The 57671-nt window shown below is 40.0% G+C and carries 56 protein-coding genes and 1 pseudogene (1 of these 57 running past the window's edge); 34 read left to right on the top strand and 23 right to left on the bottom strand.

The genetic code is table 11. From position 1 onward, the window contains the following. Nucleotides 1-112 carry the 3' end of an ammonium transporter gene (locus IO68_RS27860; protein WP_023013693.1) on the top strand. 1208 nt of this gene lie to the left of the window's left edge, so 112 of the gene's 1320 nt are visible here — the last part of the coding sequence; the start codon falls outside the window, past its left edge; it ends in the stop codon at nucleotides 110-112. 12 nt (nucleotides 113-124) lie between these two features. After that, nucleotides 125-742 (top strand): hypothetical protein, encoded by a 618-nt coding sequence (locus IO68_RS27855; protein ID WP_023013692.1) that lies wholly within the window; start codon nucleotides 125-127, stop codon nucleotides 740-742. A gap of 44 nt (nucleotides 743-786) precedes the next feature. On the opposite strand, the gene rsfS is transcribed toward IO68_RS27855, so the two are convergent. The 5 genes from rsfS to IO68_RS27830 form a co-directional block, all read right to left on the bottom strand. Further along, nucleotides 787-1185: a ribosome silencing factor gene (rsfS, locus tag IO68_RS27850; RefSeq protein WP_004881741.1), complete on the bottom strand. Its 399-nt coding sequence runs from the start codon at nucleotides 1183-1185 to the stop codon at nucleotides 787-789. 81 nt (nucleotides 1186-1266) lie between these two features. Further along, entirely contained in the window at nucleotides 1267-2061 is a 795-nt protein-coding gene (locus tag IO68_RS27845) for a hydroxypyruvate isomerase family protein (RefSeq protein WP_004881744.1), read from the bottom strand. A 24-nt stretch (nucleotides 2062-2085) separates the two neighbouring features. After that, nucleotides 2086-2952, bottom strand: coding sequence for an NAD(P)-dependent oxidoreductase (locus IO68_RS27840; RefSeq protein ID WP_023013691.1), 867 nt, complete (start codon nucleotides 2950-2952; stop codon nucleotides 2086-2088). A 155-nt stretch (nucleotides 2953-3107) separates the two neighbouring features. Then, the gene (locus IO68_RS27835; RefSeq protein ID WP_023013690.1) at nucleotides 3108-3896 is read right to left on the bottom strand and encodes a crotonase/enoyl-CoA hydratase family protein; all 789 of its coding nucleotides are present in this window, start codon (nucleotides 3894-3896) and stop codon (nucleotides 3108-3110) included. A gap of 75 nt (nucleotides 3897-3971) precedes the next feature. Further along, on the bottom strand, nucleotides 3972-6782 hold the full coding sequence (locus IO68_RS27830; protein WP_023013689.1) for an ATP-binding protein: 2811 nt from the start codon (nucleotides 6780-6782) through the stop codon (nucleotides 3972-3974). A gap of 147 nt (nucleotides 6783-6929) precedes the next feature. Here IO68_RS27830 and cysM point away from each other — a divergent pair, with 147 nt between their 5' ends. The 4 genes from cysM (at nucleotide 6930) to IO68_RS27810 (ending at nucleotide 12557) form a co-directional block, all read left to right on the top strand. Further along, nucleotides 6930-7853 carry a cysteine synthase CysM gene (gene cysM, locus IO68_RS27825; RefSeq protein ID WP_023013688.1) on the top strand — a complete coding sequence of 308 codons (924 nt, stop codon included), beginning with the start codon at nucleotides 6930-6932 and terminating at the stop codon, nucleotides 7851-7853. A 125-nt stretch (nucleotides 7854-7978) separates the two neighbouring features. Then, on the top strand, nucleotides 7979-8800 hold the full coding sequence (locus IO68_RS27820) for a 3'-5' exonuclease (protein ID WP_004881755.1): 822 nt from the start codon (nucleotides 7979-7981) through the stop codon (nucleotides 8798-8800). A gap of 9 nt (nucleotides 8801-8809) precedes the next feature. After that, nucleotides 8810-10219 carry a 23S rRNA (uracil(1939)-C(5))-methyltransferase RlmD gene (gene rlmD / locus IO68_RS27815; RefSeq protein ID WP_023013687.1) on the top strand — a complete coding sequence of 470 codons (1410 nt, stop codon included), beginning with the start codon at nucleotides 8810-8812 and terminating at the stop codon, nucleotides 10217-10219. A 31-nt stretch (nucleotides 10220-10250) separates the two neighbouring features. Next, nucleotides 10251-12557: a RelA/SpoT family protein gene (locus IO68_RS27810; protein ID WP_023013686.1), complete on the top strand. Its 2307-nt coding sequence runs from the start codon at nucleotides 10251-10253 to the stop codon at nucleotides 12555-12557. A gap of 34 nt (nucleotides 12558-12591) precedes the next feature. Here IO68_RS27810 and IO68_RS27805 read toward each other — a convergent pair whose 3' ends face one another. Continuing rightward, nucleotides 12592-13368: an SDR family oxidoreductase gene (locus IO68_RS27805; protein WP_023013685.1), complete on the bottom strand. Its 777-nt coding sequence runs from the start codon at nucleotides 13366-13368 to the stop codon at nucleotides 12592-12594. A 97-nt stretch (nucleotides 13369-13465) separates the two neighbouring features. Here IO68_RS27805 and mazG point away from each other — a divergent pair, with 97 nt between their 5' ends. The 9 genes from mazG (at nucleotide 13466) to yjgA (ending at nucleotide 20124) form a co-directional block, all read left to right on the top strand. After that, nucleotides 13466-14272, top strand: a complete 807-nt coding sequence (gene mazG / locus IO68_RS27800; protein ID WP_023013684.1) for a nucleoside triphosphate pyrophosphohydrolase — start codon at nucleotides 13466-13468, stop codon at nucleotides 14270-14272. Then, nucleotides 14241-14669 carry a ComEA family DNA-binding protein gene (locus IO68_RS27795; RefSeq protein WP_023013683.1) on the top strand — a complete coding sequence of 143 codons (429 nt, stop codon included), beginning with the start codon at nucleotides 14241-14243 and terminating at the stop codon, nucleotides 14667-14669. Before mazG ends, IO68_RS27795 begins: the two co-directional genes overlap by 32 nt. Nucleotides 14670-14808: 139 nt before the next feature. Beyond that, nucleotides 14809-16263 carry a polynucleotide adenylyltransferase PcnB gene (pcnB, locus tag IO68_RS27790; RefSeq protein ID WP_023013682.1) on the top strand — a complete coding sequence of 485 codons (1455 nt, stop codon included), beginning with the start codon at nucleotides 14809-14811 and terminating at the stop codon, nucleotides 16261-16263. Beyond that, nucleotides 16260-16748, top strand: a complete 489-nt coding sequence (folK, locus tag IO68_RS27785; RefSeq protein ID WP_023013681.1) for a 2-amino-4-hydroxy-6-hydroxymethyldihydropteridine diphosphokinase — start codon at nucleotides 16260-16262, stop codon at nucleotides 16746-16748. Before pcnB ends, folK begins: the two co-directional genes overlap by 4 nt. A 39-nt stretch (nucleotides 16749-16787) precedes the next feature. Further along, nucleotides 16788-17597, top strand: a complete 810-nt coding sequence (gene panB, locus IO68_RS27780; RefSeq protein ID WP_031234833.1) for a 3-methyl-2-oxobutanoate hydroxymethyltransferase — start codon at nucleotides 16788-16790, stop codon at nucleotides 17595-17597. A 3-nt stretch (nucleotides 17598-17600) separates the two neighbouring features. Then, the gene (gene panC / locus IO68_RS27775; RefSeq protein ID WP_023013679.1) at nucleotides 17601-18446 is read left to right on the top strand and encodes a pantoate--beta-alanine ligase; all 846 of its coding nucleotides are present in this window, start codon (nucleotides 17601-17603) and stop codon (nucleotides 18444-18446) included. Between the two features lie 20 nt (nucleotides 18447-18466). After that, nucleotides 18467-19318, top strand: a complete 852-nt coding sequence (rapZ, locus tag IO68_RS27770; protein ID WP_007479521.1) for an RNase adapter RapZ — start codon at nucleotides 18467-18469, stop codon at nucleotides 19316-19318. Then, nucleotides 19315-19584 carry an HPr family phosphocarrier protein gene (locus IO68_RS27765; RefSeq protein ID WP_004881777.1) on the top strand — a complete coding sequence of 90 codons (270 nt, stop codon included), beginning with the start codon at nucleotides 19315-19317 and terminating at the stop codon, nucleotides 19582-19584. Before rapZ ends, IO68_RS27765 begins: the two co-directional genes overlap by 4 nt. Nucleotides 19585-19587: 3 nt before the next feature. Then, on the top strand, nucleotides 19588-20124 hold the full coding sequence (yjgA, locus tag IO68_RS27760; RefSeq protein WP_004881780.1) for a ribosome biogenesis factor YjgA: 537 nt from the start codon (nucleotides 19588-19590) through the stop codon (nucleotides 20122-20124). Between the two features lie 39 nt (nucleotides 20125-20163). On the opposite strand, the gene IO68_RS27755 is transcribed toward yjgA, so the two are convergent. After that, nucleotides 20164-21807: an acyl-CoA synthetase gene (locus IO68_RS27755; protein WP_023013678.1), complete on the bottom strand. Its 1644-nt coding sequence runs from the start codon at nucleotides 21805-21807 to the stop codon at nucleotides 20164-20166. 250 nt (nucleotides 21808-22057) lie between these two features. On the opposite strand from IO68_RS27755, the gene thrS reads away from it, so the two are divergent. From thrS to IO68_RS27735, 4 genes are all read left to right on the top strand, one after another. Then, entirely contained in the window at nucleotides 22058-23980 is a 1923-nt protein-coding gene (gene thrS, locus IO68_RS27750; RefSeq protein WP_019385175.1) for a threonine--tRNA ligase, read from the top strand. Nucleotides 23981-23985: 5 nt separating this feature from the next. Further along, nucleotides 23986-24537, top strand: a complete 552-nt coding sequence (gene infC, locus IO68_RS33650) for a translation initiation factor IF-3 (protein WP_079281829.1) — start codon at nucleotides 23986-23988, stop codon at nucleotides 24535-24537. A gap of 134 nt (nucleotides 24538-24671) precedes the next feature. After that, entirely contained in the window at nucleotides 24672-24992 is a 321-nt protein-coding gene (locus IO68_RS27740; protein WP_023013677.1) for a hypothetical protein, read from the top strand. A 124-nt stretch (nucleotides 24993-25116) separates the two neighbouring features. Next, the gene (locus IO68_RS27735; RefSeq protein ID WP_023013676.1) at nucleotides 25117-25734 is read left to right on the top strand and encodes a glutathione S-transferase N-terminal domain-containing protein; all 618 of its coding nucleotides are present in this window, start codon (nucleotides 25117-25119) and stop codon (nucleotides 25732-25734) included. 8 nt (nucleotides 25735-25742) lie between these two features. On the opposite strand, the gene IO68_RS33465 is transcribed toward IO68_RS27735, so the two are convergent. Then, complete coding sequence (locus IO68_RS33465; protein WP_023013675.1) at nucleotides 25743-26312, bottom strand: MltR family transcriptional regulator; 570 nt, start codon at nucleotides 26310-26312, stop codon at nucleotides 25743-25745. Between the two features lie 96 nt (nucleotides 26313-26408). On the opposite strand from IO68_RS33465, the gene IO68_RS27725 reads away from it, so the two are divergent. Beyond that, nucleotides 26409-26834: a YqaA family protein gene (locus IO68_RS27725; protein ID WP_031234831.1), complete on the top strand. Its 426-nt coding sequence runs from the start codon at nucleotides 26409-26411 to the stop codon at nucleotides 26832-26834. A gap of 39 nt (nucleotides 26835-26873) precedes the next feature. Here the strand turns inward: IO68_RS27725 and IO68_RS27720 are convergent, their stop codons facing one another. After that, nucleotides 26874-28127: an MFS transporter gene (locus tag IO68_RS27720; protein WP_023013673.1), complete on the bottom strand. Its 1254-nt coding sequence runs from the start codon at nucleotides 28125-28127 to the stop codon at nucleotides 26874-26876. Nucleotides 28128-28363: 236 nt separating this feature from the next. Here IO68_RS27720 and rpmI point away from each other — a divergent pair, with 236 nt between their 5' ends. The 4 genes and pseudogenes from rpmI to IO68_RS27700 all read left to right on the top strand — a co-directional run bounded on the left by rpmI (nucleotide 28364) and on the right by IO68_RS27700 (nucleotide 30152). Then, complete coding sequence (gene rpmI, locus IO68_RS27715) at nucleotides 28364-28558, top strand: 50S ribosomal protein L35 (RefSeq protein ID WP_004637967.1); 195 nt, start codon at nucleotides 28364-28366, stop codon at nucleotides 28556-28558. A gap of 11 nt (nucleotides 28559-28569) precedes the next feature. Next, a complete protein-coding gene (rplT, locus tag IO68_RS27710) occupies nucleotides 28570-28929 on the top strand; it encodes a 50S ribosomal protein L20 (RefSeq protein WP_004867327.1) in 360 nt (119 codons plus the stop codon). Nucleotides 28930-29020: 91 nt separating this feature from the next. Then, on the top strand, nucleotides 29021-29575 hold the full coding sequence (locus IO68_RS27705; protein ID WP_023013672.1) for an NADAR family protein: 555 nt from the start codon (nucleotides 29021-29023) through the stop codon (nucleotides 29573-29575). A gap of 66 nt (nucleotides 29576-29641) precedes the next feature. Further along, nucleotides 29642-30152 (top strand): annotated as a pseudogene (locus IO68_RS27700) (N-acetyltransferase family protein). A 22-nt stretch (nucleotides 30153-30174) separates the two neighbouring features. Here IO68_RS27700 and IO68_RS27695 read toward each other — a convergent pair. Then, nucleotides 30175-31173, bottom strand: coding sequence for a hypothetical protein (locus IO68_RS27695; RefSeq protein ID WP_023013670.1), 999 nt, complete (start codon nucleotides 31171-31173; stop codon nucleotides 30175-30177). A gap of 230 nt (nucleotides 31174-31403) precedes the next feature. Between IO68_RS27695 and pheS the strand changes: the two genes are divergently transcribed. From pheS to IO68_RS27680, 3 genes are read left to right on the top strand one after another with little or no spacing between them, the layout of a single operon-like run. After that, nucleotides 31404-32384, top strand: coding sequence for a phenylalanine--tRNA ligase subunit alpha (pheS, locus tag IO68_RS27690; RefSeq protein ID WP_007479552.1), 981 nt, complete (start codon nucleotides 31404-31406; stop codon nucleotides 32382-32384). Nucleotides 32385-32416: 32 nt separating this feature from the next. After that, nucleotides 32417-34798 (top strand): phenylalanine--tRNA ligase subunit beta, encoded by a 2382-nt coding sequence (gene pheT / locus IO68_RS27685; RefSeq protein WP_023013669.1) that lies wholly within the window; start codon nucleotides 32417-32419, stop codon nucleotides 34796-34798. After that, a complete protein-coding gene (locus IO68_RS27680) occupies nucleotides 34795-35091 on the top strand; it encodes an integration host factor subunit alpha (protein WP_004664224.1) in 297 nt (98 codons plus the stop codon). Before pheT ends, IO68_RS27680 begins: the two co-directional genes overlap by 4 nt. 92 nt (nucleotides 35092-35183) lie before the next feature. Here the strand turns inward: IO68_RS27680 and IO68_RS27675 are convergent, their stop codons facing one another. The 3 genes from IO68_RS27675 to trxA form a co-directional block, all read right to left on the bottom strand. Continuing rightward, nucleotides 35184-35411, bottom strand: coding sequence for a hypothetical protein (locus IO68_RS27675; protein ID WP_023013668.1), 228 nt, complete (start codon nucleotides 35409-35411; stop codon nucleotides 35184-35186). 388 nt (nucleotides 35412-35799) lie between these two features. Next, on the bottom strand, nucleotides 35800-37068 hold the full coding sequence (gene rho, locus IO68_RS27670; protein ID WP_004881796.1) for a transcription termination factor Rho: 1269 nt from the start codon (nucleotides 37066-37068) through the stop codon (nucleotides 35800-35802). A gap of 328 nt (nucleotides 37069-37396) precedes the next feature. Then, a complete protein-coding gene (trxA, locus tag IO68_RS27665) occupies nucleotides 37397-37723 on the bottom strand; it encodes a thioredoxin (RefSeq protein ID WP_004881797.1) in 327 nt (108 codons plus the stop codon). A 274-nt stretch (nucleotides 37724-37997) separates the two neighbouring features. On the opposite strand from trxA, the gene ppx reads away from it, so the two are divergent. Genes ppx through IO68_RS27640 form a run of 5 tightly spaced genes read left to right on the top strand, consistent with a single transcriptional unit; the run spans nucleotide 37998 to nucleotide 43133 of the window. Next, the gene (gene ppx, locus IO68_RS27660) at nucleotides 37998-39518 is read left to right on the top strand and encodes an exopolyphosphatase (RefSeq protein ID WP_004881799.1); all 1521 of its coding nucleotides are present in this window, start codon (nucleotides 37998-38000) and stop codon (nucleotides 39516-39518) included. 33 nt (nucleotides 39519-39551) lie between these two features. Beyond that, a complete protein-coding gene (locus IO68_RS27655) occupies nucleotides 39552-40376 on the top strand; it encodes an acetyl-CoA carboxylase carboxyltransferase subunit alpha (protein ID WP_004881800.1) in 825 nt (274 codons plus the stop codon). Beyond that, the gene (gene tilS / locus IO68_RS27650) at nucleotides 40313-41704 is read left to right on the top strand and encodes a tRNA lysidine(34) synthetase TilS (protein ID WP_081401468.1); all 1392 of its coding nucleotides are present in this window, start codon (nucleotides 40313-40315) and stop codon (nucleotides 41702-41704) included. Before IO68_RS27655 ends, tilS begins: the two co-directional genes overlap by 64 nt. A gap of 3 nt (nucleotides 41705-41707) precedes the next feature. Then, nucleotides 41708-42547, top strand: coding sequence for a pyrroline-5-carboxylate reductase (proC, locus tag IO68_RS27645; protein WP_023013666.1), 840 nt, complete (start codon nucleotides 41708-41710; stop codon nucleotides 42545-42547). A gap of 16 nt (nucleotides 42548-42563) precedes the next feature. Continuing rightward, on the top strand, nucleotides 42564-43133 hold the full coding sequence (locus tag IO68_RS27640) for a YggT family protein (protein WP_004881803.1): 570 nt from the start codon (nucleotides 42564-42566) through the stop codon (nucleotides 43131-43133). Between the two features lie 63 nt (nucleotides 43134-43196). On the opposite strand, the gene polA is transcribed toward IO68_RS27640, so the two are convergent. Next, nucleotides 43197-45962 (bottom strand): DNA polymerase I, encoded by a 2766-nt coding sequence (polA, locus tag IO68_RS27635; protein WP_023013665.1) that lies wholly within the window; start codon nucleotides 45960-45962, stop codon nucleotides 43197-43199. A gap of 188 nt (nucleotides 45963-46150) precedes the next feature. Between polA and IO68_RS27630 the strand changes: the two genes are divergently transcribed. Then, the gene (locus tag IO68_RS27630; RefSeq protein WP_023013664.1) at nucleotides 46151-49006 is read left to right on the top strand and encodes a DUF2339 domain-containing protein; all 2856 of its coding nucleotides are present in this window, start codon (nucleotides 46151-46153) and stop codon (nucleotides 49004-49006) included. Here IO68_RS27630 and IO68_RS27625 read toward each other — a convergent pair whose 3' ends face one another. Together IO68_RS27625 and IO68_RS27620 are read right to left on the bottom strand one after the other, a co-directional pair. Beyond that, nucleotides 49007-49924: a mechanosensitive ion channel family protein gene (locus tag IO68_RS27625; protein ID WP_007479568.1), complete on the bottom strand. Its 918-nt coding sequence runs from the start codon at nucleotides 49922-49924 to the stop codon at nucleotides 49007-49009. It abuts the gene before it with no gap. Between the two features lie 9 nt (nucleotides 49925-49933). Continuing rightward, a complete protein-coding gene (locus IO68_RS27620) occupies nucleotides 49934-50755 on the bottom strand; it encodes a hypothetical protein (RefSeq protein ID WP_004881808.1) in 822 nt (273 codons plus the stop codon). A gap of 94 nt (nucleotides 50756-50849) precedes the next feature. Here IO68_RS27620 and gspE point away from each other — a divergent pair, with 94 nt between their 5' ends. Then, nucleotides 50850-52340 (top strand): type II secretion system ATPase GspE, encoded by a 1491-nt coding sequence (gene gspE, locus IO68_RS27615; RefSeq protein WP_023013663.1) that lies wholly within the window; start codon nucleotides 50850-50852, stop codon nucleotides 52338-52340. 54 nt (nucleotides 52341-52394) lie between these two features. On the opposite strand, the gene IO68_RS27610 is transcribed toward gspE, so the two are convergent. From IO68_RS27610 to IO68_RS27580, 7 genes are all read right to left on the bottom strand, one after another. Further along, nucleotides 52395-52829, bottom strand: coding sequence for an organic hydroperoxide resistance protein (locus IO68_RS27610; RefSeq protein WP_004881811.1), 435 nt, complete (start codon nucleotides 52827-52829; stop codon nucleotides 52395-52397). 89 nt (nucleotides 52830-52918) lie between these two features. Then, a complete protein-coding gene (locus tag IO68_RS27605; RefSeq protein WP_023013662.1) occupies nucleotides 52919-53356 on the bottom strand; it encodes a MarR family winged helix-turn-helix transcriptional regulator in 438 nt (145 codons plus the stop codon). A 130-nt stretch (nucleotides 53357-53486) separates the two neighbouring features. Then, nucleotides 53487-53840 (bottom strand): DUF4951 domain-containing protein, encoded by a 354-nt coding sequence (locus IO68_RS27600; protein ID WP_007479575.1) that lies wholly within the window; start codon nucleotides 53838-53840, stop codon nucleotides 53487-53489. A gap of 178 nt (nucleotides 53841-54018) precedes the next feature. Next, nucleotides 54019-54843 carry a carbon-nitrogen hydrolase family protein gene (locus IO68_RS27595; protein ID WP_023013661.1) on the bottom strand — a complete coding sequence of 275 codons (825 nt, stop codon included), beginning with the start codon at nucleotides 54841-54843 and terminating at the stop codon, nucleotides 54019-54021. A gap of 28 nt (nucleotides 54844-54871) precedes the next feature. Then, complete coding sequence (gigB, locus tag IO68_RS27590) at nucleotides 54872-55396, bottom strand: anti-anti-sigma factor GigB (RefSeq protein WP_004881820.1); 525 nt, start codon at nucleotides 55394-55396, stop codon at nucleotides 54872-54874. A gap of 102 nt (nucleotides 55397-55498) precedes the next feature. Next, nucleotides 55499-56470, bottom strand: a complete 972-nt coding sequence (gene gigA / locus IO68_RS27585) for an RsbU family protein phosphatase GigA (RefSeq protein WP_023013660.1) — start codon at nucleotides 56468-56470, stop codon at nucleotides 55499-55501. A gap of 129 nt (nucleotides 56471-56599) precedes the next feature. After that, entirely contained in the window at nucleotides 56600-57487 is an 888-nt protein-coding gene (locus tag IO68_RS27580; protein ID WP_023013659.1) for a VacJ family lipoprotein, read from the bottom strand. Between the last annotated feature and the right edge of the window lie 184 nt (nucleotides 57488-57671).

The following is a 57671-nucleotide window of genomic DNA, read 5'->3' as shown; positions in this document are numbered from 1 at the left end:
ACAACAGCATGAACAACGCGGTTTAGACTATACCGAGCATGCGGAGCTGTCTTATCCAGAGTTCCAGCGTGATTTAACGTTTGAAACTGACAATATTACTCATCGTCACTAAGAGGCGTTTGTTATGGCTGAATTAACCATTGAACAAAAGAAATTAGCAGTAGAGAAAGGCTTGGCTCAGTTTATGCCTGATACCGTTTTACAACGTGTTTTGCAATATTGGGAAAGTGAATATGGCAATCAACCTTCTTTTGTTTTAAATCGTTTTCTGAGTGAGATTTGCACCAATGATGAGATGCGTCTACAGCGCAAAGATATGTTACGACAAGTATTACATGAAATATCTGTAGCAGAAAAACAGCAACGCTTAAAAGTTAAAAATGACAAAAGCGTTGCTGTTCCAAAGCAAGGGGAGGAGGTGGTTGACTCATTTCAGGCATTCTATGATTTTGTCGTGGCGATTTTAAAATCTGTGGCTCGAAATGATTATCTAGAGTTTGTTGAAGAAATACAGCTCAAAATGAAGAAGCATCGATCGCTTGCGGAGTATTGGTATGTCGTTGGTTCTGAGAGAGAGTCTTTGCAACAGTTCTCACCACAAAATTATGCACCGATGATTACCGTACTTTATGCAATCTATTGTGACTTTTATGGTCCGATCAAAGCTGATCAGCTCTATGCGCTGATTAAAAATGATATCAAGCAACGCTATCCTGAGGTAGATGTAAAACAGTTTTTGTAGGCATAAAAAAGCGACCGATTCGGTCGCTTTTTTTGAGCTAATTTTTAAGCTACAGATTCTGGTGCACGCCATAAGCTTTCTAAGTCATAAAACTTACGCGCAGTAGGCAACATTACATGTACAACGACATAACCTAGATCGATTAAGATCCACTCAGCATCACGTTCACCTTCGACACCGAGTGGGCGGAAGCCTGCTTTACGTGCTTCATCAGCAACATTGTCAGCAAGTGCTTTGACATGACGAGTTGAAGTACCGCTTGCGATTACAATCGCATCGGCAACATTGCTAATAGAACTTACATCAAGTTCTAAAATATCTTTGGCTTTTACATCAGTAAGGGCTTCATGTACAACTTTTAAGCAAGCATGTACATCTTTGTTGGATGTTTTGATTTTTAGGTCGTGAGAATTAGAAGCGCTGGGCGATGGTTCTAAATTCATAGAGGGTATATTTTCCTGACAATTGCTCATTGTCAAATATACCGTTTTTCTCTATGGAATTCAAATTTCAGCAGTAACAGTTTATGTATTCACATCATTTGAAAAATACTTATTTTTCCATGCAAAAGATTGATCTGATTGAGTTTTTGGTCTGTATTCAGCTGCGATTAGACCTTGGTAGTCACTTTGCAATAACCAGTCAAAGATCTGCTTGTATGGGATATTTCCAGTATCTGGCTCATTACGATTTGGGCAATCTGCAAATTGAATATGCCCAATTTGATGCAAATTTTCTTGCAAACCTGTCAGAACATCTTCACCCATCATTGCCATATGGTAGCAATCGTATTGCATTTTCAGTTTTGGATGATTAACAGCCTCAAGCATTTCTTGAGCTTGTGCAATATTTTGTACCAAAAAGCGGGGCATATCTGTGCCATTGATCATTTCAATAACAGGTTCAATACCTTGTTCTGTGAGCATATGGCAAGCAAGTTTAAGGTTATTTGAAAGCGTGTTTAGGCAAGGCAGTAAATCAGCATCCAAGGGCTGTTTGCCTGCGAGGATATTTACACGAGGTACATTGAGTGCATTTGCGTATTCGATTGCAAGCTCTAAGGCATGATGAAACTCGAGCTCTCTTCCGGGTACACCCGCTAGTCCATTTCCACCTTGCATGAGGTCGCCTGCTGGTACGTTGATCAAACCAAGTGATAAATTATATTGTTCGAGTTGAGTGCGTATATCCGAAATATCAAGTTCATAGGGGAACTGTATTTCTACGTGTTGGAATCCATGTGCGTGGGCTAAAGCAAAACGTTCAATTAACGGTACTTCAGTAAAAATCATGGATAAGTTGATGGCAAGTTGGCTCATTTTCAAACTCCCTGATTTCATAAATTATTGTTCTATATATTGAATGATAGTAGCTAAATCATTCTCAGCAAAGCCATTTTCTTGGTGGGCTTGTAACTGTTGTAGAGCTTTTTGTGCAACAGGAATGTTTAAGTTAAAGCCTTCTGCAAGTTGAACAGCATTATTTAAATCTTTAGAGAGGGTTTGTACTTTCCATTGCACGGGTTCAAAGGTATGAGTTGCCATGCGTGGTGCAAGAATTTGAAAGGGTTTTGAGTCAGCGAAGCCGCCTGCAAGTGCTGGTGCAAGTAATGTGGTATCGACACCAGCTTGATCGGCAAGTGCAACGGCTTCGGCAATCAAGGTGCTATTTGCTGCCACGATTAACTGATTACAAATTTTGGTGGCTTGGCCAGTTCCAGATTCACCCATACGAGTGACACGTTGGGAAAGTACATCGTAAATAGGATTGAGACGTTGAATTGCCTCAGCATTTCCACCCGCAAAGATCACCAAAGTGCCTTGTTCTGCACCGAGTGTTCCACCTGAAACAGGGGAGTCAATCCATGTGACTTGTTGCTCTTGACTTGCTCGGGCAAGTTCGAGCGTCGCCGCTACGGAGAGGCTGGAAAAATCTACAATGATTTGATTGGGTTGTAAGTAGGATTCAATTTGGGCAAAAACACTTTGCACGGCTTTATCATCGGCAAGACAAGTCAAGATCACGGGATATTTTGCGATTTCTTCAAGTTCGAGTGCGAGAGCACCTTCTTGAATGAGCGGGTCGCAAGCATGTTGGCTACGATTCCATACAGCAACAGTATAGCCAGCCTTTAAAAGACGACTGGTCATCCTTGTGCCCATTAAGCCCATTCCTAAGAAGGCGATAGGGGTTTGTTGGTCGATTTTCATGCTGTTTGCCTATGCTTTGTTCTTGTCCTAAAGAAGTCTCGCAGAGTTGATGCGCTATTGCTAGTCAACCTTTACTGAATTAAGGGTTAGCTTGGAAAAGTGAGCTGTTGAATATAGGTAATCCATTCCTATTTTTATAGGAATGGATTTTTTGTTTATTTGTATTGGCGTGGGAGAAATTGCACTTCAGGGTTTTTATCCTTTTTGCGTGCAAGTCCGCTATTTTTACCTAACAGCAGTTTAAGTTGCCACAGCTTTTCTAAGCGTAAAGCTTTCTCTGGTTGGTGTTCCATTGCATCAAGTACACGTTTCGCTGCCATAATTGCATCTGGAGAGCGTTGAAGCATTTCTTGAGCAATCGTATTTGCTTTTGCTAATGGATCATTATCCAAATGCGTCACCAGACCAATTTCTTTAGCGTATTCAGCATCAAAGATACGTGCAGTGAGCGTAAGTTCTTTGGCTAAGTCAACACCAATAAGGCCTTTCAATGAACGAGTTAAGCCCATATCTGGCACTAAGCCCCAACGGCTTTCCATAATCGACATCTGAGTATTCGGTGTTGCAATCCGAATGTCAGCAGCAAGTGCGAGTTGCATACCCGCACCAAAGCAATAGCCTTCGATTGCCGCAATCACTGGAATCGGCAGATTTTGCCAAATCAAGAATGCTTTTTGGAATAGGCTTTGTCCTGGTTTGATCAGTTCCCATGCGGCAAATGCTGTATTTTTTGGATTGTTTAAATCAGAAAGGTCGATGCCAGCACTAAAGACATTTGCTTCACCCGTTAAAATGACACAGCGAATTGAACGATCTTTTTCAATTTTCTTTGCAGTCGCAACCAATTCTTTCAGTAAAGCAAAGCTCATTGCATTACGTTTATCTGGACGATTTAAAGAGACTGTTGCGATTCCATTGTTCTTTTCAACGCGTAAAAGTGCCATCTGCCTTACTCTTATTGTGTTTGATGAGGCAGCATAGCATGAGTCCTAATCGCGAAACATGACACATCAGTCACATTAATTTTCATTAGCATATAGAACGAGATTTGCTGCTTGTCTGACTTGCTCAATCGCAAAATTCAACTCATTAAAACGATGATTGGTTTCATTAATGAATATCTCATCTGCTTTACGGCGTTCTTTGCGTAAGGTGGAAACAAATTGCTCAAATTCACCTGCAACACGTTGCAATGTCGGTGTCCCGACATATCGAGTAGCACCATATAAGCGATGTAGTACATGCTCTAATTGAGGGAAGTCTTCAAGTTCGATCAGTTGTTGCATTTCAGTGAGTTCACCTTCAAAGCTGTCAACTAACATTCGCAATAAATCTTGAGCAAGGTCTTCTTTATTTGCTGCAAGCTGGACACTTTGCTGCCAATTTAGAATTTGTGGATCAATTGATTCGATTGGGTGTTTTTGCTCTGTGGCGATGGGTTGAGCGATAAAATTATTCTTAGTCCAATGGGTAAGAATTTGAATGATCTGCTCCATTTGGATTGGTTTTGTTACATAATCATTCATGCCTACTTTTAATAGTTTTTGTTTCTCATCAGCAAGCGCATGGGCTGTAAGCGCAATAATTGGCAGTTGCATGCCTGTATCTAAAGTCGACTCTAATGAACGTATTGCACGGGTGGTATCAATCCCAGACATAACTGGCATTTGAATATCCATAAAGACTAAGTCAAATGGCGGAAGATTTTGTTCGATACGCTCTTGAATAATATCAATCGCCTTTTGACCGCTCAGCGCTTTGGTCGTCGTGACATTCAATTCACCTAATAACGCTTCGAGTACGATCAGGTTTGGCAGATGATCATCTACTGCAAGGATGTGTAACCCTTGACCATTAAAGTCTTCTGGCTCTTGTTCGAAGATGGGTTGATTGCCCAACAACTGAACCAATTCACGACGGCTTAATGGTTGATATAGTGGGCGGGCACGGTATTCATTCAGCATGTTTGGCTCAAGACTCATTTGATAGCCATAAACTGCTAAATTGCCACTATAACGTTGGCGGATTTCTTTGAGTAACGCTTCAGTATCACCACTATGGTCGACGATCAGCCAAGTGCTTTCTTGTTGATTTAGATGATTTAATCGACTAAATAAATCCAATATCGACTGCGTTTCGATATGTGAGACATGATAATTTTCTAAATACGAACGTAGTACGCTTGCAGTTGCAGGGTGAGCCAAATAAGACACCACTTGCAAATGATCAAAATGTGGGTGCTCTACAAAGTCATGCTCTTCTTCAACTTTAAATAGGGCTGTGAACCAGAAAGTTGAACCTTTATCCGTTGGCGCACGATCTTGGTTATCCTCGAAGCCAATTTGACCATGCATTAAGTGTACAAGTTGCTTAGAAATAGCTAAGCCGAGTCCTGTTCCACCGAATTGACGAGTGACGGAAGCATCACCTTGAGAGAAAGATTCAAATAAACGTTTGCGGTCTGTGCCACTTAGACCGATACCACTATCCTGTACGCTGAAATGTAGTAAACATTGGCCAATATCATCATCTTCCATACGGACACGAACAATGATTTCGCCGTCTGGTGTAAATTTGATGGCGTTAGAAATAAGGTTGGTGAGAATTTGCTTAAAACGTAACGCATCGCCAATCACATGCTGAGGGATGTTTTCAGCATAGTAGAATGCCATGTTGATATGTTTCTGCGCTGCTAGAGGAGAGAGCATATCCATCACATCAAAGATGGCTTCCTCAAGATCAAAAGGTGCGGTTTCGAGTTCTAATTTTCCAGCATCAATTTTAGAAAAATCTAATACATCATTGATCAATGCCAATAGGTGAGCAGAGGATTTACGAATCGTTTGTAGATAGAGATTTTGCTCATTACTTAAATTTTGTTGACGCAATAATAAGTGAATAAAGCCATCAATACTGTTCAGTGGTGTTCTTAGTTCATGGCTGATATTGGCCAAAAATACTGATTTTGATTGGTTTGATGAAATCGCTTGGTCGCGTGCTTGACGATAAGTAATGTTCTGAACTTCTAAGGTATCTAAAGTACGGCGTAAATCTTCTTCCGTTTGTTCTGTATGTTCTTTTAATTCTAAAAAGCTAAAGTGCAGACGCTTCACGACATTGGCAATATCTCTTTGCAGTAGGCGTAACTCACCTGTGCTATTGACGACAATGTGTTGATCTAAAGTATCGGCATTAAGGCGCTGCATTTGCATACGAATTTCGTAGAGCGGTGCTAACCAGCGACGTGAGAATACATTTAAACAAAATAATAAAATAAGAAGTGTGATTAAGCCTGTCACAACTAAAGAAAGTAAAATTTTATAGCGTGCCAACTCAAGCGGTTGGTTATCTAACTCGATCATGAGCCAGACAGAGTTTGGATTGCCAATATCTAGTTTTGAACCGTAGATACTGTTGTGATTGTGTTTGATTGGCCCAAAGAAATTACTGTTGTTTGGAAAGCTTGGCCAGAAGCGGTTATTTTGATAACCAACACTGAGATAAGTTTGACCTTTGTTGTCGATTAAAACCGCACGTTGCAGATTCTTTTCATCAAACATTTTTTGCAGAATGTTTTGCGCACGATCATATTGATCTGGGCTTTCTTGCACGAGTCGGAGTAAATCAATTGCTGTTTGGTGATAGCGCGCTAAAATTGCTGAAGCATCAGAACGTTGCTGTTGTTTTGCTGCATTTGTTGTTTCAGATAAAACCCAAAGAGTCCCCACGCTGGTCAAAATAGCAATCGGCACTAAAATAAGTGCAATCAGTTGTCCGTAAGCATGATTGAGCCGTAATCGTTTCGATAAAGTTTTATTGAAATTGGACATAGTGCGGTCAGATTTATCATTCTGCAAAACATCTTAGCACGCTTTAATAACAGCGAGGCATTAGCAGCCAATAAAAAGCATATTGAAAAGGTGCAGTATTTCCGTTTTTTTCATACAATAGACGCCACCTTAATATCGGTGTCGATCATGACGAATACGCAAACTGATTTTCTAGCAGACGAATTTTTACTCGACTATTATGTTGGTAAAAGCCCACTGGTGCGTTTACAGCGTTTAGCAAGTCATACAAGCGCAACGGTATTAGCAAAATTAGAAGGCAATAATCCTGCTGGTTCAGTGAAAGATCGTCCAGCGTATAACATGATTCTCCAAGCCGAAAAGCGTGGTCAAATTCAGCCGGGCGATACCTTGATTGAAGCAACCAGTGGTAATACAGGGATTGCACTCGCTATGGTCGCAGCGATGCGTGGCTATAAAATGAAATTGATTATGCCAAATAATATGAGTCAAGAGCGTAAAGACGCAATGTTGGCTTATGGCGCAGAATTAATAGAAGTGACGCAGCAACAAGGTATGGAAGGTGCACGTGACCTTGCCATGCAAATGCAAGCAGAAGGCAAAGGGTATGTGCTCAATCAGTTTGGTAATCCAGACAATGTAGAAGCTCATTATCTGACTACAGGTCCTGAAATTTGGAAACAAACAGGCGGAAAGATTACCCATTTTGTGAGTTCAATGGGAACTACGGGTACAATCATGGGTGTTTCCAAATACTTAAAAGAACAAAATCCAGAGATTCAGATTGTTGGTTTGCAACCTTCAGATGGTTCAAGTATTGCTGGTATTCGCCGTTGGCCTGAAGAATATTTACCAACGATTTTTGATCGCAGTCGTGTTGATCGTATTATTGATATTCCGCAAATTGAAGCTGAACGTACTATGCGTCAACTGGCGCGTAAAGAAGGTATTAGCGCGGGTACTTCTTCTGGTGGCGCGGTTTGGGCTTCATTACGTATTGCGGAAGAAAATCCTGATGCGGTCATTGTTTGTATCATTTGTGATCGTGGTGATCGTTATCTATCAACGGGATTATTCTCCGTACAAGATTAGAATCTCCCTTGTGGAGCTATACCGCTCCTCATCTCGTTAATAAAGAGAAAAAGAGGGAGCTGCTTCCTTTTGTAAGGGAGCTTGGGTAGCAATGCTACTCAGAAGTGATTTAATGAGATTTTAATATGAGCTTACGGTTTCCAATTTTAGTTTTTGATATTGAAACGCTAACTGATTTAAAAGCTGGCGCTCATTTATATCATCTTGATTTACCTGAAGCTGATGTTGAGCAAGCGCTGACTAAAATTCGTCGCCAAGAATCTGGGATGGATTTTCAGCGTCTTCCATTACATGAGATCGTTTGTATCTCAGGTTTATGGATCGATGAAAAAGGGTTTAGATTATTCTCTTTTAGCCAAGAGCAAAATTCTGAAGCTGAAATGCTGGCAAAGTTCTTGTCTATTTTTGATAAGAAGCAGCCAACGCTCGTGAGTTGGAATGGTTCGCAATTTGATTTGCCTGTGATTCTATTCAGAGCAATGTATCACGGTCTGTCAGCACCGAGTCTTTTTGACCAAGGTGAAATTGATAACCAGAAGCGCTTCAATAACTATCAAAATCGTTATCATCATCGTCATGTTGACTTGATGGATGTGATGGCAATGTTTAATGGCCGTAATTTCCAAAAATTAGATGATATTGCTTGCCTTCTTGGCTTTCCTGGGAAGCGTGGTGAATCGGGTTATCATGTGCCTGAATATGTACGAACTGAACAATGGTTAAAATTAACGAGCTATTGTGAGGGTGATGTGCTTAATACATGGTTGGTTTACTTACGTTGGTTATTACTGAAAGGTCAACTGAATCAACAAGATCATCAACAGCTTATGCAAGCAACGATTGATTATTTACAAACTCAAACGCAACAATCTGATTTTTTGCAGGTATGGCAACAAACATCGCAATATACTGTATTCACCGCTCAAACTTTTGCGCCCCAAATTTAGGTTCATCTTTTGAAACATAAAACGAAACATCGACCAGTCCAAAATCCTATTTATACCTTTCAGATTGAAGCATTTTCGCATGAGGGGCGAGGGATTGCGCATTATGGTACGCATCCTGATCATCCTAAAGAAAAGCATGGTAAGAAAGTTTTCATTCGCTATGCTTTAGTCGGTGAGACGGTTCAGGCGAAAGTAACACATCAGACCAGTCGACTTGAAGAAGCTGAGATGGTGAAATTAGAAAGTGAACCAGCTGTCTCACGGATTGACCCTATTTGTCAGCATTTTGGGACTTGTGGTGGTTGTAGTTTGCAACATATAGATCCAACTGAGCAGATTCGTTTAAAGCAAAATGTTTTGCAGTCGCATTTGCAGCACTTTGCAGGTTTGCAACCTGAACAATGGTTAGAGCCAATTCGCGCAACTAAAACAGGCTATCGTCGTCGTGCAAGAATTGGTGTTCGTTATATTGCGAAGCAGAATCGATTGGTGATGGGTTTTCGTGAACACCACAGTAATCATTTAACTGCGATTCAGCAATGCAAAGTACTTGATCAAACTTTGTCTGATGCGTTGCCAGAGTTGCGAAAATTACTCGAAAGTCTAACAGGCAAAGCGCATATTGGTCATATAGAATTAGCCATGGGCGATCATGAGGTTGCGTTATTAATTCGTCACTTAGACGAATTAAATGTGTCGGATGTCAACCAATTGCGTCAATTTTCGTTACTCAGAGGGTGGCAGTTATACTTTCAACCGAAAGGTATAGAGAGTTTACATCGCGTTGATGATTCTCAGGCTGAGATGCGTTTGCACTACAGTTTGGATGATTTTGCAGTCAAATTTGCGTTCTCTCCACTCGATTTTACTCAGGTAAATAGCGAAGTAAATGTAAGAATGGTTCATTTGGCATGTGAATTGCTTAATTTACAAGAAGGTGAAAGGGTTCTTGATCTATTTTGTGGATTAGGTAATTTTTCTTTACCTTTAGCACGTTGTGTTGGTGAGACTGGTCAAGTCGTTGGTGTTGAGGCGAGTGATGAGATGGTACATAGAGCAACTGAGAATGCGAAAGCAAACCAGTGCACTCAAGCCGTGTTCTTTTCACAAGATTTAACAAAAGACTTTTCGCATCATTCTTGGGCGAAGCAAGGATTTGATGCATTATTAATTGATCCTCCACGATCAGGTGCTTTTGAGGTTATGCAATATGTACCGAATTTTGGAGCGAAAAGAATCGTTTATGTTTCATGTAACCCATCTACACTGGCAAGGGATGCAGGTGTACTGGCACAATATGGCTATCAGCTCAAAAAAGCCGCAGTGATGGACATGTTTACGCATACTGAACATGTTGAATCTATTGCCTTATTTGAAAAAAATGAGCAGCTTGAAAAGATCGAAGAGATAAACGATTAGAAAATGAGTTACATATCCAGAGGAGAATGGTATGGTCACAGTACGTGAGCAGTTACCTGGACCGCTCCATGAGTTGTCCGAGGAAACGACTGTAGAACATGCCGCTGAAGCGCAAAGTGGTCTAGTGTCTTGGCTAGATCGAGTGCGTGATATCTTGGAAGGGGCGGAGCTAAAGCAGCTTGAAAAAGTTGCGCAGCTTACCTTGGAAAGAGAGTTGGAATCCACGGTTAATCATCGTACCAATACCTTTAGTACAGGGATTGGTATGGCAGATATTTTGGCACATTTACATGTCGATGAAGACACATTGTCAGCGGCAGTGTTATATCGTAGTGTACGTGAAGGGTTCATTACTTTAGAGGATATTCAGGAGCATTTTGGCGAGCAAGTTTTAAGCCTTGTAAAAGGTACACTTGCGATGGGTAAACTGTCTGAGTTAATTGAAAAGAACAAAAGATTAGAAGATCATTTCAATAATAATCAACGAGAGCATTTAAGCGGCATTTATAAAATGCTGATTTCGGTCACAGAAGATGTGCGCGTTGTTTTAATCAAATTGGCAGAACGAACCTATGCACTGCGTGAACTTGCTACAGCAAGTAAAGAGCGTCAAGAGCGTGTTGCACGTGAAATTCTGACCATCTACTCGCCACTAGCGCACCGATTAGGTATCGCACAACTTAAGTGGGAGCTTGAAGATCTTGCATTCCGCTATTTAGCGCCTGAACGTTATAAAGAAATTGCTTCATTACTTAATGAAAAGCGTTTAGAGCGTGAGCAATATATCCAGTTTGTGATTGATAAGCTTAAAAATGAATTAAGTGAAAATGACATCCAATCTGAAATAACAGGACGAGTGAAGCATATTTATTCGATTTATCGAAAAATGAAAAGCAAGAATCTGAGCTTTGATCAGCTCTATGATATTCGTGCGGTTCGCGTGCTCGTGAAAAACGTACCTGATTGCTATCATGCTTTGGGCATCGTGCACCAAATCTGGCGTCATATTCCGAACCAGTTTGATGATTATGTCACCAATCCAAAAGCCAATGGCTATCGCTCATTGCATACGGCTGTAATTGCTGAAAATAAATCTTTGGAAGTACAAATCCGTACTTTTGAGATGCACGATGAGGCTGAGCTTGGCGTTTGCTCTCACTTCAATTATAAAGAAGGTGAGAAAAATACAGACCATTCATTTAACCATCGTTTGCATTCTTTACGTGCAGTTCTTGAACACTATCAAGAACGCACAGAGACAACGCCACATGCTGAAGATGAAGAGTCAAATGGTATAGATCAGATTCAAGATTTTGAAAATTTTGAAAAGATTTATGTGTTCAGCCGTGATGGTGACATCAAAGAATTACCACGCGGTTCGACAGTTCTTGATTTTGCCTATCATGTGCATACAGAAGTGGGTAATAAGTGTTACGCTGCGCGTGTCAACCAACGTTATGTACCATTAACCTATACGCTTAAAACAGGTGAGCAGGTTGAGATTTTAACCAAGAAAGATCGTGAGCCAAATCGTGATTGGTTGGTAAATTCTTTAGGTTATATCAAAACAGCCCGTGCACGTGACAAGCTACGTCATTGGTTCAGACAACAAGATCGCAGTAAGAATATAGAAGTTGGGCGTGAACTGTTAAACAAAGAACTTGCTCGTTTAGCGATTCACCCAAAAAGTATTGATCTAAAAGATTATTGCTCACATTTTAATTTTAAATCTGGCGATGATATTTTAGTTGCGTTGGTCAGTGGTGATATCAGTCTGCATGCGTTGATTAATCAAGTTAATCGTCAGATGCATTTGGATCAAGATGAGCCAGAACTTGTTTTAAAACCTGCGTTAAATCCTCGTGCTAGTCATACGTTATCTGCGCATGGCATTTTAATTGATGGTTTGGATAACGTTGAACTACATATTGCTCAGTGCTGTCAACCAGTACATGGTGAGTCGATTGGTGGTTATATTACGTTGAATCGTGGTGTAAGCATTCATAAAGTTGCTTGTCCTGATTATATTCGTATGACGACACAAGAACCTGAGCGAGCTGTTGAAGCGGATTGGGAAATGCAGCCAACGCGTGGTCAGAGTGTACAAATCGTGGTTGAAGCATATGATCGTCGCGGCTTACTCAAAGACTTAACGCAAGTGATCTTCTCCGATCAAATTAATATCCGTCAGGTCAATACCATTTCTGAAGCAGATGGGATTGCCAATATGAAATTGTTGATCGAAGTGAAAGGCTTGGCTCAATTATCTCGCTTGCTTGCTCGTTTAGAACAGCAACCCGGAATTATTAGCGCAAGACGCTTGGTTCAGGGAAGTTAACAAAAAAGCTGCATGTAAATGCAGCTTTTTTTTATTAAGAACGTTTCGATAAGAAAATATTGGTGAGTCGATTTAAGAACTGTGGACTAATACTCGACAATTGATACATCAGCTTAGTTTTGATACCTACAGGGGTATGTGTAGGAATCAGGGCATGATCTTTTTGTTGTGCCAAATGCAGCACCTGCTTCGCCACATCGGCAGGGGTTAAATCCACACCAATATTTTGAATGCTCCCTGCATCCATATTTTTCACCATATTGGTTTGCACAAATAAAGGCATAACATCGAGTACACGAATATGATGTTTTTGCCATTCCACATCAAGGGCTTCGGTTAAACCACGCACTGCAAACTTGCTTGCGGAATAAGAAGCCAAATCTGCTTGACCATAAATAGCAGAAGCTGAGGAGAGGTTGATTACTCGTGCAAAACTAGCTTCTTTGAGATGGGCTAAAGCCGTATGACAGCCATTTAAAACACCTTTGATATTAATATCTACTGTGCGGTGATGAGATTGAATCGCAGTATTTTCAAATGGCCCTGAATATAGAATTCCTGCGTTATTCACTAAAATATTGAGTTCACCAGCCCAGTTTTTAAACTCCTGAAGTGCAATCTGCCATTGGCGATAATTACTGACATCGAGATAACCAGCTTTTGCATCTGTACCGAGTTCTGTTGCTAAGACTTGAGCTAGTTCTTCATTAATGTCATAGATCCCTACTTTATAGCCATTTTTGTGAAACAAACGCGCGATTTCAGCACCAATTCCTTGTGCAGCCCCACTAATAAAAACACTATGTTGCATTACTTTCCCTTACTTTATATTGATACTTCTTGAGTGCGTGTATATTACGCATATGCGGCTTTAAGCTGCAACAATTTGCTTTAGTTTGGAGTCGATCATGGAAAAATTGTTAAATATCATGCAAGAGTTAAGACAGAAATGTCCATGGGATCAACAACAAACACCAAGTAGTTTGACGCGTTATGCGATAGAGGAAGCTTATGAGGTAGAGGCTGCGATTCGAGTCGGTGATCTAGACGAAATCCGTAATGAATTGGGCGATTTACTTTTGCAAGTTGTATTCCAATCTCAGATGTATAGTGAGCAGGGCGCTTTTAATTTTCAAGATGTCGTTGAAGCGATTAGTGAAAAGTTGATTCGCCGCCATCCTCACGTTTTCCAAGCAGAACAATATCAAAATTTAAATCCCGAACAAGTCAGTGAATTATGGAAGCAAATCAAGCAACAAGAAAAGCAAGGTAAAGCACAATCTAGATTAGATGAAGTCAAACATGCGCCAGCCTTAGTACAAGCACAGGAAATACAAAAGAAAGCTGCGCAACTGGGTTTTGATTTTGAAACAGTAGAAGATGCTTATGGAAAGTTAGATGAAGAGTTGGGTGAGTTGCAGCACGCGATAAAAACACAAAAAGCCGATGAAATCGAAGAAGAATTTGGTGATTGCCTATTTTCTTTGATTAATGTTGGACGTAAACTTGGCCTGTCGAGTGAGACCGCATTGTTAGCAACGATTCATAAATTTAGAAGCCGTTTCGCTTTTATAGAACAACAAGCACAACGACAAAATAAAGACTTGCAAGAAATGAGTTTGGCAGAGATGGATGAACTTTGGGAGCAAGCAAAAGTACAATTAAAACATCAGGGGACATCGAATGAATTTGCCGCAGCTACGCAGCAAACCTAAATTTTTATTTATCATTGTTTTATGGTTGGGATGTTTTTCTCAAGTGTATGCACAACAGTTTGATCAATCCTATGAAAAGTGGAAAGCACAGCAGCAAGCACGAGATCAGCAATTGGCAAAACAACCCAACAATAATTATTATTTATCTAGACCAAGCCAACAGCAAACAAATAAACAACTTTCATCTTCTGTAAATATTTCAGGCGATAAAATTAGTTTAAATCAAGCGAACTTAGCACAATTGCAAAGTCTAAGTGGTGTTGGGGTAAAAAAGGCACAAGCCATTATGGAATATCGCCAAAAGAATGGTGGTTTTAAAACGGTTGATGAGCTGGTAAATGTCAAAGGAATTGGGCCGAAATTGCTTGAAAAGAATAAAGCTCGACTCATTTTATAAGAGAAAAAATGAAATGCTGTTGCTAATCATGGCCGCTGATCTGTTGAAACTTCAACAGAATAAATTGCCCTTTGTGAGCGTTAGAGCTATGATTAGCGACAAATTGTTATTTACGTCCTGACGTAGGAGACAGTGTCTTTTGCAAACTTTGCGCGCGTCAAAATGTGGTTTGTCCACAACTCAACTTCCATCCTCTATTCTAGATGTAATTGATAGCCTGACTAAAGCTGGCTATGAGGCATATATTGTGGGCGGTGGTGTTCGCGATATGATGTTAGGTTTAAATCCTAAGGATTTTGATGCTGTAACTAATGCAACTCCAGCTCAAGTCAAAGAGGTTTTTGGTCGACGTTGCCGTATTATCGGACGACGTTTCGAGTTAGCTCATGTTTACTCTGGTCGAGAGTTAATTGAAGTTGCAACTTTCCGTGCTCCCCCTAAAAAAGCAGTCACTAGCGCATCTGGTATGATTCTGCGTGATAATAACTGGGGAACGATAGAGCAGGATTTTGCTCGTCGAGATTTTTCAATCAATACTTTGTATTACCAACCTCGTAAAGGTGTGGTGCTTGATTTCTGTCATGCGGTTGATGATATTAAAACACGCACATTACGTTTTCTAGGCGAGCCAGCACAGCGTTTTGAAGAAGATCCTGTGCGAATGTTACGTGCTTTACGTTTTGCTGCGAAACTCAACTTCGATATTGATCCATCTATTCTCGATGTTTTTGATATTGAAATGACGCAGTTATTGCGTGATGTCTCTCCTCATCGTTTATATGATGAATCTCAAAAGTTATTCACGATGGGGCATCTCAGTCGTGTGCTACCAATGTTGATTGAGTTTGGTGTTTGGAAGCAATTATTTGCAGAAATTCGTCCTGAGATCACAGCATTTATCGATCGAGCTGCAAGAAATACAGATCAACGTATTCAAGTCGGTAAAACCATTAACCCTGCATTCTTTTATGCAGTGTTATTGTGGAAGCCTTTCTTAGAGCGTTGTGATTTTTATCTCAACAAAGGTGTTGTGCCCGCTGAAGCGCGTGCGCAAGCTGGACTGGATGTATTAAAGCGTCAAGCAACGCGGACCATCATTCCACGGTTCGCTGAAATTTTTATTCGTGAAGTTTGGGAAATGCAAACTCGCTTACTCAATCCAAAACCTCAGCAAATTGAAGCACTCGCTGGGCATGCGCGTTTCCGTGCAGGATTTGACTTTCTTCTATTGCGTGAGAAATCTGGCGATAACAGCACTGAAGGAATGGGCATTTGGTGGGAAAACTACCAAGAAATGACCATGGATCAAAAAGAAGCTGCTATTCGTCAATATAATCGTCAGCGTAGTAAGAATCGTCGCAAAGTTGTCGAAGCTGATGAGCCTAAAACGACTGAAATCGAACCCTTGGTCAATGTACCTGAGCCAAGAAGTCGTCGCGCGAAAAAAGAGCGTGTGCGTGTAGATGAATCAGCAAACCGTTTTATTGAAAAAGCAACAGCTGATTCAGGGCAAATAAATGCTGATCATCCAATATTGAAACGGAAACGTGTACAACGTGATTTGAGCCAAGTTATTTTTGGGCCAACACAATGACGGTTCGTAGTTATATCGGTCTTGGTAGTAACTTGGGTGATTCTGAGCAAATTCTCCGAGAAGCAGTTGAGAAATTGGCAACATTGGGTTCTGTTCAGGTGTCTAGACTGTATCAAAGTCCACCAATGGGGCCACAAGATCAACCACATTACTTAAATGCAGTTGTGCGATTAGATACGATGCTTGAGCCTTTACCATTGTTAGATCAGTTACAGCAGTTTGAGCAAGACGCTGGTCGTGTTCGTTTACGACGTTGGGGCGAAAGAACCTTAGATCTTGATTTATTGATCTATGGTCAAGAGCAGATCCAAAATGAACGTCTTACCGTGCCGCATATTGGTATTTTAGATCGTGACTTTGTCATTATTCCCTTATTAGATTTAGATGCTCATTTACAGTTAAATGGTCATTCTTTAAAAGATTTAGAACTGGTACAGCAAGCAAACTTGACTGTAATAGCAGACCAGTCTTGGGCAACCGCTTAAGACTGTTTCGTTCTGGAAACGCCTGTAGAGGACATCATCATGATTAGTCTAAGTGACTTAAGAAAGTTTAAAGCCGAAGGACGCAAGTTCTCATGCCTCACTTGTTACGATGCAAGTATGGCTAAAGCTATGGAATTGGCTGAAATTGATACGATTTTAATCGGTGACTCTCTAGGAATGGCGATCCAAGGAAGAGATTCGACGCTTCCTGTAACGGTAGAAGATATGGCTTACCATACTGCGGCGGTTCGCCGTGGTAATGCACATGCATTAATCATGACCGATTTACCTTTCATGAGTTATGCAACTGTTGAAGATGGCTTAAAAAGTGCTAAAGCCGTCATGCAAGTCGGCGCACAAATGGTAAAAATTGAAGGTGGTGCTTGGTTAAGTGATCTTATTCAAGTCCTTACTCGCAATGGTATTCCTGTATGTGTGCATTTAGGTTTAACACCGCAATCTGTACATGTATTTGGTGGTTATAAACTTCAAGCGAGAACTCGCGAAGCAGCAAATCAATTGATTGCTGATTGCCAAGCAGTTGTAGATGCGGGTGCAGCAGTACTTTTGCTTGAATGTGTTCCAGCACAATTAGGTAAAGAAATTGCAGAGTTATTCCCGAATACACCTGTAATTGGAATTGGTGCGGGTCATGAAACAGATGGCCAAGTTCTCGTTGTCCAAGATATGTTAGGTCTTACCTTTGGTAAAGTTGCACGTTTTGTTCGTAATTTCATGAAAGAACAAGCGGGTGAAACGGCAATTGTAGATGCAATTAAAGCGTATCACGTTGCGGTGCAAGATCAGTCTTTCCCAGCAAAAGAACATACTTTCCAAGTTGAGCTTTAATTCATGAAAACAGAAACAACGATACAAGGCTTAACTGCTTCGCTTGCACCTGCACGTAATACCAAAAAAATGATCGGTTTTGTGCCAACGATGGGTAATTTGCATGAAGGTCATTTAACCTTAGTGCGTGCAGCGAAAAAGATCTGCGACATCGTCGTGGTGAGTATTTTTGTGAATCCAATTCAGTTTGGTGCTGGTGAAGACTTTGATAGCTATCCACGAACGTTAGAACAAGATAGCCGTTTATTAGCTGATGTGGGTTGCGATATTATCTTTGCACCTTCAGTTGAGCAAATGTACGGTTCACAGCCACGTTTGACCAATATCAGTGTGGGTCAAATCACTGATGATTTATGTGGTAAATCTCGTCCAGGTCACTTTGATGGTGTTGCTGTGGTGGTGACGAAATTATTTAATATTGTACAGCCTGACTATGCCTTCTTTGGACAGAAAGATTATCAGCAACTTGCTGTTATTCGTCAGTTTGTACAAGATTTAAATATTCCGCTTGAAGTCATTGGTGTCCCAATTGTACGCGCTGAAGATGGTTTAGCACTCAGTTCACGCAATGGATATTTGTCTGCTGAACAACGAGAAATTGCACCAACGATTTACCGTTTGTTAAAGCAAGCAGAGCAATCATTGCAAGAGAGGAAAGCCCTTTCTGAAGTGTTAGCAAATATCTCTGCTCAATTGACACAAGCTGGTTTTGTTGTGGATTATGTGGAGGCGCGTCAGCCTAACTTGCAGCCTGTAGAACAATTTGATCGAAATTTGGTTTTATTTGTTGCAGCTAAATTAGGTTCAACGCGTTTAATTGATAATTTAGAAGTTGACTTTAAAACATAAAAAACAAAGGGCAAAACGCCATGAAGCGTATTCTTATCGTGACAGGACAATCTGGCTCTGGTAAATCCTCTGCGTTACAAGTACTTGAGGATTTGGGCTATTATTGTATAGATAACTTACCTTTGGCGTTGCTGCCTGAAATTGTGGCAAAGCTGGATCATGAAAATAATCTTGAGCAACTTGCACTTGGGGTCGATATTCGAAGTACCCGTGCAGATATGCAAGAGTTTGATCTGGTTTTTGAGCAATTAAAAAAACATGGTTCAGTCGATATTATCTATTTGACTACTCAGGATCAGGATTTGATTGCACGTTTTAGTGCATCACGAAGACCTCATCCATTAGCAAGTCGTTTCAATAGCTTGTTGCAATGTATACAGGAAGAAAAACAGCTTTTAATTCCGATACAATTTCGCTCCACAGTGCATATTGATACAACAGATAAAAGTGTCCATGATTTAAAACATATCTTGCTGTCTAAACTTGGGCAGTCTGATAAATTGATTGTCATTTTACAATCATTCGGCTATAAGCATGGCATTCCGTTAGATGCGGACTATGTTTTTGATGTACGCCATTTACCAAATCCACATTGGGATTTAGAATTACGCCGCTTTTCGGGTTTAGATGAGCCTGTACGCCAGTTTTTAGAAAGTAGTCAACAAACTAATGAGATGTTTGAGGATATTTATGCTTTCTTGGAAAAATGGTTACCTGCTTTTGCAGAAGGGCATCGGCATTACATGACTATTTCTGTCGGTTGCACAGGTGGTCAGCATCGTTCGGTTTATATTGTGGATAGACTCAAACAGGCCCTCGAGGCAAAATGGTCTGTCCAAATCTTACATAGAGAAATGAAGCACTGGTCATGATAGACACAACAATTGATGTAATTAACAAACTCGGCTTACATGCTCGTGCGTCTGGTAAACTCATCGAGGTGACAAGCAAATTTCGTTCTTCTATTCAAATTGGTAAGGGCGATAAATTAGTTGATGCAAAAAATATTATGTCTTTGTTGATGTTGGGTGCTGGTAAAGGCACGACGCTTCGTTTAGTGATTGACGGTGCAGATGAAGATAAAGCACTGGAAGAAATTCAAACGCTGTTCGCAGCAAAATTTTATGAGGCAGAGTAAATAGTGGCACGTGGTACACAGCGTTATACTGATGAAGATTTTGAATCCTTAGAAGGACGTGCGAGCAGAACTGAGCAAAAAAAAGCAGTACAGCGCATGGCAGCCTTGGGTGAGCAATTGGCTCAACTTAATCCAAAGCAAATTCAAAAACTTCCTGTCGATGAGCGTTTAATTGATGCACTATTAGAAGTGCAGAGAATCAGTTCATTTGAAGCACGTCGTCGTCAGTTTCAACGTGTTGGCAAGCTATTGCGTAATGAAGATGAAAGCACGATTTTATCTTATCTAACGCCGCAACAAGGCGCAAAAAAGCAAATGCAATTGATGCGTTGGGTTGATCGCATGATCGAACAAGGCGATCCTGTAATTAATGAATTTAGTAAAGTGTTTAATGCTTCTGAACGTCATACTTTACGCCAGCATGTATTGCGTATTCATCGAGATATGAAAAAAGAAGTGAGTGAGGAAGAGCTTGCAGCTTCGAAGCTCAAATTTGTGAACTATGTACAGCAAGTGGCATTACTTTCTGATCAAGGTTAAATAAAAAGAAGTTTCCGAGGAAACTTCTTTTTTTGTCTATCAATGACCAAACTCGCCTGTCGCTCTTTGTTTTGCCCATTCTCTTAAAATAAATTTTTGCAATTTTCCTGTCGATGTTTTTGGAATCTCTGTAATCACAACATCTTTTGGGACTTTAAATCGTGCAAGCTCTTTTTGGCAGTGTGCAATAATTTCCTCAGATGATGCAGAAGCACCTTGTTTTAACTCAATAAATGCACATGGCACTTCTTGCCAGCGTTCATCAGGTTTTGCAACAACCGCTGCTGTAAGAACTGCTGGATGGCGATACAGTACATCTTCAACTTCTAATGATGAAATGTTTTCGCCGCCTGAGATAATAATATCTTTAGAGCGATCTGTGATTTTGGCATAACCATCTGGGTGGCAAACGGCTAAATCACCTGTGTGGAACCAACCACCTTTAAAAGCATCTTCTGTTGCTTGAGGGTTTTTTAAATAACCTTTCATCACGATGTTGCCACGGAACATAATTTCACCCATGGTTTCACCATCATTTGGAACTGGCTGCATAGTCTCAGGATCGAGAACGCGCATACTGTCTTGCAATGGATAAGGGACACCTTGGCGAGAATGTAGTTGCGCTTGTTCTTGAATAGATAAATCACTCCATCCAGCTTGTGATGCGCAAAGTGCAGAAGGGCCATAGGTTTCAGTTAGCCCATAAACATGATTGACGTTAATGCCAATATTTCGCATACCTTCAATGATTGCTACGGGTGGGGCAGCCCCAGCGACCATGACTTCAACATGATGTTCAAAAGCAATTTTTTGTTCTTGCGGGGCATTGATTAGCATCGATAAAACAATCGGTGCACCACAGAAATAATCGACTTTATGTTCAGCGATATATTTGAAAATGAGTGCAGGGTCTACACGGCGCAAACAAATGTTGGTTCCACCACTGGCTGCAATTGACCATGCAAAGCACCAGCCATTGCAATGAAATAATGGTAGTGTCCAAAGGTAAACTGCGCGAGGCTTCATGCCACAGGCCAAGATATTACTTGCTGCATTTAGATAAGCGCCACGATGATGATAAACCACGCCTTTAGGGTTGCCCGTAGTACCTGAGGTATAGTTGAGACTAATCGCATCCCATTCATCTTGAGGTAATAACCAATCAAACTCTGGATTGCCTTCTGCTAACCATGATTCATACTCATATTGTCCAAGTGCAATCTGTTCGCCTTCATATTCTTGATCAAATACATCAATCACAATAATTTGTCGCGTGACAAGTGTCAGTGCTTCTTCTGCGATTGCTCTGAACTCAGGATCGACTAGCAGGACTTTGGTTTCTGCATGTTCCAGCATGAAGGCAATCGTTTTCGCATCTAGGCGAGTATTGAGTGTATTTAAAACAGCACCACTCATCGGCACAGCAAAGTGTGCTTCAATCATTGCAGGCACATTCGGAAGTAATACGGAAACCGTATCGTTCTTTTTAATACCAAGATTAGAGAGTTGATGTGCAAATTGACGGCAGCGCTGATAGGTTTGTTGCCATGTAATATGTCGTTGACCATGAATGATCGCTGCTTGATTAGGGTAAATATAAGCAGCACGTTCTAAATAACGTAATGGGGATAAGGCAACAAAATTCGCGGGTGTCCGCGGTAACTCATCATATGCACTAACCATGTGTTAACTCCATTTGTGTTCTTGTCTTTTATATCTATATAAACATAGTGTGTCGTTTAGTCTAAATCATTTAGGCTTTAGTCTTGTATATGGGTTTTTCTGATTCAGAGGTTTCATCCTCAGCTAAACCTGTGTAAAATCTTGGATACTTTTTTATCCGCCGTTTTTTATCTTTTGAGGTTCTCCTCAATACATAATCTCGCGGTGATATGCTCCATTGTGCGGGGCATCACTCCTTAAGGATTTTATTATGCCAATCATTACTTTACCAAATGGTGATCAAAAACAGTTTGATCAACCGATTTCCGTGATGGAACTTGCTCAAAGCATTGGTCCGGGTCTTGCAAAGAATACCGTTGCAGGTCGTATCAATGATCGCTTGGTGGATGCTTGTGATTTAATCACAGAAGACGCAACAGTTCAGATTATTACCCCTAAAGATGAAGAAGGTTTAGAAATCATTCGTCACTCTTGTGCGCACTTGGTAGGACATGCAGTTAAGCAATTGTTCCCAGAAGCGAAAATGGTAATCGGTCCTGTGATCGAAGAAGGTTTCTATTACGACATCTGGATGCCTCGTCCATTTACTTTGGATGATATGGCGGCGATTGAAGAGCGTATGAAAAAGCTCATCGATCAAGATTATGATGTCATTAAAAAGATGACACCACGCGATGAAGTGATTGCTGAATTTACTGCGCGCGGAGAAGAATACAAACTACGCTTGATTGCAGACATGCCAGAGGAAACTCAAATGGGCTTGTACTACCATCAAGATTATTTGGATATGTGCCGTGGTCCGCACGTACCAAACACTAAATTCTTAAAATCATTTAAGCTCACAAAAATCTCTGGCGCTTACTGGCGTGGTGATGCAAAGAATGAACAGCTACAACGTATTTATGGTACGGCTTGGGCGGACAAAAAGCAGTTAGCTGCTTATATTAAACGTATCGAAGAAGCTGAAAAGCGTGACCATCGTAAAATTGGTAAAGCATTAGACTTATTCCATATGCAAGAGGAAGCGCCGGGTATGGTGTTCTGGCATGCGAATGGTTGGACGATTTACCAAGTGCTTGAACAATACATGCGTAAAGTTCAACAAGACAATGGTTATCAAGAAATTAAGACACCACAAATTGTTGATTTTACTCTGTGGGAAAAATCAGGGCATGCGGCAAACTATGCTGAGAATATGTTTACGACACATTCAGAAAGTCGTAACTATGCAGTGAAGCCAATGAACTGTCCATGTCACGTGCAAGTCTTCAACCAAGGCTTGAAATCATACCGTGATTTACCAATTCGCTTAGCGGAGTTTGGTTCATGTCACCGTAACGAACCATCAGGTTCTTTACACGGTATTATGCGTGTTCGTGGCTTTACACAAGATGATGCACACATTTTCTGTACTAAAGAACAAATTGGTAAAGAAGTTGCTGACTTCATTAAACTGACTTTAGATGTTTATAAAGATTTTGGTTTTGAAGAAGTGCAAATGAAACTTTCTACACGTCCAGAAAAACGTGTAGGTGACGATGCACTTTGGGACTTGGCTGAAAAATCTTTAGCAGATGCTTTAGACGATGCTGGCTTAGCTTGGGACTTACAACCAGGTGAAGGTGCATTCTATGGACCGAAGATTGAATTCTCATTGAAAGACTGCTTAGGCCGTGTATGGCAGTGCGGTACGATTCAATGTGACTTCAACTTGCCAATCCGTTTAGATGCTTCTTATGTCACTGAAGACAACGATCGTGATCAACCAGTCATGTTGCATCGTGCAATTCTTGGCAGTTTTGAGCGTTTTATTGGTATACTAATTGAACACTATGCGGGCTTCATGCCACCTTGGCTTGCACCAATCCAAGCTTGTGTAATGAACATTACTGATTCACAAGCTGAAGCAAGCGAGCAAGTGGTCGCAAAACTCAAAGAAAATGGTCTACGTGCTATTTCTGACTTGAGAAATGAAAAAATCGGATTTAAGATTCGTGAGCGTACTCTAGAGCGTATTCCATACCTTCTAGTTCTTGGTGACCGAGAAGTTGAAGAAGGTACAGTCAATGTGCGTACTCGCTCAGGAAAAAATTTAGGTACTATGTCAGTAGATGCATTTATTGACCTAGTGAAATCTGCCGTTGCCGAACGCGGCCGGTACATTGTGGAGTAATAAAGATTAAACAGCCTGACCGTAACCAACAACAAGGTGCTAAAAGTAACCGTCCTGCAATTAACGACGAGATCCGTGCAAAAGAAGTACGCCTCGTTGCTGCAGATGGAGAACAAAAAGGTGTCGTTTCATTAAATGAAGCATTACGTGCTGCTGAAGAGGCAAATCTTGACCTTGTTGAGATTGTTGCTAATGCAGAACCGCCTGTTTGTAAAATCATGGACTACAACAAGCACTTATTTGACTTGAAACAAAAGCAAAAAGATGCGAAGAAAAAACAGCATCAAGTGCAAGTGAAAGAAATCAAATTACGTCCTGCAACGGATGTAGGTGATTACCAAGTAAAATTGCGTGCAATTTTACGTTTCCTTGAAGAAGGAAATAAAGTGAAAATTACCTTGCGTTTCCGTGGTCGTGAAATGGCGCATCAGCAGCTTGGTTTGGCTCAATTACAGAAAATTGAAGCTGACGTTGCTGAGTTTGGTGTTGTTGAACAAGCACCAAAGATGGAAGGTCGTCAAATGGGCATGTTACTTGGTCCGAAAAAGAAAAAATAATTTTTTCTTAATAAAAAAGCACCGCTATTGCGGTGCTTTTTTATGTTCGCAAGTCCTGTGAGTAAAGAAAATAAAGCAAATCTAAATATGATAATATTAGTTGATAATTACACTATTTTAGAAAGGGGAAATAAATGGCGGTAATAACAGGATCAACTGAACTCTCCGAAATTAATCAAAAAGTTGTTCAAGATGGTGAGACTTTACCTCAAGTAAAACTTAAAGATGGTAGTCGTGTGCAAACGGGTACAGTCGCAACGATGTTGCACAATATCAATTTGTATAACACTGGTGTTCGTGGTGAAGTTGAGGATGAACTTATACTCGCAATTCCAACGCTATTCAAAGTTGGGATGTTTGAATTATTTTCTATAGATGAATGGATTCAAGGTGATAATCTGGGGCGTAAGTTTGTTGGAGAAAAAGCGAAAGCATTTTTGGAAAGCCAAGCGTAATTTGCATAACATGCTCTTTAAGAACATTTTTATTGTTTCTTTTCGTGCTTGTTTACTGATCGTGATAAGTGAAGTGTGCTATAACGCAACAACAGTCAAAATAAAGATGAATAGGGCAACATAAATGATTGACTTATATTATTGGGGCACTCCCAATGGGCATAAAATAACAATTGCTTTAGAAGAAATGGGACTCGAATATAAAATTTTCCCCATCAATATTTTAGAAAATGATCAGTTTCAACCTGATTTTCTAAAAATCTCTCCAAACAATAAAATTCCAGCGATTGTTGATCAAAATGGCCCTCGTGGAGAGCCGATCTCAGTCTTTGAATCGGGTGCGATCCTACAATATTTAGGTCGAAAAACTGGTTTATTTTATCCAACTGATGAACAAGAGCGTGTTGAAGTTGAACAGTGGCTAATGTGGCAGATGGGGGGCTTTGGTCCAATGCTAGGGCAGAATCATCACTTTAATAAGTTTGCTAAAGAACATATTCCTTATGCAATAGAGCGCTATGTGAATGAGACTAAGCGCTTGTATGCTGTGTTAAATAAACAGTTAATTGGTCAGAAGTTTGTTGCTGGTGAATATTCAATTGCAGATATGGCAATCCTACCTTGGGCACTGCGTTACGAATGGCAGGGGATTCAGCTTGAGGATTATCCTTACGTCCGAGATTATATTGAGCGTTTAACAGCACGTCCTGCAATTCAAAAAGCATTATCGATCAAGCTGTAATTATAAGCCTATTTTTTAATAGGCTTATCTTTGAGTTCTACAATATTGCATCGAATAGGTTTATTGGTAAAGATCCTTGTTTTACGTTTCTCTTTTCTTATTATTTCTGCTCTAAAAAGCAAGGATGAATTAAGTGTAAGAAACCAGCTATCAAAACACTCTCGCATGCCGTATGTCTTATCGATTGGTTTTGATAAATTAATTATTCGTTCTTTAACGCCTTTGGATTCGAATGATAATGAATTAAATTCATGTGCAAATTGATTTCTAATTTTTCTAAAAATTTCAATTTGGTTGTATTCATCGTCCTCAATAAGACCCAGAGCATGAGAAATTTTTATTTTAGATGAAAACGTTCCTAACGGTGCATTAAAACCATTAAGTAGTTCTTTAGCTGACTTTATATCTCTAAAAAAAGAAAACAGAATTTCCTCTAATTGATATTCCAAAATAGCTGCTGCGATCAATGTAGCTCCTCTGTCGCTTTCACCAAATAAATTGCTAACTTTAGATGCATTTTCAAAGATTTTTGGATGTTTTAATTTCATTTTTTCCTGATAAGAGTCAAAATCCTGCATATGGTTATCCTAAATATGAGTAGGGTGTTGTAATGAGAATATGTGAAATACTTTTTCAAAGTTTTAACATAATAAGTTAGCTAAAATTATTCAATGATGTCCTATGTCTTATTATTTCTCTCTGCTTTTGGGGCTGCAACTTTATTACCATTACAGTCAGAAGCAGTTTTAATGGCTCTGCTTGTAAAAGGTTTGGCAAATCCTATTTATCTGCTTATCGTCGCTACTTTAGGGAATGTGCTTGGTTCATGTGTGAACTGGTGGCTAGGTCTGAAAATAGAACATTTTAAAGATAAAAAATGGTTTCCTGTTTCCGAACAGCGATTATTACAAGCACAGCAGATTTATCATAAATATGGTTTTTATTCATTGCTATTAAGTTGGACACCAGTAATCGGAGATCCGATTACCTTAATCGCAGGCTTAATGAAAGAAAATTTTTGGCGATTCTCATTGATCGTCACGATTGCCAAAGGTGGGCGTTATTTAACTTTATATGCGCTGTATTTAGGTGTTTTTTAGATTAAAAGGAAGGTTTTAAACCATCCCTTTGTTGTTTGATTAGTGATCAGAACCTTTGGTGATATCTACCTTGAATAAATCACTGGTTTTAAACCAACAATAGGTTACAACTGCCAGTGTCATGCAACCACCAAAAATGGTTGCAGTAATGGTTCCCATATATTTAGCAGCTAAACCAGACTCAAAAGCACCGAGTTCATTGCTTGATGAAACAAACATGCCATTGACTGCAGCGACACGACCTCGCATATTTTCAGGAGGGAAAATCTGTAAAACAGTTTGACGAACAACAACAGAAACACTATCACACGCACCAGTCATAGCAAGTGCAAAAAGTGATAGCCACATGTTGTTTGAGAACGCAAATAGAATCGTAAAAATACCAAAACCAGCAACGGCTAAAAGCATATTACACCATGCGTGATGCATCGGTGGAAATTTGGTAAGCACGATCATGGTAATCAGTGCACCAATTGATGGTGCAGCTCTGAGATAGCCCAAACCCTCAGGGCCAACTTTTAAAATTTCTTCGGCGAAAATAGGCAGTAGTGCAATCACACCACCAAATAGAACTGAAATCAGATCTAAAGAAATGGCCCATAAAACAATTTTAGTTTTCCAGATAAAACGGAATCCATCAGTGAGACTTTGTAAGACATTTTCAGTTTCCATTTTTGGGAAACTGCGTTTTTGTAATCGCGTAATTAAAACAAAGCAGATTGCGAGTAACGCAGTAACAGCAAACAAACTTGTTTCTCGTCCTAAGAATGCCAACATAAAACCACCGAGCATGGGGCCGATGATCACACCACTCTGCCAACCAATCGTGGTCCATGTTGCACCATTGGCATAGAGTTCACGGGGAATTAAAAATGGTTTTAAAGACGTTGCTGAAGGGTTGTAGAAACCCCGAATTGTTCCGAGTGCAAAAATAACAGCGTAAATTCCCCAAGATAGCGTGGTTATGCCTATTTTCTCTAAACCATGTAAATGGAATAAACTCCAGAGAATCAAGGGGAGTGGAATCGCAAAGAACAAACAGATTTTCATAATTGTTTGTTTATTCAGCTTATCTGCGAAATAACCGCCCCATAATGAAAGTGCGATAAAAGGAATAGCTTCAGCCAGACCAATAAAACCGAGCGTTAACGGGTCTCGCGTAATCTGATAGAGAGAGTATGCAACGATAATTTCTTGAATCAAAATAGCCAGTGTGAGGCAAAATTGATTGAGGGTAACAATCGAAAAATCGCGATAACGTAATGCTGCGAATGCATCATTCTGTATAGACATATTTGTGAGGATTCAATATTTTTCACATATTATAGGGCGTAATTTTCTATAGTTTTCTCATATTTTGAGAATTAATTATGGGAAATAACGTTTGGCAAAAATAAATGCTTTGTTGTCAAAAAATGAGCATTTTACTTTTGTTTTATTCATAGATGCTATATGATACTGCCTTCCTTACCTGCAGGTCGATTTGTAATAGTGCAAACGTGCCGAACAGGTGCTCAAAAGAGGTTACTATGGCTAAGTTAAAAACTCGCCGTGGTGCAGCTAAACGCTTTAAAGCGACTGCAAACGGTTTCAAGCGCAAACAAGCATTCAAGCGCCACATTTTGACCAAAAAATCTGCTAAGCGTATCCGTCAATTGCGCGGTTGTGTAATGGTTCACGTAAGTGACGTTGCATCAGTTCGTGCTATGTGCCCATACATCTAAGGAGATTATAAATGGCTCGTGTAAAACGTGGTGTACAGGCTCATCGCCGTCACAAAAAAATTCTTGCTCGCGCTAAAGGTTACTATGGTGCTCGTTCACGCGTTTACCGCGTAGCGTTCCAAGCGGTAATCAAAGCTGGTCAATATGCTTACCGTGACCGCCGTCAAAAGAAACGTCAATTCCGTGCTTTATGGATTGCGCGTATCAATGCTGGTGCTCGTCAAAACGGTTTGTCATACAGCCGTATGATCGATGGCTTGAAAAAAGCTCAAGTGATCATCGACCGTCGCGTATTAGCTGACATCGCTATGCATGATGCAGTAGCATTTGCTGCTTTAGCTGAAAAAGCTAAAGGCGCATTAGCTGCATAAGCTTAGAGATTCAAAAGAAGGCCGCTTTTAGCGGTCTTTTTTATTTTAAAGTATTTAATTTTTAATAATAGATAATAATTTGAGATCAACAATGAAAGATGACCGTTTCTTAAATGATTTAATTCATTACATCCAACAAGGACAAAAGTTTAAATATTTATATTTTTGGGGACATACACCCAAGCAAGCTGATCTTGTTGATAAAAGTTGTTTGAGCCAGTGGTATCCATCAACATTTAAATTGGATGGCATTCAATATCTCACGGCTGAGCATTATATGATGGCGCAAAAAGCAAAATTATTTAATGATGAACTGGTTTTTGCACAAATTTTGCAAGTTAAACATCCAAATGAGGCTAAACAACTGGGACGAAAAGTGCAGCATTATGATGATCAGATCTGGAAAGAAAAGCGTTTTGATATTGTTGTACAAGCAAACCTTGCTAAATTTTCTCAAAATTCAGCGCTAAGGGATTTTTTGGTAAATACACAGGATCGCGTTTTAGTTGAAGCATCGCCAGTTGATAAGATTTGGGGTGTAGGAATGGCTCAGGAACATGAACATATTCAGGATCCGTCTCAATGGTTTGGTTTAAATCTATTAGGTTTCGCTTTAATGCGTGTTCGAGAACAGCTCATAGATTAGAAGCTTCAAAAGAGTATTGTGGACTGACCCAATCGGTTCAAAAGTAATGATATCGAGGAGATCGTATTGCAGCAGTTGAATAATGGTGAAATACGCTTAGCAACTTTAAATGATTTGCCTCAAATTGCCGAAGTGCATGTTGCCTGTTGCATGCTGGAAGGAGACATATACAAATATCATTAAACAGGAGGTATTGGATCAACTTGATGTTCAAGAAAAACTCTTGTTATGGCGAGAAATTTATATAAGTGTCGAGCATCAATTGTTGGTTTATGTGGAAAATGATCAAGTACTTGGTTTTTTGGATGGTTATTTAAATCCTAATAATGATGTTGCTGAAATTCGAGCTTTCTATTTGTTTGCAAGAACTCAAAATCAGGGTATTGGTCGTCAAATGTTTAAACAGTTTTATAGCCACGCGCTCAGTCAAAGTTATGCCTTCATTCGACTAGAAGTGTTTAATAAAAATCCAAGTCGCTTCTTCTATGAAAAAATGGGCGCTAAGTTAATAGGTGAAGCCGAACTGCCAGAGTTCGGCGAGGCCATAACAGAGTTACTTTATCAGTGGGAACTCTAATACTGTATAAAAATGATGGATTTTATAGTCCAAAATAATAAGCTGCGATACATATAATAACTGTGATAACAATGAGTTTAATCACACTAGACGTGCTGACTTTATGATGTTGCGCTTGATTGAAATGTTGTGATGTTTCCATCGTTCTATCAATGATTTCTGGCTCAGCGGTCAGCTCGGCAGTTTGGTAATGGTTCGCTATTTTTACAATCAGTTTAGAAAATAAATCATCCGTCTTTTGGGAAAAATTACGTAAACTAATTTGTTCTTCAGGGCTAATCAGTTCACCAGCTTCATTATAAGGATGTTGTCTTTGTTGTTCTAAATACTCGGTCAATGCTTCGCAACGATGTAGCAAGCGATGGGCGCAATCAGCTGGATAATCTGTTGGAATAATTGCAAGTTGATGACTTGAAATACTGCTATGGTCAACTTCATAACCATAAAATGGGAAGTCTTGTTGTGCTGGTTCTGAGAAGTATTGAGCGTATTTGCTGTCAAAGAGTTCTCGCTCCAAGTACCTTGTTACATCATTCCAATTTAGCTTTTGTAGATCAATATCAACTTTTTTTGCAAGTTTATCATTTAGGGTATAGCCCCAAAAAGTTTCTTGTCTTAAAGGGTTTCTTTGAGAAGTTGGCACTTCAAAATCATTATCACTGTTATACCATTCTGCGAGTTCATGCCCACAGATCCAAGCTGTCTTTTTATTGGCTTGGTGGCTTACGATAAAGTGAGCAAAAGGGAATAGTTCAACATTGGCATTTGGGTTTTGTTCATCATTTAGCAAGTTCGATAAATGTAGACTTAACTTCTTCACACCTTGTTTTTTTAGGCCTTCAAGCCAAATTTGGAAATGTTGTGCCAGTAAATGTTGCGATATCAAGTCACGAAAATTGAAACTATGTTGCTCGAAGATTGGATGTTCAATCCAACGGCTGAAATTGAGGTCTCTAGATAGAAACTCATTACCGTATGTGACAAGTGTGAGCTGTTGCTTCCAAATTTGATCAAGTGCCATCTTGGTCATTTCTCATTGACGATATCATTATCTTATACATTTTATTAAATTATTGGCTAGCGTTAACGACAAATAACTGTATCTATTTCATATTATTATTGTTTCATCCATAAAGTAAAACTTATTAAGGCTCTAATTTTAACCACGGTTTAGCTTCATAAAACTGGTAAAAAGCTGATAAACTATAGCGTTTTATTATATTTTTAAATTTTGTTGCTTTGAGAGTTACTATGTCACTGGAAGCCCTGACCACTGAAGCGCTTGCTGCCATTGCAGCGGCTCAAGACCTTGCTGCACTCGATCAAGCTCGTGTGCAATTTACAGGGAAAAAAAGCCAGCTTGCAGAACAGTCGAAAGCACTTGGAAAAATGGATCCTGAAGAGCGTAAAGTACAAGGTGCTGCGATTCACGCTGTTCGTGAAGCAATTAATGCAGCATTGACTGAGCGTCAACAGACATTACAACAAGCCGAGCTTGCAAAAAAATTAGCAAGTGAAACGATTGATATTACTTTGCCTGGTCGCGGTCAGCGTATGGGAAGTATTCATCCTGTGACGCAAGTACAAGAACGTATTTGCCAATTCTTTACTAAAGCTGGTTTCCAAGTTGCACATGGTCCAGAAGTCGAAGATGACTACCATAATTTCGAAGCCTTAAATATTCCAGGGCATCATCCAGCACGTGCAATGCACGATACTTTCTATTTTGATGCCAAACATTTGCTTCGTACACATACATCAGGCGTACAAATTCGTACCATGGAAACGAGCCAGCCACCAATTCGTATTGTGTGCCCGGGTCGTGTGTATCGTTGTGACTCTGACCAAACCCATTCACCAATGTTCCATCAGATCGAAGGGTTATATGTTGCTGAAAATACCAGTTTTGCTGAGTTGAAAGGCTTATTGATTAACCTACTCAATGAGTTCTTTGAAAAAGATTTAAAAGTACGTTTCCGTCCATCTTATTTCCCATTCACAGAACCAAGTGCAGAAGTGGATATTATGGATGAGCGCGGTCGTTGGTTAGAAGTTTTAGGTTGTGGCATGGTACATCCAAATGTACTTCGTGCTGCAGGGATTGATCCTGATAAATACAAAGGCTTTGCTTTTGGTTTAGGGGTAGAGCGTTTTGCGATGTTGCGTTATGGCATCAATGATTTACGTATGTTCTATCAAAACGATGTACGTTTCTTACGCCAGTTTGCCTAACAGTTTTTCAGGATTAAATAAGGTTTATACAGATGAAAATTAGTGAAAATTGGTTGCGCACTTGGGTAAATCCAGCGATTGATAGCGAAACACTTTCTGATCAGTTGACTATGCTTGGTTTGGAGGTGGATGAATTAGCACCAGTTGCGAAGCCATTCACAGGCGTGGTGATTGGTGAAGTTCTCTCGGTTGAACAACATCCAGATGCTGATCGTTTACGTGTAACAACAGTAAATATTGCTTCAGGTGAGCCGCTACAAATTGTATGTGGTGCTCCAAATGTTCATGTTGGTATGAAAGCGCCTGTTGCAACAATTGGTGCCGTGTTACCGGGTGATTTTAAAATTAAAAAAGGCAAACTGCGTGGTGTGGAATCACAAGGGATGCTGTGCGGTGCTTCTGAGATTGATTTAGAAGACAAAATCGATGGTTTGTTGGAATTACCTGCTGATGCGCCAGTGGGCGTGAATATTCGTGAATATTTGAAACTTGATGACAATGTGATTGATATCAGTATCACGCCAAACCGTGGTGACTGTTTTAGTATTCGTGGTATTGCGCGTGAAATTGCTGTCATTAACCAATTACAAGTCAATGAACCTCAAATTCAATCAATTGCAGCAACCATTAGCGATGAGAAAACCGTAACGATTAGCACAGAAGGCACACCTCGTTATTTAGGTCGTATCATTAAAAAAGTAAATGTTAAAGCAGCTACTCCCGAGTGGATGGAGCAAGCATTAACGCGTTCAGGGATTCGTAGCCACAGTATTTTGGTTGATATTACCAACTATGTGTTACTTGAACTAGGTCAACCGATGCATGCCTTTGACTTAGCTAAAATTGAAGGTTCAATTCAAGTCCGTCAAGCGCAACCACAAGAAAAATTAACATTGTTGAATGATCAAGACGTTGAATTGCAAGATGACATCATGGTCATTGCTGATGATCAGAAAGCTTTGGCAATCGCAGGGATTATGGGGGGATTAGCTTCGTCGGTCACTGATGATACGCAAGATATTTTTCTTGAAAGTGCTTTTTTTGCGCCATTAGCAATTGCTGGTCGTGCACGTCGTTTTGGCTTGCATACTGACTCATCACAGCGTTATGAACGTGGTGTTGATTTTGAATTACCTATGATCGCGATGCATCGTGCATCTGAACTTATTCAAGCTTTCGCTGGTGGTGAATTTGCACCAATTACAGTGGCGGAACAAACAGATTTATTGCCAAAACGTGAAGCGATTAAGCTGCAACAAGCACAAGTTGATCAATTGCTTGGCTATCAAGTTGCGGGTGATTTTATTGCTGATGCACTGACTCGTTTGGGTTGTGTGGTTGAAACGATTGCGCAAGGTGAGTGGAGTGTTGTACCACCATCACATCGTTATGATATGGCAATCTATCAAGACCTCATCGAAGAAGTTGCTCGTATTGATGGTTACGATAATATTCAGATCAGTTTGCCAAAAATTGACGTGAAATTAGAGACGTACCAAGATCGTTTTGAAACGGCTCAGCTACGTCAAACTGTTGCAACATTGGGTTATCAAGAAGCAATTAGTTTTAGTTTTGCTGATGCTAAACTTGAAAAACAACTTAATCCAAATGTACAGCCTTTGATGCTTGCTAATCCAATTTCAAGTGATTTGGCGGCAATGCGTAGTACTTTATTATCAAGCTTAATTCCTTGTGTGCAATACAACTTAAACCGTCAACAGCAGCGTGTGCGTTTCTTCGAGTTAGGTTTACGTTTTGATTACCAAGATGCAAAAGATATTCATGATCTCAAGCAAATCCCAACTTTAGCACTAATCGCAGTTGGTTCTTTAGTCCCTGAATCATGGCATACAAAGCCACAAGCAATGGATTTCTTCGATTTTAAAGGTGAGATTGAAGAAATTTTGGCAGCGGGTCGTATCAACGTCGAGTATGCACGTAGTGAGAGAGCTTGGTTACATCCAGGACAATCTGCTGAAATTTTGCTTGATGGAAAGTCAATTGGCTATTTAGGGCGATTACACCCATCTTTAGAAAATGCACTTGATTTGGGCATTACTTGGGTTGCAGAGCTTGATCAGCAGGCCGTTTTGCAATCTTATGTATCTAATTTTACAGAATTATCACGTTTTCCATCGGTTAGACGTGATATTGCGCTTTTAATCTCTGATAATATTGAGGTAAGAGATATTCAGCGGTTAATTAAGCAAACTGGTGGAGAGTTATTAGACTCAACATGGTTGTTTGATGTGTATACGGGGCAAGGGGTTGAACAAGGTAAACGCTCTTTGGCATTTGCATTGTTATGGCAACATCCAACTCGTACGCTTGAAGATGCTGAAATTAAATCTGGTATGGATAACATTATTCAAGTGTTGGAAAACACTTACCAAGCGACATTGAGGGCCTCATGACAGCATTAACAAAAGCAGAGATGGCGGACCATTTGAGTGAGCTTACTAGCTTAAATCGCCGTGAAGCAAAACAAATGGTCGAGTTATTTTTTGATGAGATCAGCCAAGCATTAATCGCTGGCGAACAAGTCAAACTATCAGGGTTTGGCAATTTTGAATTACGTGATAAACGCGAACGTCCTGGACGTAATCCTAAGACTGGTGAGGAGATTCCAATCTCAGCCCGTCGTGTGGTAACATTCAGAGCGGGTCAAAAATTTAGACAGCGCGTTGGAAATGAGCAGATCGATTGATCTGCTTTTTTTTATTTTTGTTTTAATAATAAAAGTTTTAAGCATAAAAAAAGAGAACCGGAAGGTTCTCTCTTTTTAATCTATTAAATAGATTAGTGAGCAGCAGAAGCTGGAGCAGCTTCAGATGCAGCAGGAGCAGCAGCTTCAGATGCAGCAACAACAGCTTCAGAAGCAGCAGTAGTCGCTTCAGAAGCAGCAGCTACAGCTTCAGAAGCAGCAGCGTTAGCGTCAGCAGCTGGAGCTTCTTCTTTCTTAGAGCAACCAACGAAAGCTAAAGTAGTAGCAATAGCAGCAACAACAGCAAATTTTTTGAATAACATGGCATCACTCTCATAAAATTGTGAGATTAAAAAAAACCTGAGCTAGTCTGTTTGTGCTTTTATTATTCCTAAACGCTTTAGGTAACAACGCAGGGAGCAGCCTAACTGGTCTGGAGCTATCCTATCAAAGCAAATCATGAATTACTACTGTTCTGTCCAACAAAACGACAAAAATGGACAGAATTTGGCTTTTTTTTGATAGAAAATAACTATAATTATTTTGTTTGATATCGGTTTTAGACTGTATCTTTCTGATTTTTCTTAAAAAATAATAGATAAAACAAAGGATTGATGTTTTTGTGAGAATTTAAATCAAAATGTAAATATTATGTAATCCTGTCAACCAAATAAAAAAAGCTACCATTAAGGTAGCTTCTTTAATAATGATTTAGGTTGATGCTTTTCGTTTCATTTGATCAAAGAAATCATCATTGGTCTTGGTTTCTTTCATGCGATCTAATAAGAATTCCATCGCTGCAAGCTCATCCATTGGGTGTAGTAACTTACGTAAAATCCAAACCTTACGTAGATTTTCTTCACCCATTAATCGTTCTTCACGGCGAGTACCAGATTTCTTGATATTCATTGCTGGGAATACACGTTTTTCAGCAATACGACGATCAAGTGTAATTTCTTGGTTACCTGTACCTTTGAATTCTTCGTAGATCACGTCATCCATCTTACTGCCCGTTTCAATAAGAGCAGTAGAAATAATTGTGAGTGAACCACCTTCTTCAATATTACGTGCAGCACCGAAGAAACGTTTGGGACGTTCCAAAGCATGAGCATCCACACCACCTGTAAGCACTTTGCCTGATGATGGGATCACAGTATTGTATGCACGTGCTAAACGAGTAATTGAGTCGAGTAAAATCACAACATCTTTTTTATGTTCAACAAGGCGTTTCGCTTTTTCGATGACCATTTCGGCAACTTGAACATGACGAGCAGGTGCTTCATCAAATGTTGATGCAACAACTTCACCGCGAACAGTACGCTCCATTTCCGTCACTTCTTCAGGACGTTCGTCAATCAAAAGTACGATTAAGAAGACTTCTGGGTTATTACGCACAATTGATTGAGCAATTGTTTGCAGCAACATTGTTTTACCCGCTTTCGGTGGTGCAACAATAATAGAACGTTGACCTTTACCGATTGGTGCGATCAAGTCGACGACACGGGAGGTTAAATCTTCTGTTGTACCGTTACCAAGCTCCATAACCAATTGTTCGGTTGGGAATAATGGCGTGAGGTTTTCAAATAGAATTTTATTACGTGAGTTTTCAGGTGTATCGTAGTTAATTTGGTTTACTTTTAATAAAGCAAAATAACGTTCGCCTTCTTTTGGTGGGCGAATAGTACCTGTAATGGTATCACCAGTACGTAAATTAAAGCGGCGAATTTGTGACGGGCTGACATAAATGTCATCAGGGCCTGCTAAATATGAACCAGCCGCAGAGCGTAAGAAACCAAAACCATCAGAAAGGATTTCTAGAACGCCATCACCAAAAATTTCTTCGCCATTCATTGCATGGCGTTTTAAAATAGCAAAAATAATATCTTGTTTACGGTTACGCGCCATGCCTTCAAGGCCCATAAACTCCGCAATTTTAATGAGTTCGCCAATGGGTTTTTTCTTGAGTTCAGTTAAGTTCATAAGTGGTCAGACAGAATGGAATAAGTGGAGGACTATGTTAGGGAAAGAGTAAAAATCGACCGCATACATACATGCTGATGTAATTGTATTTACACAACCACAATTCAGTAGTCTGGTTCATTGTTTCAGAGAGAAATGTGAAAACAATTGTTATTGCCGAGCGGCGATCTTATGTTTTGTGTCTTGTAAGAAGTGCAATGAAGTAGATTCCATTCAAAGCTTCTTGATCCAGTAATATAGGTTAAATAAAGAAATTTGTCAATGTAAACTCAGAAATACGCCATCAATTGAATAGCGTATTTCTGAGGGGTCGATAACCTAAATTAAATTAGATATTTTGATCAATAAATGCAGCAAGTTTTGAACGTGGCGCAGCACCAACTTGCTGAGCGACAACTTCACCGCCTTTGAACATTAATAGTGCTGGAATATTACGGATATTGTATTTCACAGCTGTATCTTCACATGCAGTCACGTCGACTTTTACGATTTTTACTTTACCTGCATATTCGTTAGATAAGTCTTCAAGTACAGGTGCGATTGCTTTACATGGCGCACACCAGCCTGCCCAAAAGTCAACAAGTACAGGAGTTTCAGCATCTAAAACATCTGCTTGGAAGTTTTCATCAGTTGTATTAACAATAGTCGCAGACATGAGGTTGCTCCAAAAATAAGAAATAAAGTGCGAATTCAATCATCATCAAGATGAATATTACATCGCTACTTTACTCAATGTAAGGGTTTGTTCTGATTATTCAAGTTTAGTAGATAAAAGTCCAATGGATGCTGACGATGTTGAGCATCGACATAAACAATCATTTCAGCAATAAAAAAATTAAATACGGTACTTTTATTGCTTAAAATGACTTTAAAATTGTAAGCATGTGAATTACTCTAATGCGTGAATTGAACATGGGTTTATATAAATAATGTCTGATTTTCTGATTGATGAAGAATTGCTTGCTGCGATTGATATGGGATCGAATAGTTTCCATCTCGCAATTGCTCGTGTTGATCACGGTGAAGTTAAGAAAGTTGCTTCAATGTCAGAAAAAGTACAGTTAGCTGCTGGACTAGATGAAAATAAGAATTTAACAGAGGCTGCCCAGCAACGTGGGCTTGCATGTTTAGCTCGCTTTGTTGGGCGATTAAGTTCAGTGCAACCAAATCGTCTGCGGATTGTTGCCACAAATGCATTAAGACAAGCGAAAAACGGCCACGAATTTATTCAAAAAGCAGCAGAAATTTTACCCAAACCGATTGAAATTATTGCTGGTCGTGAAGAGGCTCGCCTCATTTATCTGGGCGTTTCACATACCATGGCCAATGGTGGTCGACGTTTAGTAGTTGATATTGGTGGTGGTTCAACGGAATTTATTATCGGTGAAGAGTTTGAGCCACTACATACTGAATCATTACAAATGGGTTGTGTAGCATATAGCAAAGCTTATTTTGCTGATGGCGAAATCACCAGTAAAGCATTTGATAAAGCAGTGGTTGCTGCCCGTAAAGAACTCTCTGCAATTGCGAATACTTACAAATCAGAAGGTTGGGATACTGTTGTTGGCTCAAGTGGAACAATTAAAGCTTGTCGTCAAATCTCAGTAAATTTAGGTCTAAGTGACGAACAAGAAAATTTAACGCGTGAAGGCTTATATAAGTTAAAAGATCGTTTGCTGAAATTTAAGAATGTTTCAGAAATTGATTTTGAAGGACTACGTGAAGATCGTCGAGCAGTTTTGCCAGCTGGTCTTGCGATTTTATATGCCATTTATGAAGTATTAGATATCGATAAGTTGGCATATTCTGACGGTGCATTACGTGAAGGTGTGATGTATGACTTGTTAGGCCGTTTCAAGCATGAAGATATTCGTGATCGTAGTGTGCAAGCATTAATGGGGCGATATAACGCAGACCCAAAACAAGCAGAACGAGTGGTAAATACAGCACAGCAACTTTTCGATGGTGTTGCGCAATCTTTGCATTTAACCACTGAAGACAGTGACTTACTGCGTCGAGCTGCATATTTACATGAAATCGGTTTGGCAATTAGTCATGGTGGTTATCACCGTCATGGAGCTTATTTGCTACAACATTCTGACATTCCAGGTTTCTCGCAAATTGACCAAAATCATCTCTCACATCTGGTTTCGCATCATCGTCGTAAGTTACGAGCAGATGCAAAAAATGACGTGATGAAGGTGGGGGGTAGCCATTTACTTTATCTTTGTTTATTGCTCCGTCTCGCAGTTTTGCTGAACCATAGTCGTAGTGATCAGATGCTTCCTGCCATTGAACTGAGTGTTGTAAATGATCAACAATGGCAACTAAGCGTTTCTGGCGATGCTAAACAATGGCCTTTATTGGTTGCTGATCTGCATGATGAGCAGGTGCAGTTTAAGCATTGGGACATTGAGTTAAATATTCAGTCAGACAATTTTGTTGATTAACAATACATCCTTGTTAGGGATTATCTACGACTTATGAAAAATAAAGCGACTCAGTCCAAGGCTTGGGCTACGGTTCAAATTGCACGACATCCTGAACGTCCGCAATTTCTAGATTATGTCAGTGAAATCTTTACTGAATTTGATGCACTTCATGGTGACCGTTTATATGGTGATGACGGTGCGATGATTGGTGGTCTGGCACGTTTTGATGGCCAACCTGTGATGGTCGTGGGTCAGCATCGTGGGCGTAGTACCCGTGAAAAGTTGCAGCATAACTTCGGTATGTGTAACCCAGAAGGCTATCGTAAGTCACAGCGTTTACTCGATATGGCTGAACGTTTTAACTTACCTGTGTTTACTTTCGTTGATACCATGGGTGCATATCCAGGTGTTGGTGCGGAAGAACGTGGTCAAGCCGAAGCAATTGCCACTAGTTTGGCACAACTATCAAACTTAAAAGTACCCGTAATTGCAACGGTTTTAGGTGAGGGTGGTTCGGGTGGTGCACTTGGGATTGGAGTGGCGGATCGCGTGATCATGTTGTCACATAGTATTTATTCTGTTATTTCTCCAGAAGGCTGTGCGTCTATTTTATGGAAAACAGCAGATAAAGCGGCTCAAGCGAGTGAAGCACTTGCGTTAACAGCAGATAAGTTAAAAACTTTAGGTGTTGTTGAATATGTTGTGGATGAAGGTGAGGGGGCGCATTTAAACCCTGAGCAAGTCATGCATGATTTAAAAGCTGTATTAAAGCAAGCCTTAGATGAATTGCAACCAATGGGTGCTCAAGAACGATGCGAAGCACGTTATCAACGTTTAATGAAGTTTGGAAGCAGCAATTTAGGCATCGCGTCTTAACAGAGATACAGCATTTCTCAGAACAAACTCAATTTTTGATTGGGTGTAGCGGCGGCATGGATTCCATGCTGTTGCTGTATCTGATGGCTGAACTTTTCCCAACACGTACTCGTGCCATCTATGTTGATCATCAATTGCAACAGGCGAGCCGAGCTTGGGGGGCATTAGTTCAACAGCATTCAGATCAACTCAATATTCCCTGCATTATTCAAAAAGTTTCGGTTCAAACTGGGAATCTAGAACAACAAGCACGCCAAGCACGTTATCAAGCTTATCAGCAGCACTTACAACCCAATGAAATTCTCGTATTGGCCCATCATCAGCAAGATCAGGCTGAGACAGTATTATTGCGCTTGCTCTCGGGTGCTGGTGTAAATGGTTTGTCTGCAATGCAACGGATAGATATTCGTCGTGAGATGACCATTTGGCGACCCTTTCTCGAGTTAAGTCGCGAACGTATTGAACAATGGACACAGCAACTCAGTCTTGATTATGTGACTGATCCAACCAATCATAATACGCATTATGATCGTGCATGGTGTCGAGAAATGCTTTGGCCTGTTTTACAACAACGTTTTCCCAAAATGCAGGATGCAATATCGCGTAGCAGCTATTTAATGCAAGACGCTGTTGAAATCTTAAATGATGTTTTACAAAACGATATACAGCAATGTGTGACTGAAAATGTCTTAGATTTGGATGCGCTTTTGCAGCGATCTGAAGCACGACAACGTCAATTACTCTCAGCATGGATCAAAGGAGCAGACCAATATCGACCTAGCTTTGACATGGTGCAACGCCTACAGCAGGAAGTGATTTTTGCAAAGCCAGATGCTCAAGCAACTTTGCATATCAATCAGCATTATTATGTGCGTTATCAAAAGAAATTGTATCGACTTCGCTATGATGAGTTGTATGCAGAAAAAGTTTCTCCGTTCCCCAATTGCATAGAGCAGTATTATCAAATCGGAAATTTTATTCAGGTGGCTTCAGGAAGATATAAAATTGATACGCAAGAAATTGGGCTTTCAACAAAATTATTAGGACAAAATTTAAAGCTGATTAAGCGTCAAGGTGGTGAGAAAATTCATCTCTATGGGCGAGTTGGACATTGGCCACTGAAAAAAGCAATTCAAGAAGCACAGATTTTGCCTTGGTTACGTCATACAATTCAAATATTAGTCTTGGATAATGTTATGCTTGGGGTCTTTAGCCCAAAAGGTTTTTGGTTGGCGCAATCTGACTATCTAGAGCAGGGCGGTTGGCAACCAAGTTTAATTACTGACTGTAATAATTTTTCTTTTCAGTCTTTTTTACATGACGAGTAGAACATGGCGACATCATTGAATCAAAATATCTGTTTTATTGGCGGCGGTAATATGGCGCAAGCCTTGATTGGGGGATTGCTTTCGCGTGGATTGCCAACAACCCGTATCACGGTTTCTGATCCTGTTGAGCAAATTCGCCAGATTTTGGAAGAAAAAGGCATCCAAACTACAACAGATAATCTTGAAGCAATTCAAAATGCAGATGTCGTTGTATTGGCAGTAAAGCCACAAGTTTTAGCAACGGTATTACAACCATTAAAAGATTTGTTATCAGATAAACTCGTCATTTCGATTATTGCTGGTGCTGAAATTCAAACAATTTCAGACCTGATCGGTGGTAGTCAACGTATTGTGCGTGTGATGCCAAATACTCCTGCACTTGTTCAAACGGGTGCACATGGTATTTATGCATCTGAAGCCGTAAATGCTCAGGATCGTGAATTAACCAGTCAGATTCTTGCTGCGACAGGTTTAACGATTTGGGTAGATACTGAGGCACAAATTGATGCAGTGACAGCTGTATCTGGTTCTGGACCTGCATATTTCTTCTATTTAATGGAAAGTATGATTCGTGCAGGTAAGAATTTAGGCTTGGATGAGAAAGTAGCAACAGCTTTGACCTTACAAACTGCATTAGGTGCAGCGCAAATGGCAATCACGAGCTCAAACTCTCCAGCGGAATTACGTAAAAATGTGACGTCTCCAAATGGTACAACTCAAGCGGCTTTAGAAGTGTTTGATCGTGCTCAGATTTCACAGAACATTCAAGCAGCGCTTGCAGCAGCTCAAAAGCGTAGCCAAGAGCTTGCACAAGAGTTGAGCGACAAGACTAAATCGGTTTAAGTAGGATAAGACAATTATGGGTGCAAGTTCTGCGCTAATTTTTGGTGTTTTGATCAATGTTGCAATTTTATTGGTCTTTTTCCGTTTTTTAATGCAATTGGCGGCAGTAAGTCCTTATAACCCTGTGGTGCTTTCGACAGTGAAAGCCACCAAGGTTGTAGATGTTTTTAGTCGTATTTTTCCAACAGTAGGCAAGGGCCGTGTCAATTTGGCTGCTGTAGCACTGTTGGTTGTTCTTTACTTACTGAAAATATTTGGTTTGATGTATTTGTCAGGGCAAATGCCACATAGTGCAGTTTATCTGGTGATCACAACCTTTGTGACCATGATTCAAGATTTGATTCGTTTCTGTCGTTATTTGATTTTTGCAACCATTATTTTAAGTTGGGTGGTGATGTTTACACAAACTCGCTCTCCTTATATTGAAGTGATTCAAGAGCTTGCAGAACCATTACTTGCGCCTTTCCGTCGTTTACTCCCAAACATGGGCATGATCGATTTGTCTCCAATTTTGGCATTCTTGGCATTATATGTTGCTGAAATTTTAATGAATGAAGCCGCTAAGGTATTATTAACAGGTCTTTAATTGGTTTGAAAATAAAAAAGGGATTGTGTTGCACACAATCCCTTTTTTATATCGTATATAGGCTTAGTGGGCTGCATCCCAGTTTTGACCTTGGCCCACTTCAACGACAAAGGGCACTGATATTTCTAATACAGACTGCATTACATCTGCAATTTGCTTGGACAACTCGTCAGCAATGTCTGCGTCTGCTTCAAAGACCAATTCATCATGTACTTGTAATAACAGCTTGGCTTGATCTTTCGGTAGCATTTTATCGACTGCAATCATCGCAAGCTTAATAATATCTGCCGCACTGCCTTGGAGTGGTGCATTGATTGCTGCACGTTCAGCCGCTTGTTTAATCATTTTATTGCTTGCCAGAATGTCAGGTGTATACAGGCGACGACCTAGAATTGTTTCCACAAAGCCTTGTTCTCGTGCGATCTGACGTGTACGTTCCATATAGTCCAAAACACCTGGATAACGTTGGAAGTAACGCGCAATATAGCTACGTGATTCTTCACGGGTAAAACCAAGTTGGCGAGTTAAGCCAAACTCAGACATGCCATAGAGCAGACCAAAGTTGACGGCTTTGGCTTGACGACGTTGATCATTCGTTACATCTTCAATGGCGATTCCCAATACTTCAGATGCTGTGCGGCGATGCACATCTTGACCTTGTTGGAATGCATGGACTAAAGCATCATCTTGAGAAAAATGTGCCATTAAACGCAATTCGATTTGTGAGTAATCGGCCGCCAATAACACACGTCCTTCAGGTGCAATAAAGGCTCTACGAATCTGACGGCCAATGGGTGTGCGGATTGGAATATTTTGCAGGTTTGGATCAGTGGAAGACAAACGGCCTGTCGCTGTGAGTGCTTGATGGTAGCTAGTATGCACACGATGTGTTGAATCATGTGATTGCTCGACCAAACGATCTGTATAGGTATTTTTCAGCTTAGCCAATCCGCGGTGTTCTAAAATAACTTCCGCTAGTGGGTGCTCTATTTTCTCTAAGATACTTTCGCTGGTGCTGTATTGACCAGTGGCAGTTTTTTTGCCACCTTTGAGACCGAGACGATCAAACAAAACTTCGCCTACTTGTTTAGGCGAAGCGATATTAAAGGCTTCACCTGCAAGTTCAGTCGCTTGATTCTCAAGTGTTTGCATCGTTTCAGAAAACTCGACACTGAGTTGATCAAGAAATTGATGATCTAATTTAATCCCATCTTCTTCCATTCCTGTCAAAACGCGAGCCACAGGCATTTCGATGTTGTGGAGGATATTAACCAATTCAGGATGGCTTTTAAGTTTTGCTGAAAGCACTTCGTATAAACGATAGGTTACATGGGCGTCTTCAGCTGCGTAATGTGCCGCAATTTCGAGTTCAATCTGATTAAAGGTTTTTTGCTTTGCACCTTTACCAGCGATTTGCTCAAAAGTTGTCGTGAGATGACTGAGATAAACTCGTGCCACATCATCCATACCATGTCGAGTTGCAGCCGCATTGAACACATATGAAGCGAGCATGGTATCGAAATACCAACCTTGAATATGAATGCCATGGTTAGCAAAGATATGTGCATCATATTTTAAATGATGACCAATTTTTCTGACGTTGTCATTTTCAAGAATGGGTTTAATTTGAGCGAGAACTTGCTCACGATTAAGCTGTTCAGGTGAGCCTTCATAGTCATGTGCCACAGGCACGTAATAGGCATCATTCGCATCAAAGGCGATAGAAAAACCAACCAATTCCGCAAAGCGATAATCAAGATTGGTGGTTTCTGTATCAATTGCAAAGTGATCAGCTTGTTGCATGCGTTGAAACAATGCATCCCAATCTTGCTGAGTGAGTACCGTATGATAAGTGGCTGTACCGAGTTGATCATCTTGGCTAGAAAGATTGGCATGATCTTCGGTGGCAACTTGCTCAGTTTTTTGTTCTGCTTTGACGATACTTTTTGAAGTTTGTTGATATGCAGAACTGTTTGGATTATTCGGATGATCCAAAGACTGTAATTGATTACGGAATTCTAGTTCAGTGTAAAGATCACGGAGTTGATCGACGTTTGGATTTGAAAGTTTAAGATCATGCCAATCTAAAGCTAAATCAAGATCGCAGACAATGCTGGCCAACTGATGATCAATTTTGATGTTGTCTAAGTTATCTTTAATATTTTGGCTAATTTTGCCTTTGAGCTGATCAACATTGGCGATGATATTGTTTAATGAGCCATATTCAGTCAGGAGTTTTGCTGCTGTTTTTGCACCAACACCCGGGACACCCATGATGCCATCAGATGCGTCACCCATGAGGGTGAGATAATCGATAATTTGATGTGGATGTACACCAAATTTTTCTAAAACACCCGCTTCATCGAGTACACGTTCTTTAAAACTATCCTCAAGTTTGACATGCTCATTGACCAACTGTGCCATATCTTTGTCACCTGTTGAGATGAGCACATGATGACCTTCAGAGAGTGCGCGTTTGGTAAGTGTTCCAATAATATCATCGGCTTCAGCACCCGGCAGACTGTATAAAGGAATGCCTAGAGCTTTAATTAATGCATGTAAATATGGAATTTGCTGAGATAACTCCTCAGGCATGCTTGGGCGGTCGCCTTTATAAATCGGCGATAATTTATGACGAAAGGTTGGTTCAGGTGTATCGAAAATAACTGCCATGTGCGTCGGTTGAGTACGGCGCATCAATTTTTGGATTGCAGAAATTGCACCACGAATTGCGTTGGTGTGTAAGCCAGTAGATGTTGTTAATGGCGGCAGAGCGTGAAAAGCACGAAATAAAAAATATGACCCGTCAACCAAGACAAAAGGTGGCATTGTGCAAATCCTTATTATGAACTGATGCGTATTTTACGTGAAAAAGTCATGCCTGTCTTATTTCGAGGTGGATCAATACGACTTGTCATGTCGTCTAAAAATTGCAGAATTTTGTATGTAAAGTGGGTTGCTTATGGACTGATCAAGTAATATAGCTGCAATGAAGTTATCTGAACTGATATAAGTCCATGTATAAAAAAGATAAACAGGGAATTGTCATTGTCTTAGTTGCTTTGACTGTGTTGTTGGGTTGCGCAATTGCCTTTAGATGGCAAGGTATTGTCGTTGCTTCAGCAATTGGACTAACCGTTGCAATTGTGCACATACTTTCGGAAATTCATCAGCGTTTGCAGCAGCTTGAACGCACTGCACCGAGCTATTTTGCCCAATCAACGAGTATTACTTCGCAAAAGTTGGTGATCTATGCATCTGCATTAGTTACTTTATTTGCTTATGCCAATACATGGATGTGGTTAGCGGGTGGGGCCTTATTAGTTCTGATGTTGTGCTTGATTCAAACCATTAGTTCATTTCAGACACGTTTATTGCATTTAGAACAATACGCGACACATTCTGCTGAAGCTAAGATGCCAACGCCTCAGGCTTCTATTGATGATCAAAATCTTGAATTAGCAACAATCTATACCTCAAATGAGCTTGCAAATGATCATCATCCGACTTGGATGCAAACTGATCAAGCGACTTCACAAAAACAATGTAATGAAAATCTAATTTCTGAATATCCCGAAACGAAGCGAAAACAACCTGCTTGGTGGCAACCTGCGATCGATTGGATGATTCATGGTAATCCTATTTTAAGAGTCGCTGTTGCCGTGTTGATGGTGGGAATCGTTTTATTATTACGTTTTGCCAGTGAGCATTGGCAACTTAGTTTAGGCGTGAAGTTGGGATTTATTGCCAGTGCAGGGATTGTGACAACTATTGCTGGTTATTGGTTGCAAAAAAAGAATCAATTATTTGCAGTTGCATTGCAGGGGCTTGGTTTAGCCGTTGTGTTTCTGACACTTATTTTTTCACATCATTTCGCTGTAATTTCCAGTCTAGGCACAGCCAGTACTTTATTTGTCATTTTATTATTAGTAACTGTTTACCTAAGTTTAAAGCAGCAAGCGTTATATTTGGCCATGTTGGCATTAACAATGGCTTATCTTGCACCATTGCTTATTCCACAGAATCATCCTGATGTGATTTTCTTATTTGGCTATTACTTTTTGATTAACTTAGCCGTGGCTGCGGTTAACTTTATTCAACCTTGGAAAATCCTGCACCAAATTGCATTTTTTGCCACGATGTTTATTGGAGGCACAACGATTGGGATTTATGCAGAGACGCATCAATTCGATACCTTAGACTGGATTTTATGGTTGCATATCGGATTATTTATTTGGTTGAGTATTCGATATAGCCAATTAATGCTACGTGCTCAAAATCAAATTAAAGAGGTAGAACCCAAAGCCCAACGTTTGCAGCCTATTTTAGACGTTGGACTGATTTTTAGTGTACCTGTATTGGGTTTTTCACTACACGCCTATCTGATGCATAACTCAACACAGGCACTTACGATTGGAGCTGCTGTTCTAAGTTTAACTTATACTTTGCTGCATGTTTGGATTAAACGTCAGCATCCACAACTTTCGATCTTGGCAAAAAGCTTTTTTATTCTTGCTATGGTGTTTACTGCACTGATTTTCCCACTTGCGAAAGGAGCGCATTGGACATCTGTGGGTTGGGTGATTCAGGGCACAGCACTGATTGTTTGGGGAGTGACTGAACGTTATCGTTTAAGTCGTTATCTTGGTGTAGCTTTGGTGTTACTCAGCTCAGTCGCATTGTTATTCCAAGCTTGGTCAAATGATCATTTCCCGATTTTAAGTACAGTTATTTATGCTTCGGCTCAATTTATTTCGGCTTTCTATTTATTGCATTATCAAGAAGTTGAAAAATATTTTAGTGCACGGATGTTGAGTGGTGTTTTCCTCGCTTTAGGGATGTATGCAGGTGCAGTTGCAGGTGTTGAGTATCTACATTGGCAACATTATGGCTTAAGCCCTTATTTGATGATCTCAACTATCTGTTTGGCTTTATTTAGTTTGGTTGTTCAATTCAAATCTAGGATGCAATGGCATAACGTACAATTGATTTTGTTGAGTGGATTGTTATTTTTATTGTACGAAGAGAGCTTTGCTGCAAATGTTTATGTAATTTGGCATTGGCCGAGTGCTTTAACGCAAATAACGTTTGCCGTAACGGCGATTGTTCTTGCAGGAACATTGATCAGTTTGCAATCGACGTCATCAAAAACATTACTCATGATCGGTGCGACTCTGCTATGGCTAAGTTTAGCAATCATTGGTTTAGCGATTTTCCCAATCATTCCTATTGTTGCCTTGGCGATAGTCCCTGCTGTGTACGGACTGTGGTTATTTTATTCCAATAGAATCCAACAACTTCAGCAGCTCCCGATTTGGTGTCTTACTTTATTTTGGCTGGTGATTGTGAATATTGACCCATATTCAGCAACACAATTCTATTTCTTGCCAGTGCTGAACCCAACAGACTTATTGAGCTTGTTGATGTTCATCGGTGTACTCTGGGTAATTTACCATCATGACTTCAATGTCGAATCGTCAATTGAGTGGGGTTTTAAAGTAGCGACGATTTTGACAGGTTTATTTGTACTGAGCAGTGTTGTTGTGCGTGCAATGCATCATTATCTTGGAACACCATTATGGGGTGGTGCAATTTGGTCAAATGGTGATGTTCAGCTGAGTTTGACGTTACTCTGGGTAATTTTGGCATTCATCCTAATGACTTTTTCCAGTCGTCGTCATATTCGCCAAATTTGGTTTGTCGGTGCGGCATTGTTAGCAATTGTTGTATTGAAACTATTATTATTAGACTTATCGCAAAGTGGAACTTTAACTCGAGTGATTTCATTTATTGGATCGGGTATCGTCATGCTGGTGATTGCATATTTAGCACCTTTACCACCGACCTTGAGTGAAAATAAAAAAGAGAGCTGATTAGCTCTCTTTACCTTCACGTTTCAGTGCTTTCTGATTCGCATATTGATCTATTTCATCATTTGCTAAGGGTTGAGGTCGGTCAATTAGCCCCATCTTCGGTACTGGAATCTCAATTTCATTATCAAGGAAACCGTTACGGATGCGTTCCTGCATTTCATCCCGCACTTGAATATAGTTTTCTTGACGACACCAGACCGCAAAAAGGATCTCAATCGATGACTCTTTAAATGCTGTAACAGTCACAGCAGGTTTAGGGTCATCCATTACATATGGGTATCTATTCGCAACATCTAACAGTACTTGTCTAACTTTGATGATGTCTTCATGGAAATTGATGGCAAGCGTAATTGGAATACGCCGAATTGGATATTTGGATAAATTCATGACTGGAGTTCGAATGAGTTGTTCGTTCGGCAGTCGAATATAAACATTATCTAGTGTGAGTAATTTCACAGAGAGTAAATCAATTGAGATCACTTCACCTTCTATCGTTTGTCCACGAATCAATGTGATTTGAATGGTATCGCCAACTTCGAAAGAACCTTCACCAATCAAAAACAGTCCACTAATTAAATTGGATGCGGAAGTCTGAGAGGCGAAACCCAAAGCTACAGTTAAGATACCCGCTGCACCTAAGAAGACACTGATTTTAAATCCTGCTTCTCTCAAACTAGTCATGATGAAGAGTAGGAAAATAAAATAGAAAATACCTCTACGCCATAACAAGCGTTGATGTGCATTAAAGCGGCTACCAATTGTTCGAATAAATGCATTCGATATCAAACGTGCGATGACAAAGCCAATAAAGCACAGAATCACGGCAACAGTGATTTCACTGAGTCGTTCTAAATTAATATTGGTAAAGATGCCAGTAAAGCTAGATGCGACATCCTTAGGAATATTGGTTTGCGCCATATCAACCTCTTAAAAGAATGAATCAAACATATTGAATAAGTTACCACCTGGTGCGCGTGGTGGATGGACATAGGTCACAGCCCCAGCTTGGGTTGGTGTTTTATTCTCAATACGAATGCGCGCGGGTTGATCTGCCCCTTCATAATACACTTTGATTTGAGAAGTCCAGAGTCTGCCGGTTTCTTCACTATAAAATAACGGTAGTGCAGGGACGGGAACATTCATACGATCAAAGCGTAATTGATGCTGACTAATGTTGTGGAATTCAATCGGAGTAACTGCTCTAAAAGCACGTGGCTTTAACAGATTTAAATCAGTGCGACCGTCGACAGACGTTGCATAGCAGATTTCACCATGTTGAGCATCTTTACCAAACCAAGTGTCTTTAGGTTGGATCACTGGAACTTCAAAAAGAGGCTCTGAAATACCATCAACTAAACCTGCGATCCAAAGAGGTGTGCTGATATACAGTGTTCCTCGTTGCCCAGCTGGAATATAGATCGGATCAACGGGTTTAATCACCACGGAACGATCAGCCAAACGCGGCATTAACAGGAATGAATCATTCGTTTTTTGGAACATATATCGTTCAATGCTGGCGGGTTTTGGCATCGCAAATTCAGTATCGTTTAATACTTGCCAATGTTGCTCGTAATCATGTTGGGTAAAAGGGCGATGATATTCCAAGCGCCATTCTTTAATGCCGCGAGTGAGGCGAAATAGCAGCGAACCGAATTGCCAAGCTTTGGCTTGTTGTATTTCAAACTGTTGCTCACCCCACCACTTTAGAGAGTCGGAATGGGGCATTTCATATTGATTATTTTGAGACAAGATGCAAAATTCCTTTGTGAGTATGCTAAACAGACTTCACGCTGTAATCTGCTTAGAGTACACTCAACTATCCCTTTCATCATTATAATTTGTGATGCAAATACTTAAACAAATACAAATTCCTTATAGTTTTGCGAAAAGACATGGCGTTTTACTGCGTTATGAAGGTGATCAAGTTTTTATTGTGCGACGGAAGGACACCGCACGTATTGCTTTGCAGGAAGCTCGTCGAATTTTGGGGAAAGCTGCTCATGATCAACTTTGTACAGATCAAGAGTTCCATGTCTTATTAAGTTCTAGCTATGCTGGCGATACTGGCGAATCTCAACAGGTTGCAGCAGGCTTGGAGGATCATCCTGATCTATTGAGTTTGGCAGATCAAGTTCCTGAAGCTGAAGACTTAATGGATCAAGAAGATGATGCGCCGATTGTCCGTTTGATTAATGCGTTATTGTCGGAGGCGATTCGTGTTAGTGCATCGGATATCCATATTGAAGCCTTTGAAAAGAAGCTTTCTGTACGGTTACGTGTCGATGGTCAATTACGAGAGATCGTGCAACCGCGCCGTGAACTTGCACCTTTGCTTGTGTCTCGTATCAAAGTGATGGCTAAACTGGATATCGCTGAAAAGCGTGTTCCTCAAGATGGTCGTATTTCTTTGCGTTTGGCTGGTCGTGAAGTCGATGTGCGTGTATCAACGTTACCATCTTCTCATGGTGAACGTGTGGTGATGCGTTTGCTGGATAAGCAAGCGGGCCGTTTAAATATGACGCATTTGGGATTAATGCAGAATGACTATGAACGACTGACGCAGTTGGTACATCGTCCACATGGCATCATCTTGGTTACAGGGCCTACGGGTTCTGGTAAAACGACGACTTTGTATGCAGCATTATCTGATCTAAATGATAATACGCGTAATATTTTGACAGCCGAAGATCCTATTGAATATCAATTGGAAGGGATCGGTCAGACACAAGTCAATACCAAGGTTGATATGACCTTTGCGCGTGCGTTAAAAGCAATGTTACGTCAAGATCCAGATGTGGTGATGGTTGGTGAGATTCGTGATCTTGAAACTGCCGAAATTGCGGTGCAAGCATCTCTAACAGGTCACTTGGTCTTATCTACACTGCACACCAATACTGCAATTGGTGCGGTGACGCGTTTGAAAGATATGGGTATTGAACCATTCTTGCTTGCAAGTTCATTAATCGGTGTTATTGCACAACGTCTCGTTCGAACACTCTGTCCTCATTGTGTGACATGGCGCAAGGCAGATGATTTTGAACGTCAAGTTTTTCAACACTTGAAAGTAGATGAACATCTAGAGCTACCAGAACCTCATGGTTGCGAAAAATGCTCTCATGTTGGTTTTAGTGGACGAACAGCGATTTATGAAATTGTGCCTGTTGATGAATCTATGCGTCGTTTAATTCATGGTAATGCAGCTGAGTATGAGTTAGAAAATCATGCTCGACGTCAGGCAGCATCCATTCGTGATGATGGTTTGCTAAAAGTTATGGCAGGTAAAACGACTTTAGAGGAAGTTTTACGTGTCACTAACGAAGCGGCGGAAGAATAAATCAGTTCAATATTTAAAAAAGCATGGTCAACCATGCTTTTTTTATCCTAAAAATTAAGCTGTTGTCACAATATTAAAATTCACATCAATATTATTGCGTGTTGCATTTGAATATGGGCAAACAATATGAGCAGCTGCGACAAGTTGTTCTGCTTCGGCCTGTTCCATACCAATCAAATAGACATTTAAAGTCACTTCGATGCCGAAACCATTTGGAATAGGGCCAATGCCAACTTCGCCTTCAACGTATGCATCTTTACTAATTTTAAATTTATCGCGGTTCGCAACAAACTTCATAGCACCTAAGAAACATGCAGAATAGCCCGCAGCAAACAGTTGTTCTGGATTGGTGACTTCACCACCTGCACCACCCATTTCTTTAGGTACACCTAATTTAACATCTAGTACACCATCTGATGATGTTGCACGGCCATCACGACCACCAGTTGCTTTAGCTTTCGCACGATAAACGACTTGTTCTAGAGACATTTGTTCTTACCTTTGAATAAATATTGTTTACAATTAAATCGTACACGATATAAATTAAAAAACAAGTTGTTGGTTTGTAAATTTGTATATTATTTTGTCAGATTAAGACGCAGTTCTGATAGCTGCTGTTTTAGTTCAGATAGCGTTGCAGGGGTGCATGAGGCTGCTTGAGCAATTTGATTCGGTATATCAATTGCTTGTTGTTGTAGTTTTTCACCCTGACCAGTTAGGGTAATAATCACTTGTCTTTCATCTTTTGTAGAACGTTGGCGAGTAATTAATTTAGATGCTTCTAGTTTTTTCAGTAGAGGTGTTAGGGTAGAGGATTCAAGAAATAATCTTTCACCGATTTCGGAAACAGTAAGCTGATCTTTTTCCCAAAGCACGAGCATAACAAGATATTGAGGATAAGTCAGACCAAGTGGTGCGAGCAATTGACGATATACATGATGCAGGGCAAGATTGGTCGAATAAATTAGAAAACATAACTGATTATCGAGTAACAGTTGATTATGTTCTTCGCCCATGTACATCTCTAAATGATTTCAATTCAATTAAGTATATCTTGATCTACGAATAGCTAAAGCGTTTGCAGGTGATTAAAATAAAAAATAACGAAGCGTTTGAATGCTGATCGTACTTATGCAGATATTTTAACTACCAAAATTCAGCGATTCTTTTCATCAAACGTGCTCGATAACGTGCGGTTGGATTATCCAAACTTTTCTGTGCTTCTTGTTCATAATACTCTTGCCATGCTTTGATCATTTCTAAAGTTGTACCTTTTTGCTTAATGATCTCAACATCTTCACGTTGAATGCTACTCAAACGTTGTCTTGCACCCTCAGCACCTGTTCCCCATCCAATAATCCATTGACCAAAAAAGTTCAGTGATAAATTTTGTGGAGTAGGTAAAGAAGAACTAACCACATCAACCTCTGTATTTGCTGATGCAGTATGGATTTGTGCGGCTGCCCCTATAAAAAATAAAATAGGAATAAATTTAAACATGAATAAAACTTAATTGCTGTGAGTGGCGAAGGGTACATCAACTTACAAGCAGAACGTATTTATTTTGTTCTACGATGATGAATAATGCTTATTAAATCATGATCATAGTTTTTATAGCTACATAAAAATTGACTGCTAGAGTCAAAAAGTGAAAGTTTTATAAATGATTTAGAAGAATTTAGTAGTTGATGATTCGACGATGTTGCATTAGAGGCATTGATGAACGCACAATTTCTTGTTCTTCAAGTTCAAAAGCGCTGGTAATTAACCTAGTACCTTCATGATTGACCATTTGCAATAACTGACCACGACTATCAGTAATTCCTGAATGACCCCATGTTTGACGCTTTTCGCCGTGCCAACCTTGCTGCGCTGCGCCTAAAACATAACATTGGCTATCCATCGCACGCGCTTGTAGCAACAATTGCCAATGTAACTGTCCTGTTGTATAGGTAAAGGCTGCTGGTGCGGTTAATATGTTGGCACCTTGTTGGCGTAGTGTTAAGGCAAGTTCTGGAAAACGTAAGTCATAGCAAACCATTAAACCAATATGACCAAAAGGTGTTTTTGCAACAATAACGTCTTCGCCAGGTTCAAAGAATTTAGACTCTTGATATCCTCCGACAGCATCACTGACTTGCACATCAAATAAGTGAATTTTGTCGTAACGAGCCTCTGTTCTTTCTGGGCTAATACATAGACTAACTGTGCGTACTCGACCATCGGTAATTACTGAACCATTTGGGCGAAAAGGACAGGGCAGAGTACCTGCAACGATCCAAATTTCATAACGATGTGCAAGTTGCTCTAAACGAGCTTGGATGCTTTCAAATTGTTCGGCTGTATCGCGTTGTTTGCCTGCTGCAAAGCAGACGAAATTTTCAGGAAATACGATGAGTTCTGCACCTTGAACCTTACTTTGTTGGATTAATGATTCAATGACAACGAAGTTCGCTTCAATGTCATTTTGAGAATTCATTTGGGAAACAGCAAGTAAGGTCATGTAGGTGCCTCGATAGTTAGTTTAACGATCAAGCATTTTGTTTTTGTACATCGTGATTTAAACAATCTTGTTCTTTCTGCAATTGTTTAACTAGAGGTTCAAACATATTTTGATTATTTTCGTTTAAGCGCATAAGTGTTTTATGTGCATCAAGAACCGTGTTTAACATTGCACTGTGGGTGACATGTTGCTCCTCAGTCAGCTCTAAAGTACAAACACTTGGGTCGCCACAGTAATTTAAAATCACAAAAACTTGCCCTAGCCCCATGCTGTTGGCCAAGGTCGTAATATCTGGATTCGTTGATAGCATAACTGCTTGGATATGATGAACTTGTTTAAGCTTTAAACCTAATTTTGCAAGTACACCTAAAACAGTGCTGTCAATAAACGTCGTTTGGGTTAAATCAACGATTGCGCCAACAACATTTTGCTGTTGTTCAATCTTGTTGAGTAGTTTGTCTAAACTTATACAAGAATGAGCACGGACTTCGCCAATAAGCTTGAAAATATGCGTTCCGTTCAAACTTGCATATTCAACATGACCTGTTGACATATAAATGCCATTTTCAGAGAAAGGATATAAAATTATCCCATAGTGATATTCTAGACACAAGTGGTTAGATGCTTTTAAAAAAATAACTTTTTGATTTTTATATTAATTCATTCGGCATATGCTAAGAATTGCAATATCATCTGCTACATGATCTGGTGCTTGAAATGAATCATTTTGTAGATGTTCGACCAATTGGTTGAACTGATCATTGAGTCCACCATCAAAAGGCTCTAGAGCACCATCTGAACACAAAATAAACCGAGAGTGATGGCTGCTTAATACACAATGATGTTCTTCAACCTCTAAGTCTTCAGTTAAACCTAAAGGGAAGCTACTTGTTGTTAAAATTTTTGGTGGTTGGTTCTGTTCTAAAATAATTGGAGGAGGGTAGTGGCCTGCACTAGACCAACAAACGGTATTGGTTTTGAGGTTTAATGTACCTGCAACCATGGTGATATGTTTTTCAATATTTTCTTGAACTAACATTGCATTCAGTTTTTGAATGAGTTGACGAGGTGTTTTTGAACGGCCATGAAAAGCAGCCATCCATGAGGTCAGTAAACTACTTGTGACACCATGACCAGATACATCTGCTAAATAAAAAAGCACTTCATGATCATTTAACTTCCAATAGTCATACCAATCACCAGATAAATAGGCTGATGGTTGGAAAAAAGATTCAAATTGATAATTTGGTAGCTCAATTGGATTTGGCAAAAGACGTTTTTGTAATTCAGCAGCAGAGGGTAAATCCCTACTATCTTGATTACGCTTATATTGTGCATCTATCTTAAATAAAGAGTGAACAGGATTTTTAGGCAAATTATCCCAAACCCAACCCGCTAAAGCACCTTGCTCCCAGGCCTGTGCCAATGCTGCACCTTCATGTTCAAATGCAAGAACAATTGTTGGTAATTTCCATTGATATTTTAAAAAATCTTGTACATCAGCAATAGCAATAATTGTTTGATCGTATAAATCCAAGTCATCAATTTGAATGATTTGCAAACTTGGTAACTCTGTTAAAGCTTGATCTAAACAAGGTATGGAACGCGTGGGTTGAATGAAATACATAGATGAATAGCCAATCCTTTGTATGATCATTATAAATTCATCATAGATGAAAGATGACTTAGATCAAAGCATTGCCAGCAGTTAAACGTGCTGACAATACAGAAGTTTGTAAATATTGATTGCGATACATCATTGTTCTTCAGATGAAGCATCATCTAAATCATCGCTATCCCCAACGAAAGAGATGTCATTCGAATCACCACGTTTCTCAGCGATTTGGAATGCTTTGCGTTGTAAATAAAAATCACGAATCATTGAATATTTATCACCTTGCAGACTTTCTTCAATATCCAAAATTTGAGAGCGTGCATCGATAGCCTGTAATACATTGGTTGACCAGTAAATTCCTTCTTGATCATCCAGTAAATATTTTTGCGGGCGACCATAGCTATCAGCTGCTAAACCAAATCCATCACGGAAAGTGCTTGGACCAAAGAACGGCAACATAACGTATGGGCCAGATGGAACACCATAATAACCTAAAGTCACACCAAAGCTTTCCTCTTCAGTTGGTAAGCCTAATCGACGAGCAGGATCTGCGAAACCTAAAGTCGTTAATGTATTTACGGTAAAACGACCTAAAGTTTTAGCCGCACGAGCTGGGCGACCTTGAATTAATTGATTTACTGCATTCCAAGGTTCACCGAGGTTTTTTCGGAATTGGCGATAAGGGCTGCGAACTTGTTCAGGAATTTTTGCGACATACTGAATTGCAACAGGCTTTAATACATTACGGTCTACCATATCATTGAAAGCATAAAACTGACGGTTCAATGGTTGTAAAGGATCTTTAACAGAATCTGGTTGAGCAGCATTTGCATTCACTTTTAAATCATTTTTAGTGAGATGCTTTAAATCTTTTATCGCCTGAATAGTAGAAGGCTTCTGCTCTGTAACAACTTGAGTGCTTACAGCATTAGTTTGATCTGCTGTTTCATTGGATGTCTCTTGTGCGAATGCGGATGAACATGCTCCAGCAGTTAGCAATCCAAGCAAGATAAAATTCGAGTAATGCATATAAGTCCTTAATCGCTGTTAGAGCGAAATACAGTCATTAAAATGATTGCGTCACTTAACGCAAAACATATATATGAGGAATACAATTTAGTTGTTCTTATAGTATTAAAACAAATTCGTTCGAAAAATATAAGAAGAAATGTAAATTTGGCTTAAAAATGTTCACTCGGCAATAAAAAATAAA

The organism is Acinetobacter sp. COS3, from assembly GCF_000475335.1.
In the GTDB taxonomy this organism is placed as follows: Bacteria; Pseudomonadota; Gammaproteobacteria; order Pseudomonadales; family Moraxellaceae; genus Acinetobacter; species Acinetobacter venetianus.
The sequence above is the reverse complement of the archived record's forward strand: the minus strand, read 5'-3'. Positions and strand labels throughout refer to the sequence as shown.

Coding starts and splice junctions, on each gene's coding strand:
- IO68_RS27855 (WP_023013692.1), top strand. CDS start 125: ATGGCTGAATTAACCATTGAACAAAAGAAATTAGCAGTAGAGAAAGGC.
- rsfS (WP_004881741.1), bottom strand. CDS start 1,185: ATGAATTTAGAACCATCGCCCAGCGCTTCTAATTCTCACGACCTAAAA.
- IO68_RS27845 (WP_004881744.1), bottom strand. CDS start 2,061: ATGAGCCAACTTGCCATCAACTTATCCATGATTTTTACTGAAGTACCG.
- IO68_RS27840 (WP_023013691.1), bottom strand. CDS start 2,952: ATGAAAATCGACCAACAAACCCCTATCGCCTTCTTAGGAATGGGCTTA.
- IO68_RS27835 (WP_023013690.1), bottom strand. CDS start 3,896: ATGGCACTTTTACGCGTTGAAAAGAACAATGGAATCGCAACAGTCTCT.
- IO68_RS27830 (WP_023013689.1), bottom strand. CDS start 6,782: ATGTCCAATTTCAATAAAACTTTATCGAAACGATTACGGCTCAATCAT.
- cysM (WP_023013688.1), top strand. CDS start 6,930: ATGACGAATACGCAAACTGATTTTCTAGCAGACGAATTTTTACTCGAC.
- IO68_RS27820 (WP_004881755.1), top strand. CDS start 7,979: ATGAGCTTACGGTTTCCAATTTTAGTTTTTGATATTGAAACGCTAACT.
- IO68_RS27810 (WP_023013686.1), top strand. CDS start 10,251: ATGGTCACAGTACGTGAGCAGTTACCTGGACCGCTCCATGAGTTGTCC.
- IO68_RS27805 (WP_023013685.1), bottom strand. CDS start 13,368: ATGCAACATAGTGTTTTTATTAGTGGGGCTGCACAAGGAATTGGTGCT.
- mazG (WP_023013684.1), top strand. CDS start 13,466: ATGGAAAAATTGTTAAATATCATGCAAGAGTTAAGACAGAAATGTCCA.
- IO68_RS27795 (WP_023013683.1), top strand. CDS start 14,241: ATGAATTTGCCGCAGCTACGCAGCAAACCTAAATTTTTATTTATCATT.
- folK (WP_023013681.1), top strand. CDS start 16,260: ATGACGGTTCGTAGTTATATCGGTCTTGGTAGTAACTTGGGTGATTCT.
- panB (WP_031234833.1), top strand. CDS start 16,788: ATGATTAGTCTAAGTGACTTAAGAAAGTTTAAAGCCGAAGGACGCAAG.
- panC (WP_023013679.1), top strand. CDS start 17,601: ATGAAAACAGAAACAACGATACAAGGCTTAACTGCTTCGCTTGCACCT.
- rapZ (WP_007479521.1), top strand. CDS start 18,467: ATGAAGCGTATTCTTATCGTGACAGGACAATCTGGCTCTGGTAAATCC.
- IO68_RS27765 (WP_004881777.1), top strand. CDS start 19,315: ATGATAGACACAACAATTGATGTAATTAACAAACTCGGCTTACATGCT.
- IO68_RS27755 (WP_023013678.1), bottom strand. CDS start 21,807: ATGGTTAGTGCATATGATGAGTTACCGCGGACACCCGCGAATTTTGTT.
- thrS (WP_019385175.1), top strand. CDS start 22,058: ATGCCAATCATTACTTTACCAAATGGTGATCAAAAACAGTTTGATCAA.
- IO68_RS27740 (WP_023013677.1), top strand. CDS start 24,672: ATGGCGGTAATAACAGGATCAACTGAACTCTCCGAAATTAATCAAAAA.
- IO68_RS27735 (WP_023013676.1), top strand. CDS start 25,117: ATGATTGACTTATATTATTGGGGCACTCCCAATGGGCATAAAATAACA.
- IO68_RS33465 (WP_023013675.1), bottom strand. CDS start 26,312: ATGCAGGATTTTGACTCTTATCAGGAAAAAATGAAATTAAAACATCCA.
- IO68_RS27725 (WP_031234831.1), top strand. CDS start 26,409: ATGTCCTATGTCTTATTATTTCTCTCTGCTTTTGGGGCTGCAACTTTA.
- IO68_RS27720 (WP_023013673.1), bottom strand. CDS start 28,127: ATGTCTATACAGAATGATGCATTCGCAGCATTACGTTATCGCGATTTT.
- rpmI (WP_004637967.1), top strand. CDS start 28,364: ATGGCTAAGTTAAAAACTCGCCGTGGTGCAGCTAAACGCTTTAAAGCG.
- rplT (WP_004867327.1), top strand. CDS start 28,570: ATGGCTCGTGTAAAACGTGGTGTACAGGCTCATCGCCGTCACAAAAAA.
- IO68_RS27705 (WP_023013672.1), top strand. CDS start 29,021: ATGAAAGATGACCGTTTCTTAAATGATTTAATTCATTACATCCAACAA.
- IO68_RS27695 (WP_023013670.1), bottom strand. CDS start 31,173: ATGGCACTTGATCAAATTTGGAAGCAACAGCTCACACTTGTCACATAC.
- pheS (WP_007479552.1), top strand. CDS start 31,404: ATGTCACTGGAAGCCCTGACCACTGAAGCGCTTGCTGCCATTGCAGCG.
- pheT (WP_023013669.1), top strand. CDS start 32,417: ATGAAAATTAGTGAAAATTGGTTGCGCACTTGGGTAAATCCAGCGATT.
- IO68_RS27680 (WP_004664224.1), top strand. CDS start 34,795: ATGACAGCATTAACAAAAGCAGAGATGGCGGACCATTTGAGTGAGCTT.
- IO68_RS27675 (WP_023013668.1), bottom strand. CDS start 35,411: ATGTTATTCAAAAAATTTGCTGTTGTTGCTGCTATTGCTACTACTTTA.
- rho (WP_004881796.1), bottom strand. CDS start 37,068: ATGAACTTAACTGAACTCAAGAAAAAACCCATTGGCGAACTCATTAAA.
- trxA (WP_004881797.1), bottom strand. CDS start 37,723: ATGTCTGCGACTATTGTTAATACAACTGATGAAAACTTCCAAGCAGAT.
- ppx (WP_004881799.1), top strand. CDS start 37,998: ATGTCTGATTTTCTGATTGATGAAGAATTGCTTGCTGCGATTGATATG.
- IO68_RS27655 (WP_004881800.1), top strand. CDS start 39,552: ATGAAAAATAAAGCGACTCAGTCCAAGGCTTGGGCTACGGTTCAAATT.
- tilS (WP_081401468.1), top strand. CDS start 40,313: ATGCGAAGCACGTTATCAACGTTTAATGAAGTTTGGAAGCAGCAATTT.
- proC (WP_023013666.1), top strand. CDS start 41,708: ATGGCGACATCATTGAATCAAAATATCTGTTTTATTGGCGGCGGTAAT.
- IO68_RS27640 (WP_004881803.1), top strand. CDS start 42,564: ATGGGTGCAAGTTCTGCGCTAATTTTTGGTGTTTTGATCAATGTTGCA.
- polA (WP_023013665.1), bottom strand. CDS start 45,962: ATGCCACCTTTTGTCTTGGTTGACGGGTCATATTTTTTATTTCGTGCT.
- IO68_RS27630 (WP_023013664.1), top strand. CDS start 46,151: ATGTATAAAAAAGATAAACAGGGAATTGTCATTGTCTTAGTTGCTTTG.
- IO68_RS27625 (WP_007479568.1), bottom strand. CDS start 49,924: ATGGCGCAAACCAATATTCCTAAGGATGTCGCATCTAGCTTTACTGGC.
- gspE (WP_023013663.1), top strand. CDS start 50,850: ATGCAAATACTTAAACAAATACAAATTCCTTATAGTTTTGCGAAAAGA.
- IO68_RS27610 (WP_004881811.1), bottom strand. CDS start 52,829: ATGTCTCTAGAACAAGTCGTTTATCGTGCGAAAGCTAAAGCAACTGGT.
- IO68_RS27605 (WP_023013662.1), bottom strand. CDS start 53,356: ATGGGCGAAGAACATAATCAACTGTTACTCGATAATCAGTTATGTTTT.
- IO68_RS27600 (WP_007479575.1), bottom strand. CDS start 53,840: ATGTTTAAATTTATTCCTATTTTATTTTTTATAGGGGCAGCCGCACAA.
- IO68_RS27595 (WP_023013661.1), bottom strand. CDS start 54,843: ATGACCTTACTTGCTGTTTCCCAAATGAATTCTCAAAATGACATTGAA.
- gigB (WP_004881820.1), bottom strand. CDS start 55,396: ATGTCAACAGGTCATGTTGAATATGCAAGTTTGAACGGAACGCATATT.
- gigA (WP_023013660.1), bottom strand. CDS start 56,470: ATGTATTTCATTCAACCCACGCGTTCCATACCTTGTTTAGATCAAGCT.
- IO68_RS27580 (WP_023013659.1), bottom strand. CDS start 57,487: ATGCATTACTCGAATTTTATCTTGCTTGGATTGCTAACTGCTGGAGCA.